The organism is Demequina lignilytica, from assembly GCF_030418305.1.
Classification (GTDB): domain Bacteria; phylum Actinomycetota; class Actinomycetes; order Actinomycetales; family Demequinaceae; genus Demequina; species Demequina lignilytica.
This window is the reverse complement of sequence record NZ_JAUHPX010000009.1, coordinates 1-55889: the sequence shown is the minus strand read 5'-3', so window position 1 is coordinate 55889 and position 55889 is coordinate 1. Positions and strand designations below refer to the sequence as shown.

At 72.4% G+C, this 55889-nt stretch carries 53 protein-coding genes, 1 tRNA gene and 1 pseudogene (1 of these 55 running past the window's edge); 17 read left to right on the top strand and 38 right to left on the bottom strand.

All coding sequences use genetic code 11. The features are described from left to right. A protein-coding gene (locus QQX10_RS12740; RefSeq protein WP_301121564.1) for an aldo/keto reductase crosses the window boundary here: on the top strand, positions 1-381 show its end. The gene continues 582 nt to the left of window position 1, outside the view; 381 of the gene's 963 nt are visible here — the last part of the coding sequence; its start codon lies beyond the left edge, outside the window; its stop codon occupies positions 379-381. A 13-nt stretch (positions 382-394) separates the two neighbouring features. On the opposite strand, the gene QQX10_RS12735 is transcribed toward QQX10_RS12740, so the two are convergent. Beyond that, the gene (locus QQX10_RS12735) at positions 395-685 is read right to left on the bottom strand and encodes a primosomal protein (protein ID WP_301121566.1); all 291 of its coding nucleotides are present in this window, start codon (positions 683-685) and stop codon (positions 395-397) included. Between the two features lie 42 nt (positions 686-727). Between QQX10_RS12735 and QQX10_RS12730 the strand changes: the two genes are divergently transcribed. Next, on the top strand, positions 728-985 hold the full coding sequence (locus tag QQX10_RS12730) for a DUF5703 family protein (protein WP_301121569.1): 258 nt from the start codon (positions 728-730) through the stop codon (positions 983-985). A gap of 44 nt (positions 986-1029) precedes the next feature. Here the strand turns inward: QQX10_RS12730 and QQX10_RS12725 are convergent, their stop codons facing one another. The 3 genes from QQX10_RS12725 to QQX10_RS12715 form a co-directional block, all read right to left on the bottom strand. Then, positions 1030-2328 (bottom strand): M20/M25/M40 family metallo-hydrolase, encoded by a 1299-nt coding sequence (locus tag QQX10_RS12725; RefSeq protein WP_301121571.1) that lies wholly within the window; start codon positions 2326-2328, stop codon positions 1030-1032. A gap of 46 nt (positions 2329-2374) precedes the next feature. Beyond that, positions 2375-3781, bottom strand: coding sequence for a glycosyltransferase family 39 protein (locus QQX10_RS12720; protein ID WP_301121573.1), 1407 nt, complete (start codon positions 3779-3781; stop codon positions 2375-2377). Positions 3782-3941: 160 nt separating this feature from the next. Beyond that, positions 3942-4027, bottom strand: a tRNA-Leu gene (locus QQX10_RS12715). Between the two features lie 193 nt (positions 4028-4220). Between QQX10_RS12715 and QQX10_RS12710 the strand changes: the two genes are divergently transcribed. Both QQX10_RS12710 and QQX10_RS12705 read left to right on the top strand, forming a co-directional pair. Beyond that, complete coding sequence (locus tag QQX10_RS12710) at positions 4221-5006, top strand: hypothetical protein (RefSeq protein ID WP_301121575.1); 786 nt, start codon at positions 4221-4223, stop codon at positions 5004-5006. 24 nt (positions 5007-5030) lie between these two features. Continuing rightward, entirely contained in the window at positions 5031-7250 is a 2220-nt protein-coding gene (locus QQX10_RS12705; protein WP_301121577.1) for a sodium-translocating pyrophosphatase, read from the top strand. A 65-nt stretch (positions 7251-7315) separates the two neighbouring features. Here QQX10_RS12705 and QQX10_RS12700 read toward each other — a convergent pair whose 3' ends face one another. The 4 genes from QQX10_RS12700 to imuA' form a co-directional block, all read right to left on the bottom strand. Then, positions 7316-7462 (bottom strand): GPGG-motif small membrane protein, encoded by a 147-nt coding sequence (locus QQX10_RS12700; protein WP_301121580.1) that lies wholly within the window; start codon positions 7460-7462, stop codon positions 7316-7318. A 484-nt stretch (positions 7463-7946) separates the two neighbouring features. Continuing rightward, positions 7947-11357: an error-prone DNA polymerase gene (locus QQX10_RS12695; protein ID WP_301121581.1), complete on the bottom strand. Its 3411-nt coding sequence runs from the start codon at positions 11355-11357 to the stop codon at positions 7947-7949. Beyond that, complete coding sequence (locus tag QQX10_RS12690) at positions 11350-13050, bottom strand: DNA polymerase Y family protein (protein ID WP_301121583.1); 1701 nt, start codon at positions 13048-13050, stop codon at positions 11350-11352. Before QQX10_RS12690 ends, QQX10_RS12695 begins: the two co-directional genes overlap by 8 nt. Continuing rightward, positions 13047-13730 (bottom strand): DnaE2-dependent mutagenesis accessory factor ImuA', encoded by a 684-nt coding sequence (imuA', locus tag QQX10_RS12685; protein ID WP_301121585.1) that lies wholly within the window; start codon positions 13728-13730, stop codon positions 13047-13049. The genes QQX10_RS12690 and imuA' overlap by 4 nt, the downstream gene beginning before the upstream one ends. Before the next feature lie 288 nt (positions 13731-14018). Here imuA' and QQX10_RS12680 point away from each other — a divergent pair, with 288 nt between their 5' ends. Further along, positions 14019-16733: an alpha-amylase family glycosyl hydrolase gene (locus tag QQX10_RS12680; protein ID WP_301121587.1), complete on the top strand. Its 2715-nt coding sequence runs from the start codon at positions 14019-14021 to the stop codon at positions 16731-16733. 3 nt (positions 16734-16736) lie between these two features. On the opposite strand, the gene QQX10_RS12675 is transcribed toward QQX10_RS12680, so the two are convergent. Next, on the bottom strand, positions 16737-17537 hold the full coding sequence (locus QQX10_RS12675; RefSeq protein ID WP_301121594.1) for a TrmH family RNA methyltransferase: 801 nt from the start codon (positions 17535-17537) through the stop codon (positions 16737-16739). Between the two features lie 105 nt (positions 17538-17642). Here QQX10_RS12675 and QQX10_RS12670 point away from each other — a divergent pair, with 105 nt between their 5' ends. Continuing rightward, entirely contained in the window at positions 17643-18662 is a 1020-nt protein-coding gene (locus QQX10_RS12670; RefSeq protein ID WP_301121596.1) for a DUF2157 domain-containing protein, read from the top strand. Between the two features lie 84 nt (positions 18663-18746). On the opposite strand, the gene QQX10_RS12665 is transcribed toward QQX10_RS12670, so the two are convergent. The 4 genes from QQX10_RS12665 to glgA form a co-directional block, all read right to left on the bottom strand. Next, positions 18747-19832, bottom strand: coding sequence for an SPFH domain-containing protein (locus tag QQX10_RS12665; RefSeq protein WP_301121598.1), 1086 nt, complete (start codon positions 19830-19832; stop codon positions 18747-18749). A gap of 1 nt (position 19833) precedes the next feature. Beyond that, on the bottom strand, positions 19834-20274 hold the full coding sequence (locus QQX10_RS12660; RefSeq protein WP_301121600.1) for an NfeD family protein: 441 nt from the start codon (positions 20272-20274) through the stop codon (positions 19834-19836). 95 nt (positions 20275-20369) lie between these two features. Then, positions 20370-21155: an ABC transporter ATP-binding protein gene (locus tag QQX10_RS12655; protein ID WP_301121602.1), complete on the bottom strand. Its 786-nt coding sequence runs from the start codon at positions 21153-21155 to the stop codon at positions 20370-20372. A gap of 11 nt (positions 21156-21166) precedes the next feature. Then, entirely contained in the window at positions 21167-22369 is a 1203-nt protein-coding gene (gene glgA, locus QQX10_RS12650; RefSeq protein WP_301121604.1) for a glycogen synthase, read from the bottom strand. 71 nt (positions 22370-22440) lie between these two features. Between glgA and glgC the strand changes: the two genes are divergently transcribed. Both glgC and serB read left to right on the top strand, forming a co-directional pair. Continuing rightward, positions 22441-23682 carry a glucose-1-phosphate adenylyltransferase gene (glgC, locus tag QQX10_RS12645; RefSeq protein ID WP_301121606.1) on the top strand — a complete coding sequence of 414 codons (1242 nt, stop codon included), beginning with the start codon at positions 22441-22443 and terminating at the stop codon, positions 23680-23682. Continuing rightward, positions 23679-24326, top strand: coding sequence for a phosphoserine phosphatase SerB (gene serB, locus QQX10_RS12640; RefSeq protein WP_301121613.1), 648 nt, complete (start codon positions 23679-23681; stop codon positions 24324-24326). The genes glgC and serB overlap by 4 nt, the downstream gene beginning before the upstream one ends. Positions 24327-24344: 18 nt before the next feature. On the opposite strand, the gene QQX10_RS12635 is transcribed toward serB, so the two are convergent. The 4 genes from QQX10_RS12635 to fabG are packed head-to-tail and all read right to left on the bottom strand — an operon-like array spanning position 24345 to position 27320. Then, the gene (locus QQX10_RS12635; RefSeq protein WP_301121615.1) at positions 24345-25301 is read right to left on the bottom strand and encodes a glycoside hydrolase family 88 protein; all 957 of its coding nucleotides are present in this window, start codon (positions 25299-25301) and stop codon (positions 24345-24347) included. Beyond that, positions 25298-25810, bottom strand: coding sequence for a SixA phosphatase family protein (locus tag QQX10_RS12630; protein ID WP_301121617.1), 513 nt, complete (start codon positions 25808-25810; stop codon positions 25298-25300). The genes QQX10_RS12635 and QQX10_RS12630 overlap by 4 nt, the downstream gene beginning before the upstream one ends. A gap of 4 nt (positions 25811-25814) precedes the next feature. Next, a complete protein-coding gene (gene fabI / locus QQX10_RS12625; protein ID WP_301121619.1) occupies positions 25815-26582 on the bottom strand; it encodes an enoyl-ACP reductase FabI in 768 nt (255 codons plus the stop codon). A 33-nt stretch (positions 26583-26615) separates the two neighbouring features. Next, positions 26616-27320 carry a 3-oxoacyl-ACP reductase FabG gene (fabG, locus tag QQX10_RS12620; protein WP_301121621.1) on the bottom strand — a complete coding sequence of 235 codons (705 nt, stop codon included), beginning with the start codon at positions 27318-27320 and terminating at the stop codon, positions 26616-26618. A gap of 126 nt (positions 27321-27446) precedes the next feature. Here fabG and QQX10_RS12615 point away from each other — a divergent pair, with 126 nt between their 5' ends. Together QQX10_RS12615 and QQX10_RS12610 are read left to right on the top strand one after the other, a co-directional pair. Beyond that, complete coding sequence (locus QQX10_RS12615; RefSeq protein ID WP_301121623.1) at positions 27447-28301, top strand: SURF1 family protein; 855 nt, start codon at positions 27447-27449, stop codon at positions 28299-28301. Between the two features lie 39 nt (positions 28302-28340). Then, a complete protein-coding gene (locus QQX10_RS12610) occupies positions 28341-29270 on the top strand; it encodes an alpha/beta fold hydrolase (protein WP_301121626.1) in 930 nt (309 codons plus the stop codon). 3 nt (positions 29271-29273) lie between these two features. On the opposite strand, the gene QQX10_RS12605 is transcribed toward QQX10_RS12610, so the two are convergent. Then, positions 29274-30872 (bottom strand): ABC-F family ATP-binding cassette domain-containing protein, encoded by a 1599-nt coding sequence (locus tag QQX10_RS12605; RefSeq protein ID WP_301121628.1) that lies wholly within the window; start codon positions 30870-30872, stop codon positions 29274-29276. Between the two features lie 131 nt (positions 30873-31003). Here QQX10_RS12605 and QQX10_RS12600 point away from each other — a divergent pair, with 131 nt between their 5' ends. After that, positions 31004-31687, top strand: a complete 684-nt coding sequence (locus QQX10_RS12600) for a biotin transporter BioY (RefSeq protein ID WP_301121630.1) — start codon at positions 31004-31006, stop codon at positions 31685-31687. 4 nt (positions 31688-31691) lie between these two features. Here QQX10_RS12600 and QQX10_RS12595 read toward each other — a convergent pair whose 3' ends face one another. Beyond that, the gene (locus tag QQX10_RS12595; protein WP_301121632.1) at positions 31692-32504 is read right to left on the bottom strand and encodes an alpha/beta fold hydrolase; all 813 of its coding nucleotides are present in this window, start codon (positions 32502-32504) and stop codon (positions 31692-31694) included. 99 nt (positions 32505-32603) lie between these two features. On the opposite strand from QQX10_RS12595, the gene QQX10_RS12590 reads away from it, so the two are divergent. From QQX10_RS12590 to QQX10_RS12575, 4 genes are all read left to right on the top strand, one after another. Continuing rightward, a complete protein-coding gene (locus QQX10_RS12590; RefSeq protein ID WP_301121634.1) occupies positions 32604-33311 on the top strand; it encodes an energy-coupling factor ABC transporter ATP-binding protein in 708 nt (235 codons plus the stop codon). Further along, positions 33308-34255: a CbiQ family ECF transporter T component gene (locus tag QQX10_RS12585; RefSeq protein ID WP_301121636.1), complete on the top strand. Its 948-nt coding sequence runs from the start codon at positions 33308-33310 to the stop codon at positions 34253-34255. The genes QQX10_RS12590 and QQX10_RS12585 overlap by 4 nt, the downstream gene beginning before the upstream one ends. 82 nt (positions 34256-34337) lie before the next feature. Then, positions 34338-35234, top strand: coding sequence for a KPN_02809 family neutral zinc metallopeptidase (gene ypfJ, locus QQX10_RS12580; RefSeq protein WP_301121642.1), 897 nt, complete (start codon positions 34338-34340; stop codon positions 35232-35234). A gap of 43 nt (positions 35235-35277) precedes the next feature. Further along, on the top strand, positions 35278-36657 hold the full coding sequence (locus tag QQX10_RS12575) for a basic amino acid/polyamine antiporter (protein WP_301121644.1): 1380 nt from the start codon (positions 35278-35280) through the stop codon (positions 36655-36657). A gap of 6 nt (positions 36658-36663) precedes the next feature. Here the strand turns inward: QQX10_RS12575 and QQX10_RS12570 are convergent, their stop codons facing one another. From QQX10_RS12570 to QQX10_RS12530, 9 genes are read right to left on the bottom strand one after another with little or no spacing between them, the layout of a single operon-like run. Next, positions 36664-37209, bottom strand: coding sequence for a DUF1697 domain-containing protein (locus QQX10_RS12570; RefSeq protein WP_301121646.1), 546 nt, complete (start codon positions 37207-37209; stop codon positions 36664-36666). Positions 37210-37216: 7 nt separating this feature from the next. Then, complete coding sequence (locus QQX10_RS12565) at positions 37217-37546, bottom strand: metal-sulfur cluster assembly factor (RefSeq protein ID WP_301121648.1); 330 nt, start codon at positions 37544-37546, stop codon at positions 37217-37219. Beyond that, the gene (gene sufU / locus QQX10_RS12560) at positions 37543-38028 is read right to left on the bottom strand and encodes a Fe-S cluster assembly sulfur transfer protein SufU (protein WP_301121650.1); all 486 of its coding nucleotides are present in this window, start codon (positions 38026-38028) and stop codon (positions 37543-37545) included. Before sufU ends, QQX10_RS12565 begins: the two co-directional genes overlap by 4 nt. Next, the gene (locus QQX10_RS12555) at positions 38025-39296 is read right to left on the bottom strand and encodes an aminotransferase class V-fold PLP-dependent enzyme (protein WP_301121652.1); all 1272 of its coding nucleotides are present in this window, start codon (positions 39294-39296) and stop codon (positions 38025-38027) included. The genes sufU and QQX10_RS12555 overlap by 4 nt, the downstream gene beginning before the upstream one ends. Before the next feature lie 3 nt (positions 39297-39299). After that, entirely contained in the window at positions 39300-40055 is a 756-nt protein-coding gene (gene sufC / locus QQX10_RS12550; RefSeq protein ID WP_301121654.1) for a Fe-S cluster assembly ATPase SufC, read from the bottom strand. Continuing rightward, complete coding sequence (locus QQX10_RS12545) at positions 40052-40405, bottom strand: non-heme iron oxygenase ferredoxin subunit (protein ID WP_301121656.1); 354 nt, start codon at positions 40403-40405, stop codon at positions 40052-40054. The genes sufC and QQX10_RS12545 overlap by 4 nt, the downstream gene beginning before the upstream one ends. After that, the gene (sufD, locus tag QQX10_RS12540) at positions 40398-41585 is read right to left on the bottom strand and encodes a Fe-S cluster assembly protein SufD (protein WP_301121658.1); all 1188 of its coding nucleotides are present in this window, start codon (positions 41583-41585) and stop codon (positions 40398-40400) included. Before sufD ends, QQX10_RS12545 begins: the two co-directional genes overlap by 8 nt. Continuing rightward, on the bottom strand, positions 41582-42988 hold the full coding sequence (sufB, locus tag QQX10_RS12535) for a Fe-S cluster assembly protein SufB (RefSeq protein WP_439710161.1): 1407 nt from the start codon (positions 42986-42988) through the stop codon (positions 41582-41584). The genes sufD and sufB overlap by 4 nt, the downstream gene beginning before the upstream one ends. A 23-nt stretch (positions 42989-43011) precedes the next feature. After that, positions 43012-43665: a helix-turn-helix transcriptional regulator gene (locus QQX10_RS12530; RefSeq protein ID WP_301121666.1), complete on the bottom strand. Its 654-nt coding sequence runs from the start codon at positions 43663-43665 to the stop codon at positions 43012-43014. Between the two features lie 149 nt (positions 43666-43814). Between QQX10_RS12530 and QQX10_RS12525 the strand changes: the two genes are divergently transcribed. After that, the gene (locus QQX10_RS12525; protein WP_301121673.1) at positions 43815-44735 is read left to right on the top strand and encodes a COX15/CtaA family protein; all 921 of its coding nucleotides are present in this window, start codon (positions 43815-43817) and stop codon (positions 44733-44735) included. Continuing rightward, a complete protein-coding gene (gene ilvA, locus QQX10_RS12520) occupies positions 44732-45961 on the top strand; it encodes a threonine ammonia-lyase (protein WP_301121675.1) in 1230 nt (409 codons plus the stop codon). Before QQX10_RS12525 ends, ilvA begins: the two co-directional genes overlap by 4 nt. Positions 45962-45978: 17 nt before the next feature. Here ilvA and QQX10_RS12515 read toward each other — a convergent pair whose 3' ends face one another. The 10 genes and pseudogenes from QQX10_RS12515 to QQX10_RS12470 all read right to left on the bottom strand — a co-directional run. Continuing rightward, a complete protein-coding gene (locus QQX10_RS12515; RefSeq protein WP_301121677.1) occupies positions 45979-46638 on the bottom strand; it encodes an NUDIX domain-containing protein in 660 nt (219 codons plus the stop codon). Then, positions 46635-48317 (bottom strand): CTP synthase, encoded by a 1683-nt coding sequence (gene pyrG, locus QQX10_RS12510; RefSeq protein ID WP_301121679.1) that lies wholly within the window; start codon positions 48315-48317, stop codon positions 46635-46637. The genes QQX10_RS12515 and pyrG overlap by 4 nt, the downstream gene beginning before the upstream one ends. Before the next feature lie 32 nt (positions 48318-48349). Next, positions 48350-49258 (bottom strand): copper transporter, encoded by a 909-nt coding sequence (locus tag QQX10_RS12505; protein WP_301121681.1) that lies wholly within the window; start codon positions 49256-49258, stop codon positions 48350-48352. Continuing rightward, positions 49255-50376 (bottom strand): putative cytokinetic ring protein SteA, encoded by a 1122-nt coding sequence (gene steA / locus QQX10_RS12500; RefSeq protein WP_301121683.1) that lies wholly within the window; start codon positions 50374-50376, stop codon positions 49255-49257. The genes QQX10_RS12505 and steA overlap by 4 nt, the downstream gene beginning before the upstream one ends. A 5-nt stretch (positions 50377-50381) precedes the next feature. Further along, on the bottom strand, positions 50382-52064 hold the full coding sequence (recN, locus tag QQX10_RS12495) for a DNA repair protein RecN (RefSeq protein WP_301121685.1): 1683 nt from the start codon (positions 52062-52064) through the stop codon (positions 50382-50384). Further along, positions 52064-52930, bottom strand: coding sequence for an NAD kinase (locus tag QQX10_RS12490; protein ID WP_301121687.1), 867 nt, complete (start codon positions 52928-52930; stop codon positions 52064-52066). Before QQX10_RS12490 ends, recN begins: the two co-directional genes overlap by 1 nt. After that, positions 52927-53745, bottom strand: coding sequence for a TlyA family RNA methyltransferase (locus QQX10_RS12485; protein ID WP_301121689.1), 819 nt, complete (start codon positions 53743-53745; stop codon positions 52927-52929). Before QQX10_RS12485 ends, QQX10_RS12490 begins: the two co-directional genes overlap by 4 nt. Position 53746: 1 nt before the next feature. Further along, positions 53747-53920: a hypothetical protein gene (locus QQX10_RS12480; protein WP_301121691.1), complete on the bottom strand. Its 174-nt coding sequence runs from the start codon at positions 53918-53920 to the stop codon at positions 53747-53749. Between the two features lie 9 nt (positions 53921-53929). Next, the gene (locus tag QQX10_RS12475; RefSeq protein ID WP_301121698.1) at positions 53930-54934 is read right to left on the bottom strand and encodes an HAD-IIA family hydrolase; all 1005 of its coding nucleotides are present in this window, start codon (positions 54932-54934) and stop codon (positions 53930-53932) included. Positions 54935-54979: 45 nt separating this feature from the next. After that, positions 54980-55889 (bottom strand): annotated as a pseudogene (locus tag QQX10_RS12470) (hypothetical protein); the annotation flags it as partial.

Sequence of the window (55889 nt, the reverse complement as noted above, 5' to 3'; positions counted from 1 at the left end):
GCGCTCGGGATGGGGGTCCTCGCCTGGTCCCCGCTGGGCCGCGGGGTGCTGACCGGCAAGTACCGTCACGCGATCCCCGCGGACTCGCGGGCGGCGTCCGAGCACCTCTCGGGATTCGTCGCGCCCTACCTGGACGACCGCGCGGGGTCGATCGTGGAGGCCGTGTCGATCGCGTCCGACGGGCTCGGCGTCCAGCCGCAGGAGGTGGCGCTCGCATGGGTGCTGGCCCGTCCCTTCATCGCGAGCGCGGTGGTCGGTGCCCGCACGGCGGAGCAGCTGACACCGTCGCTCGCCGCGCCCGACCTGCGCCTGGCCTCGGCGATCGCGGAGGCGCTGGACGAGGTCTCGGCGATCGACCTGGGATACCCGGAGCGGCGATGAGCGCGCGGCCTGGTCAGCTCAGCTCGAAGTCGTCCAGGTCGTCGTCCAGCTCGTCCTCGTCCTCCTCGGCGTGGCCGTCGAGCTCCTCGTCGTCCAGCTCCTCGTCGTCGTCCGCGATCATCGGCAGCGTCTCGCCGAGCTCGACGTCGAGCACCGCCTCGTACCGGTCGAAGGCGTCCGCGAGCGCGTCGTACGCCTCGTCGACGGTCGCGTCCTCGTCCCCGCGACGCCCGATCACCGCGGCCAGATGCTCCTCGAAGGCCGCCACCAGCACCCTCAGCGCCTCATGCGCGTTGCTGCTCATGGCTATGACGTTACCCGTGGTTGCGATTGAATGGGAGGCACGATGAATCCTGGTCAGCACGTCCCCGCCCACGTGGTGGTCCCGACCCGGGGCACCGCATCCGCCGACAGCCGCTACGAGTGGCGCGTGGTCGACATCGCGCGCGACGTGTCGCGGTCGGAGGCGCGCGCGGTCCTCACCGAGCAGGCGGAGTACGGCCGCTGGGACCTGGTGAGGTCGCAGCTGTTCTACGGTGGCGCGCGCCGGGTGTGGCTGCGCCGCCGGGTGATGAACGTGCGTCGCACCGACGACGCGGCCTGACGCGCGGCCCCGGCGCCGCATCGTCCCCGCCGGGACGATGCGCGTCAGCAGTCGGCGAGGAAGCGCACCATGACATCGGTGCCGAACTCGAGCGAGTCGAGCGGCACGCGCTCGTCGATGCCATGGAAGAGCCCGGGGAAGTCGAGCTCGGGAGGCAGCCGCAGGGGCGCGAAGCCGTAGCCGGCGATCCCAATCGTCGCGAGGTGCTTGTTGTCGGTGCCGCCCATCATCGAGTACGGAAGCACCACGGCGTCCGGGTCGTCCGCCTTGATCGCCGCGATCGCCTTATGGACCAGCGGCGCGTCGAAGGGCAGCTCGATGGACTGCTCGAGGATGTACGGCTCGACCTTGACGTCGGTGCCGGCGAGCTCCTCGAGCTTGCGCAGGACCTGCTCCTGCTGACCGTGGAGGAAGCGCGAGTCCACGAAGCCGCCGGCGGTGTCGGGGATCACGTTGACCTTGTAGCCCGCGTCCAGCATGGTCGGGTTCGAGGTGTTCCTGAGCGACGCCTCGACCATCCGCCCGACGGCCCCCATGCCGGCGACGATCCGGTCGACCGTCTCAGGGTCCTCGGCGTAGTCGATGCCGAGGATGTCGGCGATGCCGCGCAGCAGGGTCTCGACCGGCGGCGTGATCTCCATGGGCCAGACATGCTGACCGATCCGGTGCATGGCGCCGGCGAGGTGCGCGACGGCGTTGTCCCGGTGCACCAGCGAGCCGTGCCCCTGCACGCCGGTCGCGGCGAGGCGCACCCACTGCATGCCCTTCTCGCCGGTCTGGAACAGGTAGACGCGCCGGTCCCCCACCTGGATCGAGAAGCCGCCGACCTCGGAGACCGCCTCGGTGGCCCCGCGGAAGTCGTCGGGGTGATGCTGCACCATCCACTTCGCGCCCCGGTGGCCGCCATGCTCCTCGTCCGCGAAGAACGCGATGACGATGTCGCGGGCCGGCTTCGCGCCGGCGCGGATCATCCGGCCGATCGCGGCCAGGTACATCGCGTCGACGCCCTTCATGTCGACCGCGCCGCGGCCCCAGATCATGCCGTCCTTGACCTCCGCCGCGAAGGGCTCGACGGTCCAGTCCTCCCGGAACGCCGGCACCACGTCGAGGTGTCCGTGCAGGACCAGCGGCGGACGCGTGCGGTCGGAGCCCTCCCACAGCGCGGTGAGGCTCGCGCGGCCCGGCTCGGACTCGCGAATCACGGGCTCGAGCCCGAGGTCGGACAGGTAGGCGGCGACGTACTCGGCCGCGGCCCTCTCCCCCGGGCCGTCGACGTCACCGTAGTTGGAGGTGTCGATGCGGATGAGGTCTCGTGCGAGGCGCACCACGTCGGACTCGGTCATCCGCCCAGGCTAGCGGCGGCGCGCGGCGACGCCGCGCATCGTCGCCTCAGGAGACGGACATGCCGTTCGAGATGACGATCCCGAGCACCACGGCGCCGGCCAGGACCAGCACGTAGATGAGGCGGCGGTACCCGGCCTTCCAGCCGGCGATCACCAGGCAGGCGACCACCCCCGGGACCAGCGCGAGACCGTAGCGACCGGTGACGGACGGGAAGTACTGGGGGACCGCGGTGCTCAGGTACGCCTGCGCCTGGACGATCGTCGGGTACAGGGCCGCCCCGGCGAGCACCATCCAGCCGAGGGACCGTCGCGCAGGCTCCTTGGCGCACGCGACGATCACCGCGAACACGGCGCCGATCACGAGCAGGTTGAGCAGCCGGGTCCACGAGATCATCAGCGCGACGTTGAGGGGTGGCTGCAGGTAGTAGTCGGACGCGAGGTTGAGGCCGCTGAACGCCGTCTCGATCCACTCCGATCCCGGCAGCCCGAGCACGTCGCGGGTGTTGAGCCCGACGAGCGGGTTCTGCCACCCGACGTCCCCACGCGTCCCCTGCCACGCCTGCCAGAGGCCGTATGGGATCAGGATCGCCGCGGCCATGGCGCCCACGAGCACGAGCTCCCTCACCCGGGACGCGCGATCCCGGACGCGGCGGTCGCGCACCGCGCGGAACACCAGGAGAGCGCCGAGCGCGATGAACGGGATCGCGGTGATGGTCTTCGACATGCCCGCGGCGCCCGCCAGCGCGGCCGCGACGCGCCAGTCGGCGTGGTCGTCGACGAGGATCCGCGCGGCGAGCCACACCGCCGCGGCGCCGATCACCACCGCGGTCGCGTCGGGGTTCACCGTGGTGACCGCGTGGAGCACCCGGGGGAACGCAGGGAGCAGGAGCGGAGCGACGATCGCCGCCATCGGATCGAGACGCCAGCGACGCAGCGCGACGAACAGCACGAACATGCCGCCGGCGAGCCATCCCACCCCCAGCAGCCTCGCCGAGGTGATGAAGTCCGAGCCGGGCAGCACGGCGTCGAGCGCGCGCGCGGGCAGGCCGACCACGGCGTAGTACAGCGGTGGATGGCTGAAGTTGTACTGCTGGCCCAGGTAGGGGAACTCCCACGCCTCTGCGGCAGATCCGCAGGCGGGCAGGTCGTAGCGCTCCTGACCGGCGCACGCCCAGAGCTCGCGGATCTCGGGCGCGATCACGGATCCCGCATAGGGGATCTGGCCGTGCGCGACCTGCCAGGCGTAGTCGGCGTGGGTCGGCTCGTCGATCCGGGACAGCGCGGTCCCCGGCCCGAGCACGACCGGGACGACGATCAGCGCCGAGACGACCACGTAGAACGCGAGCACGCCCATCCGTCCGCGCCGGGTGTCGCGGAAGGATGCAGCCCACGCCTCGGCGCGGGACACCCAGGTCGACGGCAGCGGGACCGGCCGTGTCCGGGTCGCGGGCACCGGTCCTCCTCGCATCGACGGTCTCGGGCTCGCGCGCATGTGCGCGCTGCTCGCATCGTATAGCGGAGGCGCGGGCCGTCCTCGGGGACGCGGCCGGAGGACGATGCCGTCGCCGGGCACGACGAAGGCCCCGACCATCAGGTCGGGGCCTTCGATTCCGTGTCCGAGGGGGGACTTGAACCCCCACGCCCGATAAAGGGCACTAGCACCTCAAGCTAGCGCGTCTGCCAATTCCGCCACCCGGACGAGTGGACCGAACCGCTCCGTGGAGCGCTTCAGCGCGAGAAGAACTGTAGCACGCCCGGAACCTCGCGATGTGCACACCCGTCACCCCGCGTCGTTCGTCGCCACCGGGACCAAATGCCCACAACCCTGCTATTCGAGGGGTTCTAGCGTCGAAGGTGAGCCCCCACCCGCTCGGCCCACGAGGAACGCGACGATGACGACGCACCTGTATCTCTCCCTCATCCCCGAGGCGCTCATCGCCTCGGGGCTCACCCCCGAGGAGTTCGGTCTCTACTACGCGATCGGCAACGCCAAGCGCGCGCGGGGCCAGGCCGTGTTCTTCTCGGTCGATCGTGGCGCGCTCCCGCCCGGTGCCTTCGACCTGTCCGACGTGGAGGCGCGCACCTCGCCGCATCCGGACGGACATCCGAAGAACTCGGTGTACCTGTCGATCTACCGGGTGCTCGAGTTCATCCCGCGGGAGGCGCTCACCGCGCTGCACCTCACCACCGACGACGGCCGCACCCTGACGCTGCTTCCTCGACCGTACGAGCCCGACGGCGAGCAGCGCGCGCGCATGTACCAGGAGTTCTGCCCCGTGAATCCGCGCGTCGTGTCGAACCTCGACCCGGCCGCCTTCACCGCCTTCATCACGGACACCTCGCAGCCGGTGCACGTGCCCCGCATCGCCTTCACCGAGCTCACGCTCGGCACCCTGCGCGGCGACCCGGACTCGGCCGACCCGGACGTCGAGGACCTCCCCTACCCGAACATCGGGCACCTGCGCGACTGCCTGCGAGAGCTCGCCACCGGACCTGCGAAGCCCACGAAGACGGTGCTGCGGCAGATGACCCAGGAGGTGCTGTTCCGGACCGTCCGGCGCGCCTTCTACGTCGGCGACTCCACCGGGCTCACCGCGTTCCCCATGCCCGACCGAGACGCGCTGGAGCGTGAGCATCTCGCCTGGTGGCGCTCCGCCCAGTCCGCCTTCGGCCACTAGACCCCCTACCGACGGAAGGTCGTCATGCCTGCCTGGTTCTGGCTCGTCCCCCTCGCATCCGTGCTCGCGCTCGGCGCCGCCTACTTCTTCTTCTCGCAGATGATGAAGGAGTCGGAGGGCACCGAGACGATGGCCCGCATCGCCGCGCACGTGCGTGCCGGCGCGCTCGCCTACCTCAAGCAGCAGTACAAGGTGGTCGGGATCGTCCTGGCGTCGCTCACCGCGATCTTCTGCGTGCTCGCGTACGTGCTGCACATGCAGAACCCGTGGGTGCCGTTCGCGTTCCTCACCGGCGGCCTGTTCTCCGGACTCGCGGGCTTCATCGGGATGCGTACCGCGACCTTCGCGTCGGCTCGCACGGCCAACGCCGCGCGCGAGTCCCTCAACCACGGGCTGCGCGTCGCGTTCCGGTCGGGCGCCGTCATGGGGCTGACGGTGGTCGGGCTCGGGCTGCTCGACATCGCCGTGTGGTTCTTCGTCCTCACCCGCTTCTACTCGATCGACGACGCGCACCACGTGGTGATCGTGACCACCACGATGCTGACGTTCGGCATGGGCGCCGCCGTGCAGTCGCTGTTCGCCCGCGTCGGCGGCGGCATCTTCACCAAGGCCGCCGATGTGGGCGCGGACCTGGTGGGCAAGATCGAGGCGGGCATCCCCGAGGACGACCCTCGCAACCCGGCGACCATCGCGGACAACGTGGGCGACAACGTCGGCGACGTCGCAGGCATGGGCGCCGACCTGTACGAGTCCTACGTGGGTGTGATCCTCGCCTCCGCCGCCCTGGGAGCGGCGGCGTACTTCGGCGCGGGCGCCGAGGTCCAGCTGACGGCCGTGGTGGCGCCCATGGTGATCGGCGCCCTCGGCACGCTGCTGTCGGTCGTCGGCGTGTTCTTCGTCCGCACCCGGGAGGGTGCGAGCGCGCAGCAGCTCCTCGCGTCGCTCGGGCGCGGCGTGAACGGCTCGGCGGTGCTGATCGCGCTGCTGTCCCTCGCGGTCCTGTCGCTGATGGGGGTGCCGAACCTCTGGGGCGTGTGGACCGCGCTGGTGGTCGGCCTGCTGGTCGGCATCACCATCGGACGCGCAGCGGAGCACTTCACGTCCCAGGGCTACGCTCCGACGCAGCGGATCGCGGGCAGCTCGAAGACCGGTCCGGCGACCGTCATCATCTCGGGGCTCGGCGAGGGGATGCTGTCGGTCGCGGTGCCCGTCGCCGCTGTCGGCATCGGCACCTCGCTCGCCTACTTCGCCGGCTCGGGCTGGCAGTTCACCACGGACACCATGAACCTGGGCCTGTACGGCATCGGCATGGCGGCGGTCGGCATGCTCTCGACGCTCGGCATCACGCTCGCGACGGACGCCTACGGCCCCATCGCGGACAACGCCGGCGGCAACGCCGAGATGAGCGGGCTTCCTCCCGAGGTGCGCGAGCGCACCGACGCGCTCGACGCGCTGGGGAACACCACGGCCGCGACCGGCAAGGGCTTCGCGATCGGGTCGGCGGCGCTCACCGGCATCGCGCTGCTGGCCTCCTACATCGAGGAGGTCAAGATCGGCATCTCGCATGTGCTCGACCGCGGCAACGAGTTCTTCTTCCCCGACGGGTCCTCGGTGGTGCCGGGATCCGGCGACGCGCTCCAGGAGCTCGGCCTCATGGAGATGATGGCCCGCTTCGAGGTGGTGCTGGTCAACCCGAAGGTGATCGTCGGCATGTTCACCGGCGCGATGCTCGCCTTCGTGTTCTCCGGCATCACCATGAAGGCCGTGGGACGCGCCGCCGGCCAGATGGTCGACGAGGTGCGCCGCCAGTTCCGCGAGATCCCCGGCATCATGGCGGGCACCTCGGATCCGGACTACGCGCGCTGCGTCGAGATCTCCACCCGCGCGGCGCAGCGGGAGATGATGGTGCCCTCGATCCTGGCGATCGCCGCCCCCGTGCTGATCGGCGTGCTCTTCGGGGTGCCGGGCGTGCTCGGGCTGCTCGCCGGGGCCGCCGTGACGGGGTTCTCGCTGTCGATGTTCATGGCGAACGCCGGCGGCGCGTGGGACAACGCCAAGAAGTACATCGAGGAGGGGCACCACGGAGGCAAGGGCTCGGCGGCCCACCGGGCCGCGGTGATCGGCGACACGGTCGGCGATCCGTTCAAGGACACCGCGGGTCCGGGACTCAACATCCTGGTGAAGCTGATGTCTATGGAGGCGATCGTGGTCGCCGGCGTGACGGTGGCCATCCACCTGGTCTGAGCGGGACGCGCGAGAGCCCCGGCCGGGCGGCCGGGGCTCTCGTCACGCCTGCACGAGCGGCGCCGTCAGGTCAGCAGGCTCACGCCACCGGGACCGACCAGGAGGCCGATGACGATGAGCACGATGCCCCACAGGAGCTGCTTCTGGAAGATGCGGACGATGCCGAACACGACAAGGATCACGGCGGCAATCCAGAGGATGAAGTCCCACATGGTGTGTCTCCTTCGAATGGTTGTTTCGCGGTCCCCGGGGTGGTGCACACGTGTCAACCGCGCGTGACGCCCCAGGTATTCCCGCCTGCCCAACATTCGTCCGCATCGCGGCGCCGCGACGGGCCGCGTGCGGCCTCGTCGTCGGGGTGCGCCGCAGGGCCCGTGGACCCGGCCGCGACCGGGCACGATACCTACCGTGGAAGGTGGCCCCCCGGGCACGACTCGACTCGAAGGGGGAGGCCATGATCGCGTCCGGAGGAGATGCGGTCGCGACGCTCGTCGTCGGCGGGGCTGGTCTATGTGCTCAGGGTGGTCGCGTGCGCCTCGGGGTCGACGGAGGCGTGGCAGCAGGATCGCTCGAGGCGACGGTGGCACCACCCGCTCGGCAGCCTCACCAGCCTGGCGGCGACGGCCGCGCTGGTGTGGGCGTTCGCGACGGTGCGCCATCTGGTGACGCCCGCGCGCTCCCCCACCTGTGGCCGGTTCACCGGAAGTCACGGCTGCGCGACGGCACCTTGAGGGACATCGGCGAGAGGTGCTCGGCGACCAGGTTGGTGGCGCCGTCGGCGCGCTCGATCCGGCCGCGGATGATGAGCGCCGGGGAGCGCCGGGCGACGGCCTGGAACCTCTTCCACACCCCGACCGAGCAGATGACGTTGAGGAAGCCCGTCTCGTCCTCCAGCGAGATGAACGTGACGCCGCGCGCGGTGCCGGGTCGCTGCCGATGCGTGACCACGCCGGCGACCGTGACGCGCCGCTCCGCCTCGTGCGCGAGGACGTCGGCGACCCGCAGCACCCCCGACCTGTCGAGACCGTCGCGCACGAACGCCGTCGGGTAGCCCTCCACGGAGACGCCCGACGCCCACACGTCGGCGACGGCCTCCTCGACCACGCTCATGCCGGGCAGCGTCGGCGCCTGCGCGCCCGGCACCGCGCCGGGCAGGGTGTCGGGACCCTCGAGCGCGAGCACCCCTGACGCCCACAGGCCCTCGCGGCGTGTGACGCCGAAGCACTCGAGCGCGCCCGCGGTGGCGAGCGCCTCCCACTGGGCGGTGGTGAGCCCCTTCTCGGGGGCGAGCCCGGCCTGGCCGGACACGCCCGTCGGACGGATCCGCACGCGTCGCGCCATGTCGTGGAGCGATGCGAAGGGGCCCTCCTCCCGTGCCGCCACGATCGCGCCTGCGGCCTCGTCCCCGAGGCCCCTCACCGCACCGAGGCCCATCCTCACGGCGAGGGTCGGATCCACGTGCACCAGGGACGCCATCTCGGGCCGGGTCTCCCCTGGTGCCGGGAACGGGGACTCGAGCAGCTCGACGCGCGCGAGCACCTCGGAGCGGGCCACGCACGGGCGCAGGATCGCCTGCCCGTGGCGGCGGGCGTCAGCGGCGAGCGACTGCGGCGAGTAGAAGCCCATGGGCTGCGCGGCGAGCAGCCCCGCGTAGAACGCCGCGGGGCGGTGCACCTTGAGCCAGCTGGACGCGTAGACCAGGTAGGCGAAGGAGAACGAGTGCGACTCCGGGAATCCGAAGTCCGCGAAGGCCTTCAGCTTGTCGAAGATCTGATGGGCGACGTCGGCGGTGATGCCCCGCTCGTGGGCACCCACCATGAATCGCGCCCGCAGCGCCTCCATCCGCTCGGGGCTGCGCTTGGAGCCCATCGCGCGCCGGAGCTGGTCGGCGAGCGCGCCGTCGAAGCCCGCGGCGTCCATCGCCATCTGCATCAGCTGCTCCTGGAACAGCGGCACCCCGAGCGTCTTGCCCAGCGACCTCTCCAGCAGCGGGTGGAGGAACGTGACCTCCTCCCGCCCGCGCGCCCGGTTGATGTACGGGTGGACGGAGCCGCCCTGGATGGGGCCGGGCCGGATGAGCGCGACCTCGATGACGATGTCGTAGAACCTCCGCGGCCGCAGACGCGGCAGGGTCGCCATCTGGGCGCGCGACTCGACCTGGAACACCCCCACCGTGTCCGCGGCGCACAGCAGGTCGTAGACCTCCGGGTCCTCCTGCGGCAGGGAGTGCAGCCCCAGATCCTCGCGCCGGATCTCCTGCATGAAGCGGAACGCGTACTTGAGCGCGGACAGCATGCCCAGGCCCAGCAGGTCGAACTTCACGAGGCCGGCGTCCGCACAGTCGTCCTTGTCCCACTGGAGGACGGTGCGGCCGGGCATGCGGCCCCACTCGACGGGGCACACGTCGATCACGGGCCGGTCGCACAGCACCATGCCGCCCGGGTGGATCCCCAGGTGCCGCGGCAGCCGCATGAGCCGGTCCGCGAGGTCGAGGACGTCGTCCGGGATGTGCTCGAGGTCCTGCGTGGGCGGGGGCTCGGGCCACATCGCGTCCCGCTGCTTCGCGGCCCACTCCTCCTGCTTCTCCGGGGGCACCCGCAGCGCGCTCCAGCGGTCGATGGACTTGGACCACGCGTCCTGCTGGCCCACGTCGAAGCCGAGCGCCCGGGCCGCATCCCTCACCGCGGAGCGCGGCCGGTACTGGATGACGTTGGCGACCATGGCGGCGTTGATGCGCCCGAAGCGGGAGAAGACGTGCTGGATCACCTCCTCGCGCCGGTCGGACTCGATGTCGACGTCGATGTCGGGCGGGCCGTCGCGCTCGGGCGCGAGGAAGCGCTCGAACAGGAGGCCGTGGGTGACGGCATCGACCGCGGTGACGCCGAGCGCGAAGCAGACCGCGCTGTTGGCGGCCGACCCGCGTCCCTGGCACAGGATGTCCTGCCGGCGGCAGAACGCGACGATGTCGTGGACGATCAGGAAGTAGCCGGGGAAGTCGAGCGCCTCGATCACGGCGAGCTCGTGCTCGATCTGCGCCCACGCGCCCGCGACCCGCTCCCGGTCGGGCGGCCCGTAGCGCTCCCGCGCGCCGCGATACGTGAGCTCGCGCAGCCACGTGGCCTCGGTGTGGCCGGGCGGCACCGGATACGGCGGCAGGTTCGGGGCCACCAGGTCGAGGTCGAAGGCGGACTCCGCCGCGAGGTGGGCGGCGTTGAGGACGGCCTGGGGATGGCGCCGATGCCGGAACAGCATCTCCCCGGCGCTGCGCAGATGCTGGCCCGGCGAGCCGGGGAGCCAGCCGTCCATCTGGTCCAGGGAGGACCGGGCGCGCACCGCGGCCAGCGCCCCGGCCAGGTCGGCGTCGCGCGGCGTCGCGTAGTGGGCGTTGGTGGTGGCGACGAGCGGCAGCGACAGGTCGAAGGCGAGGTCGGCGAGCGCGTCGTTGACCTCCGAGTCGTGAGGGTGGCCGGCGTCGGTGATCTCGACGGCGACGTTGTCCCGGCCGAACAGCGCGACCAGCCGGTCCAGCTCGGTCCGCGCGGCGGCGTGGCCGGCCGGCGTGACGCCCCCGGACAGCACGTGGGTGCCGACACCGCGGGAGCCTCCCCCGAGCGCCGCCCCGGCCTGCCCGGTGAGCGCCGCCCGTACCGCCCCCTTGCGGCAGCCGGTGAGCACCAGCAGCCTCCCGTCGCCCGCCTCCGCGAGGGACTCGAGCGTGTAGCGAGCCTTGCCCTTCTCCCCCGTCGCGAGGTGGGCCATGCCGATGGCGTGGCTGAGGCGCGCGTAGCCCTCGGCCCCGCGGGCGAGCACCACCAGATGGCTCGCCCGCGGGTCGGGGACCCCGGTGGGCGGGTCGAGCACGGGCCTGCCGCCGACGCCGCCGACCGCGAGGCTGAGCTCCGCCCCGAACACCGTGGGCAGCCCGATCGAGCGGGCCGCGCCGGCGAAGCGGACGGCGCCGTAGAGGCCGTCGTGATCGGTGAGCGCGAGCGCGCTCAGCCCCAGCCGGCCGGCCTCCGCCGCCATCTCCTCGGGCTGGCTGGCACCGTCGAGGAAGCTGAAGGCGCTGTGGGCGTGAAGCTCGGCGTAGTCGGCGATCTCAGTCATAGACGGCCTCGAGCTCCCATCGACCGGAGGTGTAGGCGAGCAGCACCGCGAGCTGCGACTCCTCGGTGTCGCGCAGCGCGACCTGGACGTAGGCACGCCGCGAGGCGTCCTCCGACCACCACCGCTCCGCGACCGGCCATGGGCCGGCCCAGGACTCGACCGGCCGCGGCCGGTCCCATACCGGGCCCTCGATCCTCCCGACGTGCCCGGAGGAGGGATGGCGGTTGGCGGCCCGCGCGCGCTCGTCCGCAGGGTCCGCCTCGAGCCGCACCCAGGTGGGTGGCGCGCTGACCGCCAGCCGCCTGCTGATGGTGACGGCCCCGCCTCCGGCGTCCAGCACCAGCGCGGGTCGGGGCACGGGGGGCACCGTCGCCGGCGGAGGGTCGGGGATCCGTCCCGGCCAGGGATGGGCGATCGCACGGGCGGGGGGCGCCTCCTGGCCCCAGGGCGCGAGATGCGCCCTGTCGCGGGGAGAGCGCCCGCCCTGCTCGGCGACCGCGAGCACGCCCTCGAGCCCCAGGAGCCCCTGGACGCGTTCGAGGGCGCGGTGGGCGCGGGCGTCCGCGCCCGAGGTCCCACCCCACAGATAGGACTGCTCGGAGCCGAGCGGCACCACGTCCTCGGCCACCAGCCCCAGCGCGACCAGCGGCGCGGGTTCGGGCGCCCCTTCCCTGCCGGCCGTCCCCGAGGTGCCCGACAGCCAGCCCTCGAGCTGCCACCGCACCCGATCCGTCATGTGGCGCGCGAAGGCCCCGGCCCGCGCGCCCACATCGGTCCGCCACACCCGGGCCAGGTCGTGCCCCTTCTCGGTGCGCGCGGTGATGCGCACGCGACCGCAGCGCACACCCGCGTCGAGCAGCGCACGGTCCAGGCCGTCGGCGAGCTCGGCGGCGACAGGCACCAGGTGATCGATGCGCTCGACCGGGTCCTCGAACACCCGCTCGACCGCGATGTCCTCCTCGCTGCGACGCAGCACCGGCGGCGCCAGGTCCTGGCCCGAGGCGAGACGATGCGCCCACGCCCCCACCGGGCCGAACCTCGCGAGGATGTCGGCGAACGGCAGCGACGCCAGGTCGCCCAGAGTGACGATGCCGAGCCTCACCAGCACGCTCGCCAGCCGCTCCGCCTCCTCCCGCTGCGCCTTCTCCATGGCCGCCAGCGCGATCGACTCGACCGACGCCGGAGCCAGGAAGCCCGGAGACCCGCCCGGCGGCACCAGCGCCGACCCCCGCGCGGCCAGCACGGCGGCCAGCAGCCCGTCCGCCATCCCGACGGAGCTCTCGATCCCGGCCTGCTCCGCCACCGAGGTCACCAGCGCCTCGGCCAGCGCCTCCTCGGAGCCGTGGAAGCGCGCCGCGCCGTCCGCGGGGATCATCAGCAGGCCGGGACGGGAGATCTCCACCCCGGAGACGGCCTGCTCGGCGGCGGCGGCGACCGCCTCGAACTGACGGGAGTCGCGCCCCTCGTCGTGCGGCAGCAGCACCAGGTCGGGGCAGGCCCGCTGGGCGAGCCGGCGGGTGCTCCCCCGCCTCACCCCGGCCGCGCGCGCGGCCGCGGACACCGCGACCAGTCCGCGGCCGTGCAGCACCGCCGCGGGGACATCCGCCCCCAGCCCCGCCTCGGTCATGGCCGCGACCACCGGCCAGTCCGGCACCCACAGGACCGCGCGCCTCACCACCGGCACCGGGCTCATGCGGCACCGCCGAGGACCTGGACGGCCGGCATCTGGGCGGGGCGCCGCGCCGGCGCATCCGCGTCGAAGGGCAGCGTCACCAGACGGGTGCCGCCCGACTGACGTCCCCGCACCTCGACCATGAGGTCACGGCCGCGCAGCCGCCCGTCACCCGCGCCGAGCCCGTGCCAGCGCGAGCCGGTCACGGCCAGGGAGACATGAGCGCCCGGCCAGGGTCCGGCGGAGAGGATGACCGCGCCCCGCTCCCGCGCCCGGGAGGCGAGCCGGCGCCGGTCCGCGTCCGACAGCGCGAGCCGCGGCCCCAGCACCACGACGTCCATGCCGTCGACGCAGGCGCCCGCGACCGCCGGCGCCTGCGCGCCCGGATGCGGCACCGACGCCAGCCGGTCCAGGTCGAGACCGCGCCGGGCGGCCGCCACCACGCCGAGCGAGGGCATCCCCACCACCGCCGTCCAGGATCCGGCCGCGGAGGCCGCCGCGACCAGCGACAGGAGCAGCGCCGTGGACCCTTCGACCGCCACCACCCGGCCCCGCCTGAGCCCCTCGGGAAGCAGCTGATCGAGCACGGCGGCCAGCGGCAGCGTGGGCGCGCTCCAGCGATCCCGGGTGGTGCCGACCCGCCGCTGCACGCCCTCGAGCGCGGCGCGTGCGCGGGCGAGCCTGTCCTCCGCCGTCTCCATGCCGTCACCTCCCGGCCCCTCCGAACGCCCCCGCGAGCGGAGGTCGATTCGAACACCTGTTCGAACGTATGGTCGATTATGAACCCGACCTCCGACATCGGCAAGGTGCCTCGTTCCGCGCCGGAGCCCCGGCGCGCGGCGCGCGAAAAAGGGCCTAAGATGACTCTTCATGGCAATGGTGCAAGCGCTTGCATGCACGCACCCCGTCCCCGCCGGGCGACGGGCACCGCGCACCGTCGCCACCCCGACGTTCCCGCGGGCCACCGCCCCGACCAGGAGGATGCATCGATGACGATGTCCACCCGCACCCGTTGGATCGGCGGCGCCGCCGCCGCGCTCCTGCTCGCCGGCGCCGCCGTCGCCGTCCACCTCGCCACCCGCGGCGAGAGCCCGCACGCGGTCGCCCCGGCGCGCGCCGCGTCGTCCGACCAGGTGCTCTACTTCCTCATGGCCGACCGCTTCGCGGACGGCGACCCCGGGAACAACACCGGCGGCCTGGGCGACGACCCGCTGGTGAGCGGCTTCGACCCGACCGACGCGGGCTTCTACCAGGGAGGCGACCTCGCGGGGGTCGAGCAGCAGCTCGACTACCTCCAGGGCCTCGGCGTCACCGGCGTGTGGATCTCACCGGTGCTCACCAACAAGGCGGTCCAGCCCGAGGACTCCTCCGCCGGCTACCACGGCTACTGGATCACCGACTTCACCTCGGTCGACCCGCACCTGGGCGGGGACGAGGCCCTCGACAGCCTGGTCGACGCCGCGCACGAGCGCGGCATGAAGGTCTTCCTCGACATCATCACCAACCACACCGCGGACGTGATCGGATACGAGGGCGGCGACCGCCTCCCCTACGTCGCGAAGGACGCGCAGCCGTACGTCGATGCGGACGGCGAGGCGTTCGACGACACCGCGGCGGCGGCGACCGGCGGCTTCCCGGAGGTCACCGCATCGTCCTTCCCCCATGCGCCCGTGCTCGCCGCGGGCGAGGAGGAGGCCAAGTCCCCGGCCTGGCTCAACGACGTCACGATGTATCACAACCGCGGCAACACCACCTTCACCGGCGAGGACTCTCAGTACGGCGACTTCTTCGGGCTCGACGACCTCTGGACCGAGAATCCCCAGGTGGTCGACGGCATGACAGCGATCTACGCCGACTGGATCGACGCGGGCATCGACGGCTACCGCATCGACACCGTCCGCCACGTCGACGACGCCTTCTGGGAGTCCTTCATCCCCGGCGTGCTCGAGGCCGCCCGGGACAAGGGCAAGGACGACTTCTTCGTGTTCGGCGAGGTCTACGACGGCTCCCGCGCCTTCACCTCCCGATACACCACCGAGGTGGGGCTGCAGGCGGTGCTCGACTTCCCGTTCCAGGGCGCGGCCCGCGCGTTCGCGTCCGGAAGCGGCCGGGCGACGGACCTCGCCACGTTCTTCGCCGCCGACGACTGGTACACCGACGCGGACTCGAGCGCGACCCAGCTCCCGACCTTCCTGGGCAACCACGACATGGGCCGCTTCGGATCGATGCTGCTCGAGGACAATCCCGCGGCCGACGCCGCCGAGCTGCTCGCGCGCGACGAGCTCGCGCACGCGCTGCTCCTCCTGTCCCGCGGCAACCCGATCGTCTACTACGGCGACGAGCAGGGCCTCACGGGCGAGGGCGGTGACAAGGCCGCACGCCAGCCCCTGTTCGGCACCTCCATCCCGGAGTACCTGGACGACACGCTGATCGGATCGAGCGCCACGCTCGCCGACCCCGTCCTCGACACCGCGCAGCCCCTCTACCGGTGGATCGCCGAGCTGTCCGCGCTGCGCACGTCCACGCCCGCGCTCACGACCGGCGCGCAGATCACCCGCGTCGCGGAGGACGCCCGCGGCGTCTACGCGTTCTCCCGGATCGACCGCGAGGAGCGCCGCGAGGTCGTGGTGGCCGTCAACAGCGCGGCCGAGCCGCGGGCCGTCGAGATCCCGACGTGGACGCGAGGCGGCTTCACCCGCCTCGTCGGCGAGGGGGACGATGCGGTGGTCGCCGACGACGAGGGCGTGGTCATGGTGACGGTTCCCGCGTTCGGGACGCTGGTCTATCAGGCCGATTCCACGATGGTGGAGGGCTCCGACATCGGCGTCACGCTCGCGGCGGGCGCGGTGGAGACCGCCGGTGAGAGCGACCCCGGACGGCTCGGAGCGAGCGCGAGCGTCGACTGCGACTGCTACGCCGAGGTGTCCTTCTGGGCGCGTGCGGCGGGAGGGTCCTGGGAGCACCTGGGCACGGACGATGCGGCGCCGTACCAGGTGATGGACGTGGTCTCGGACCTCGCGCCGGGCGAGGAGGTCGAGTACGTCGCGGTGGCGTCCGACGGGCTCGGGCACGAGTCGCGCAGCGGCACGGTCGTGCAGACCGTGCCCGACCCGACGGTGACGCTCGACCTCGCGGCCGGAGACTCCGTCGGGGTGGACCCGCTGATCAGCGCCACCGTCGCCCCGGCCCGCGCGGACACCTCCGTGGTGATCGAGCGCAAGGTCGGCTCCGGCGGGTGGACCGAGGTGGGCACCGACACCACGGCTCCCGTGTACGGCGTGGTGGACGACCTGGCGGCGGTGGAGGCCGGAGCCGACGTGCTGTACCGCGCGCGGGCGACGCAGGGCGCCGCGACGGTCGAGTCCTCGACGCTCGCCCTCAAGGCGGCGGGCTCCGCCGGCGCGGGCACACCGTCGCTGCCCGGGAGCTTCAACGAGCTGATGGGCTGCGCCGAGTGGTGGCAGCCCGACTGCGAGGCCGCGGTCATGACGTTCGACGAGGCCGCCTCCACCTGGCGCATCACGGTGGACCTGCCTGCGGGCCGCCACGAGTACAAGGTCGCGATCGACGGCGCGTGGGACGAGAACTACGGCGACGGCGGCGTCGGCGACGGCCCGAACATGGTGCTGGAGCTCGACGCGCCCGCGACCGTGACGTTCACCTACGACCCGATCACGCACCTCACCACGGCGGAGGTCGGGTAGCCGTCAGCGGACGCGCAGCTCCCACATGGCTACCGCCGAGGCGGCGGCGACGTTGAGCGAGTCCACTCCCCCGTGCATGGGGATCACCACGGCGTGGTCCACGTGCGCGAGGGCCTCCCGTGTCAGCCCGTCGCCCTCGGTCCCCATCACGATCGCGACCCGCTCACCGGCGCGCGCCGCGAACTCGTCCAGCGGCACCGCATCGTCCCTGAGCGCCAGGCCCGCGACCTGGAAGCCGAGCTCGCGCAGCACGTCGAGAGACCCGGGCCAGGACTCGGCGCGGGTCCAGGGGACCTGGAAGACGGTACCCATCGACACCTTGACCGACCGGCGGTACAGGGGATCGGCGCACGTGGGCGACACGATCACGGCGTCGGCTCCGACACCCGCGGCGGAGCGGAAGATCGCCCCCACGTTGGTGTGGTCGACGATCCCCTCGAGGACCACGATCCGCCGAGCGTCCCGCGCGAGGTCCGCGAGGGCCGGCAGCGCCGGTCGCTCCATCGAGGCCAACGCCCCCCGGTGCACCTGGTAGCCCGTGACGGCCTCGAGGAGCGTCGCGGGCCCGAGATAGACCGGCACGTCGCCGTCCACGCTCGAGGCGACGGAGTCGAGCCATCGCTCGCTGACCAGGACCGACCGGGGACGATGCCCCGCCGCCACGGCCCGAGAGATCACCTTGGCCCCCTCGGCCATGTACAGCCCGCGCGCGGGCTCGAGCGCGCGGCGCAGCGCCACGTCGGTGAGGTCGCGGTAGTCGGCGAGGCGGGGATCCGCGGGGTCGGTGACGGTGATCACGGGCATGCGGCCATCATCCCAGCCGCGCATCGAGCACCGGGTGCCACGTGCCGCACGGGCGTAGCCTGGAAGTACCGACGGGGTCCGTCGCGTCGCCGAAGGGAGGCGACCATGAACGGCATCGATGTGCGGATCGACGAGTGGGTCGAGGCCGGGCTCGTGAGCCCGGGAACCGCGGCCGAGCTCCACCGCTACGAGCATGATCACCTGGCGCCCCCCGGTCCCGCACCGACGCAGGAGGCCGCCTCGCCGGTGCCGGTCGACGTCCCCGCCGCATCGGAGCAGGCGCGCCCGCTCGCGCTCGTCGGGGAGATCGTCGGCTACCTCGGGGCCGTGCTGATCATCGTCGCCGTCTCGTTCCTGCTGGGCAGGACCTGGGGCGACATCCCCACGGTCGGCCGGATCGGGATCGTCGCGCCGCTCACCGCGCTCGTCGCGGTGGCCGGAGCGCTCGCGGCGCGGTCGGCCGCCGGCCCCGCGCAGCGGCTCGCCTCCGTGCTGCTGCTCGCGACCGTCGGGCTGACCGGCTGGCTGACCTGGGTGATCGCCGACCAGGCGATCGGCCTGGAGGAGCGGCCGGGACTGATCGCGATCACCGGAGCCATGACGGTCGTGGCAGGAGGGATCTACGCCTGGCGGCGCAAGGCGCTCGCGCAGCTCGCCGCGCTGGGCACGCTCGCGGCGCTGCTCGCCGTGGTGCTCGCCCCTAGCGACGGCCGGTCGTCGGTTCCGCTCGCCCTGGCGTGGACCGCGCTGGGCCTCGCATGGGTCGGGCTCGCCATGGTCGGTCGGCTGGCTCCGGCCGGGGTCGCGCTGATCGGCGGCGGCCTGCTCGCGACGCAAGGCCTGCAGAACGCCGCGTTCGACGACGGCACGGGCACCTGGATGCTGGCGCTGCAGGTGGCGCTCGCAGTCGGGATGGTCGCGGTCGCGGCGCTCAGGCGGCCGCTGGTGCTGCTCATCATCCCCGGAGCGATCGGCGTGATGCAGGGCATCCCGATGCTCATCTCGCGCCTCTGGGGCGACACCCTCGCGGTGTGGGGCGGCGTGCTGGTCACCGGCGTCGCGCTGGTCGCGGTGGCCATCCGGATGGTGCGTGGCCGGGGGCGCCCCCTCGCCGGCCACGCATAGGCGCGCCGCGCCGATGCCGTCACATCGGCGCCCGGACGCGCCGCAGGCCCCCCAGGATCGCTCCTGAGGGGCCTGTCGGGTGGGTCAGGGCTGCTGGCCCTTCTCCGCGTCCGGGTTGAACGGACGGCCGGAGCCGGAGCCGGCCTGGTCGGCCTCGGCCGCGAAGCCCTCGGCCTGACGACGCGCCTCCTCGAGCGCCGCGCGGGGGTCGGCGAGGGCCGACGTGATGCGCGACGCGCGCGTCTTGGCCTTCTCGGGGTCCCGCTCCAGCGGCTCCGCCTCGTCCGTGAGGCCGAACCCCGCCGCCACCGCCTTGAGCGCGCCCGTGAACTCCGTGGGGACGAACCACATCTGGTTGTTGTTCGCCTTGGCCACCTCGGGCAGCATCTGCAGGTACTGGTAGGACAGCAGCTTGCTGTCGGCGTCGCCCTCGTGGATCGCGTCGAACACCTGCAGGATCGCGCGCGCCTCACCCTCGGCCTTCAGGATGCGGGACTGGGCCTCGCCCTCGGCCGTCAGGATCGCGGACTGCTTCTCGCCCTCCGCGGTCAGGATGGCGGACTGCTTGACGCCCTCCGCGGTCAGGATCGCGGCGCGGCGATCACGCTCGGCGCGCATCTGCTTCTCCATCGAGTCCTTGATCGACAGCGGTGGCTCGATCGACTTGAGCTCCACGCGGTTGACGCGGATCCCCCACTTGCCGGTCGCCTCGTCGAGGACGCCGCGGAGCTGACCGTTGATCTGGTCGCGGCTCGTGAGGGTCTGCTCGAGGTCCATGGTGCCGACGATGTTGCGCAGCGTGGTCGTGGTGAGCTGCTCGACACCGGTGATGTAGTTCGCGATCTCGTACACCGCCGACTTCGGGTCGGTGACCTGGAAGTAGATGACGGTGTCGATGTCGACCACCAGGTTGTCGGAGGTGATCACCGACTGCGGCGGGAACGAGTACACCAGCTCACGCAGGTCCACCTTCGCGCGCACCTTGTCGATGAACGGGACCAGCAGGTGCAGGCCCGCGTCCATGGTCGCGTGGTACCGGCCGAGCCGCTCGACCAGGTACGCCTGCGTCTGCTGGACCACCACGATCGACCGTGCGATCGCCGTGATGACGAAGATCGCGAAGACGACCAACGCGACGATCAGCACCACCTGAACGATGTCGAACTCCATGTCATGCCTCACTTTCCGGCTCGACGATCGCCGTCGCGCCCTCGATCCTGACCACGCGCACCTCGGCCCCCTCGGGGATGGACGGGGCGTCCTCCTCGGTGCGCGCGGACCACACCTCACCGTTGAGCTTCACGCGTCCACCCGACTCGGAGACGGAGTCGATGGTCCGCGCGGCGCGCCCCACGAGCGCCTTCGCATTGGTCTGCGGCTCGGCCTCGCCCTTGAGGCGCAGGCTGCGCAGGAGGAACGGGCGCAGGCCGAACAGCAGCAGCGCCGAGACCCCGATCGCGACGAACATCGCGAGCCACCACGGGCCGCCCAGGAGGGCGACCACGCCTCCGGCGATCGCACCGCCGGCGAGCATCGCGAACGTCAGGTCGAGGGTGAAGATCTCGACCGCACCGAGCACCATCGCGCCGATGAACCAGTACAGGAACTGCATGGTGTTCCCCCTTTCACCAGCACGCTATCAGCGCGCCCCGACCCCGGCATCGTCCCTCGGGACGATACCCCTCATCCCCCGGGTGGAATCGGGGATTACGAGGCGCGACGCGCCGAGTAGCGGCCGCCGTCGACGGCGAGCGCGATGGGCATGCCGAACGTGTCCGACAGGGCCTGCGCCGTGAGGGTCCGGTCGATCGGTCCGGCGGCGACGACGCCGCCGTCACGCAGCAGCAGCGCGTGCGTGAACCCCACCGGGATCTCCTCGACGTGGTGGGTGACCATGACGATCGCGGGCGACCGCCGATCCCCCGCGAGCTCGGTGAGCGCGAGCAGCAGCTCCTCACGTCCGCCGAGGTCGAGACCCGCGGCGGGCTCGTCGAGCAGCAGCAGCTCCGGGTCCGCCATGAGCGCCCGCGCCACCTGCGTGCGCTTGCGCTCGCCCTCGCTCAGCGTGCCGAACTCCCGGTCCGCGAAGCCGGCCATGCCGAACGCCCACAGGAGGGCGTCGGCGCGGTCCTCGTCGAGCGACTCGTAGTCCTCGTTCCAGCGGCCCATGGTGCCCTGCGACGCCGTCATCACCACGTTCTTGACGGTCTCGCGCGCGGGGATGTGATCCGCCAGGGCGACCGAGGACAGGCCCACGCGCACGTGGAGCTCCCGCAGGTCCGTGCGTCCCAGGCGCTCGCCCAGCACATCGACGGTGCCGCCCGTCGGGTGCAGCCGGCCGGCGGCGATCGACATCAGCGTCGTCTTGCCGGCGCCGTTCGGCCCGAGCACCACCCACCGGTCCTCATCGGCGACGGTCCATGTCACATCGCTCAGGATGTCCTTGTCGCCACGGCGCACCGACACGCCCTCGAACGCGAGCACCTCACTCATGGACGCCGAGCCTAGCGAAGGATCGAGCGGTAGACGTCGAGGGTGCGCTCGCCGATCGCCCCCCACGAGAACTCCTCCGCGGCTCGGATGCGACCGGCCTCCCCCATGACCTTCGCTCGCGCCGCATCGGAGACCATCGCGGTGAGCGCCTCCGCCAGATCGGACGCGAAGCCCTCCGGGTCGGTCGGCGTCCCGGTGCCGTCCTGCACCTGGTCGATCGGCACCAGCGTGCCGGTCTCCCCGGGCACGACCACCTCGGGGATGCCGCCGGTCGCGGTCGCGACCACCGGCAGCCCCACCGCCATGGCCTCGAGGTTGACGATGCCCAGCGGCTCGTAGACCGAGGGGCACACGAACGCCGTGCACGCGTCGAGCACGGCGATCAGCTCGGGGCGCGGAAGCATCTTCTCGATCCAGATCACCCCGTCGCGCTCGGCCTGGAGCCGCTCGACCGCGCCCGCGACCTCCGCCGCGATCTCCTTGGTGTCGGGCGCGCCCGCGCACAGCACCACCTGGATGTCCTTGGGCAGGCGCTCGACGGCCTTGAGGAAGTACGGCAGGCCCTTCTGACGGGTGATGCGGCCCACGAAGACGATCGCCGGGCGCGTCGGATCGATCCCGTGCTCGGCGACCACGGCGTCGGCCGCGGCGCGCGCCTCGTCGGTCGACGGGGCCGCCCAGGACGCCACATCGATGCCGTTGTGGACCACCTGCACCTTGGCGGGGTCGATGTCGGGGTAGCACCGGAGCACGTCCTTGCGCATCCCGTCGGACACCGCGATCACCGCGTCGGCAGCCTCGTATGCCGTCTTCTCGATCCAGCTGGACACGCGGTAGCCACCGCCCAGCTGCTCCGCCTTCCACGGGCGCAGCGGCTCGAGCGAGTGGGCCGAGAGCACGTGCGGGATGCCGTGCAGGCGCGCCGCGAGATGGCCCGCCATGTTCGCGTACCAGGTGTGCGAGTGGACCAGGTCGGCCCCCGCGCAGTCCTTCGCCATGGGCAGGTTGTGGGCGAGGACGTCGAGCGACGCGTCGCCCACGCCGCCGCCCAGGGCGTCGTACCCGGTCACTCCGGGTTCGTCGCGCGGACCGTCGAAGGCGCGCACGCGGACGTCGAGGTGCGCACGGAGCACTGCGGCGAGCTCCGTGACGTGGACTCCGGCGCCACCGTAGATGTGAGGGGGGTACTCGCGGGTGAGGATGTCGACGCGCATGCTCCCACGCTAGCGGCACTTCCTGCGTCGTGACCTCCCCACGCGGCCGCGTCGCCCCCTATGCTGGACATATGTCAGCGCCGAAAGTTCTCGCCATCGTCCTTGCAGGAGGTGAGGGCAAGCGTCTGATGCCCCTCACCGCGGCCCGTGCGAAGCCCGCCGTCCCCTTCGGAGGGACCTACCGGCTCATCGACTTCGCACTGAGCAACCTGGTGAACTCCCGCTACCTGCATGTGGTGGTGCTGACGCAGTACAAGTCGCATTCGCTCGACCGCCACATCGCCCGGACGTGGCGCATGTCGCCGCTGCTGGGCAACTACGTCGCTCCGGTCCCCGCGCAGCAGCGTCGCGGCCCGCACTGGTACCTCGGCTCGGCCGACGCGATCTACCAGACCGTCAACATCATCGAGGACGAGAAGCCGGACATCGTCGTGATCGTAGGCGCCGACCACGTGTACCGCATGGACTTCTCGCAGATGGTCGACGCCCACATCGAGTCGGGCGCCGACTTCACGGTGGCGGGCATCCGCCAGCCGATCTCGCTCGCGGACCAGTTCGGCGTCATCGACATCGACCCCGCGACGCCGGACCGGATCCGCGCGTTCCTCGAGAAGCCCAAGGACCCGGAGGGCCTGCCGGACAGCCCGGACGAGATCCTCGCCTCGATGGGCAACTACGTCGCGAACGCCGACGCGCTGCTCGAGGCGCTCACGGCCGACGCCGAGGACCCGTCGTCGAAGCACGACATGGGCGGCGACATCGTCCCCTACTTCGTCGACAAGGGCACGTGCGGCTTCTACGACTTCATCCGCAACGACGTCCCGGGCTCGACCGACCGCGACCGCGACTACTGGCGCGACGTGGGGACGCTCGACATGTACTACGACGCCCACATGGACCTCATCGCGGTCCAGCCGGTGTTCAACGTGTACAACTACGAGTGGCCGCTCCACCAGGGGCTCATCACCAACCCTCCCGCCAAGTTCATCCACTCGGAGGAGGGCCGCCTGGGCCACGCCGCCGACTCGATCGTCTCCCCCGGGGTGATCGTCTCCGGCGCGACCGTCACCGGCTCGGTGCTGTCGCCTGGCGTGCGCCTGCACTCGTGGTCGACCGTGTCGGACTCGGTGCTGCTCGACGGCGTCCAGATCCACCGGCACGCCCAGGTGCATCGCGCCATCCTCGACAAGAACGTCGAGGTCATGGACGGGGCCCGCGTGGGCATCGACAAGGAGGCCGACCTCGCCCGCGGCTTCACCGTCACGGAGAGCGGCGTCACGGTGGTGTCGAAGGGCACGGTCGTCACCGCATGAGGCTCTGCGTCCTCGACGTCGACTCCACCCTGATCACCGCCGAGGTCATCGAGCTCATCGCCGAACGCGCGGGAACGCGCGAGGAGGTGGCCCGCATCACCGAGCGCGCCATGCGCGGCGAGCTCGACTTCTCCGCGTCCCTCGGCGAGCGTGTCGCCACCCTCGCGGGGGTGCCCGACACCGTGTTCGGGGAGGTGGTCGCGGAGGTCGAGCTGACGCCCGGAGTCGAGACGCTGATCCGCAGCCTCCAGGCCTCCGGATGGGAGGTCGCGCTCGTCTCCGGCGGCTTCACCGAGGTCGTGTCCTCCTTGGCCGCCCGGCTCGGCATCACCCGGTTCCGCGCGAACCGGCTCGAGGTGGCCGACGGGCGGCTCACCGGCCGCACCATCGGCCCGGTGATCGACCGGGAGGCGAAGGCGCAGGCGCTGCGCGACTACGCCGCCGAGGTGGGCTGCCCGCTGGAGGACGCGGTCGCGATCGGCGACGGCGCCAACGATCTGGGCATGATGGACGTCGCGGGTCTCAGCATCGCGTGGCACGCCAAGCCCGTGGTGCAGGCGCAGGCGGACGTGGCGCTCAACGGCGCCGGCCTGGACGAGGCGCTCGAGGTCCTGGGCGTCCCGCGGGTGGTCGCGGCGTCCTGACGCGGACGATGCGGGCGTTCAGGCCGCCCGGGCCCGCGCCCTCGCGCTGAGCGCGAGGACCGCGAACGCCTGCGCCTCCGCGCTGGTGCCTGGCGCGTCGAACGACGGCGCGCCGCAGACGTCTCGGACGAGGCCGGCGTCGTCGGTGCGGGTCAGGGCGGCCGCGGCCCACCGCTCCCCCGCCTCGGCGTACTCCGCCGGGAGCCACCCGTCGGCGACGCCCGTGAACGCGGCGTACGCGAGCATCAGCCCGGCGCAGCCATCCGTGAACGTCGAGGGGTCGTCGAGCACGTCGTGGAAGCGGCCGTCGACGGACGCGACCGCCGCGCACGCATCGATCAGCTCCCGCGTCTCCCGTTCCCAGCGCTCACGCACCGTGTCGGCGTCGACGCCCAGGTGGAGCGCCCGCGCCAGGCCGGCGGCGACCCAGCCGTTGCCGCTCGCCCAGAGGGCGTCCCGCGTGAACGCGCGGGACGCCATGTCGAAGCGGTGCCGGTAGAGCCCGCTGGCCTGGTCCCATAGCTGCTCGCGGTGCATCCGGTACTGCATGTCGGCGGGCGCGAGGTCCCCGGAGGCGACCAGCGCGGGCACCACCATGTACACGGAGTCGGCCCACACCTCGGAGGAGCCGCGCAGATGGTGCAGCACGCCCCAGTCGTCGCGCGGCGAGAACCGCAGCAGCCACCAGCGCTGCCGCTGCGCCGCCGCGGCCGCCGCCGGATCGTCACGCCCGAGCAGCAGCGCCGCCTCGAGAAGGGCGCCGGAGTTGACGGCACCCGCATCGTCCATCCCGCCCAGCTGACCGTCCGCGTCGGCACGCGCTACCGCGTCGCGCGCGAGCAGCCGGGCCAGGTCGAGGTCGCCTGCGTCGATCGCGGCGTGCGACGCGACGCCCTGCTCCCAGGCGAACCGCTGCATCGACAGCAGCGCGCGCCAGAGCGCTCCCGTGTCGATCGAGTCGAGCGGAGCGCTCACTCCTCGACGTCGCGGCCCGACAGCACCGTCACCAGACGGCCGCAGCGAGAGCCGACCGACGCCCAGTCGCACTCGAGGTCGATCACCGCGGCCGTGCCGGTGGGAAGGCCATGCGCGACGCGCTGCAGGGAGGTCTTGTCCGAGCCCGGACCAGCAAGGTGAGCGGCGAGCGCGGAGGACGTCGGCTCATGGCCGACCATCACCACGGTCTCGACCTCGCCGAGCTCCTGCAGGATCTCGACCATGCCGGCGACGTGGGTCTCGTACAGGTCCTCGACCACGCGCTCCTCGACGCCCGAGAACGCGCCCGCCATCAGGTTCCACGTCTGCTGCGTCCGCAGCGCGGGAGAGATGAGCGCGAGGTCCGGGTTGATGCCCGCGCGTGCGGCCACCTGGCCGAGCCGGGTCGAGGCCTTGCGACCGATCAGCTCGAGGGCGCGGTCGGCGTCGGAGAGGCCGGCCGCGGGGGCCTCGGCCTTGGCGTGGCGGGCGATGATCAGCGTAGGCACGGGGTCACTGTCCCATGGCGTGGACGCCGCCGTCCACGTGGATCATCTCGCCCGTGGTGGCGGGGAACCATTCGGAGAGCAGGGCGGTCACGGCGCGGGCGGTCGGCTCGGTGTCCTCCGAGTCCCACCCGAGCGGTGCGCGGGCGGACCAGCCACCCTCCATCTGGTCGAACCCGGGGATGTGGCGCGCGGCGGTGGTCTTGATCGGGCCCGCCGAGACCACGTTGCAGCGGATGCCCTGCGGCCCCAGGTCACGGGCCACGTACCGGTTGACCGCCTCGAAGGCCGCCTTGGCGACGCCCATCCAGTCGTACACGGGCCAGGCGAAGCGCCCGTCGAAGGTGAGGCCGACGATGGACCCGCCGTTCGGCATGAGCGGCGCGGTCGCCGCCGCGAGCGCCTTGAGCGAGTAGGCGGAGATGTGCATCGCGGTCGCGACATCGTCCCATTCGCCGGTCATGAAGTTGCCACCCATGACGGTCTGCGGGGCGAAGCCGATCGAGTGGACCACGCCGTCGAGGTGCGGGACGTGCTCGCGCACGGCGTCGGGCAGCGCGGCGAGGTGCTCCGGGTCGGTGACGTCGAGCTCGACCACCTTCGCCTCGACGGGGAGGCGGCGGCCCATGGCCTGCGTGATCTTCAGCGACCTGCCGACCCCCGTGAGGACCACGGTCGCGCCCTGCTCCTGGCTGAGGCGCGCCACCTCGAACGCGATCGAGCCCTCGGTGAGGACGCCGGTGACCAGGATGTTCTTGCCTTCGAGAATGCCCATGAGTGTGCTCCTAGAGGGGGACGATGCGGGGTGTCAGTGGCCCATGCCGAGGCCGCCGTCGACGGGCAGCACGGCACCCGAGACGTAGCCCGCGGCGTCGGACGCGAGGTAGAGGGCGGCGGCGGCGACCTCATCGGTGCCGCCGAAGCGCTTGGCCGGGATGGTCGCGGCGTACTGCTTGACGGTGTCCTCGCCCAGCTCCGCCGTCATGTCCGTGGTGATGAAGCCCGGGGCGACCACGTTCGCGGTGATGCCGCGCGACCCGACCTCGCGGGTGACGGACCGCGCCATGCCGACCAGCGCCGACTTGGACGCCGAGTAGTTCACCTGGCCGGGGTTGCCCATCAGGCCCACGACGGAGCCGATGAGGACGATCCGGCCGTACTTCTCGCGCATCATCGAGTTGACCGCGCGGCGGACGCAGCGGAACGTGCCGGTGAGGTTGACGTCGAGGACGGTCTCGAAGTCCGCGTCGGACATGCGCATCAGGAGCCCGTCGCGCGTGATGCCCGCGTTGGCGATCAGGACGCGCACGCGACCGTGCTGCGCCTCGAGCTCGTCGAACGCGGCGTTCACCGCGTCGGTGTCGGTCACGTCGGCGATCGCGCCGGTGACGCCCTCGGGCAGGTCTCCGCTGCGGTAGATGGTGGACACGGTGTCGCCGTTGGCGACGAACGCCTCGGCGATGGCTCGACCGATGCCGCGGTTGGCGCCGGTGACAAGGACGTGACGGCTCATGGTCACGACGGTAGCGGACGCCGCACGCTGGAGCCGCGCCGGGCGCGCCAACGATGCCGCCGGGACTTTGGCGGTTCCCACGACGGCGGGACCTGCGCCGCTCGGGGCGCGACTAGCATCGGGAGCGTGCCCGACTCCCCCGCCGTTCCGACGCGTTCGCGCGCGCGCCGGGCTCTGGTGGTGGTCGCGATCGTCCTGGCATCCCTGCTGATCTCGGCCGTCGCGGTCCGGGCGGGGTTCTGGCAGCTGGGCCGCCACGAGGCGAGAGCGACCGCGATCGCGCTGTTCGACGAGAACTCGCAGCTCGCGCCGGTCGCGGCGTCCGAGGCGGCGTCCGACGGCTCCCTCGCCGACGACGAATGGCGCCGGATCACAGCGACGGGCACCTTCGACACCGCCTCCCTCACGCTCCTGCGCAACCGGCCGATCGACCGCGAGCGCGTGTACCAGCTGCTCGTGTGGCTCGACACCGACGACGGACGCTCGCTGCTGGTCAACCTCGGCTACGTGCCGGTGCCCGGCCCCACCGAGGACCTGGCGGCGCCCGCCCTGCCCGACGGGTCCGTCACGGTGACCGCGGTCGCCCGTGCGTTCGAGGCCGACGACGGGCGCCGCGACTCGGGCGCCACCCGCATCGTCCCGACCCAGGTGCCCGCCCCCGCCGGCGACCCGTACGACGCGTACGCCGTGCTCCGCGAGGCGTGCGCGGACGACGGCTGCGTCGATCACTACGGCGCCGGGCAGGTGCCGCTGCCCGAGCTGAGCCTGGGTCCGCATCTCGCGTACACGTGGCAGTGGTTCGCCTTCGCCGTCATCGCACCGGTCGGCGGCGTCCTGCTGGCGCGACGCGAGTGGACGCTGTCCGGCGACGGCGCTCCGGTCGCCACCGCGTCTCGGGTGCGGCGGGCGCCGCGCCGTCGGTCGGGTCCGTCCGACGAGGAGATCGAGGACGCGCTGCAGGGGCCGGACGGCATAGCCTGACGGTGTCCGTCACGTCCCCCGCCAGCTGAGAGGCGACCCATGCGTGCTCCCGACATCGCCGAGATGACCCTGCGGGTGTCCGGACGCGCGCGGACCGCCGAGACGCCGCTCGGCCCGGTCGAGCACGCGGAGGCGGGCGACGGCCCGGTGCTGTTGAGCCTCCACCCCGCGATGGGGGGCTGGGACACCGGACTGGGCATGGCGGCCGCGTTCTGGAGCAACGGATGGAGGGTGATCGCGCCCTCGCGCCCCGGGTACCTCGGCACCCCGGCGGGCACCGGCGGGGACCCGGCTCGCCAGGCGGACCGCATGGCGGCGCTGCTCGACGCGCTGGCGATCGACTCGTGCGCGGTCGTCGGGCACTGCGCGGGAGGGATCGTGGGCTACGAGCTCGCGGCCCGCCACCCCGACCGCGTCACGTCGCTCGTGCTGATCTCCACCCCGACCGCGCCCGACATCGGGGTGAGCCCCGGCGTGCTGCGGGTCGCGATGACACGCCCCATGCTGGCCATGCTCATGAGGCGGGACCGCGCGCTGCTGGGGAGCTCGGTCGAGGACGCGGCGCGCCGGATGATCGGCGACGACAGCACGCTCGGGGAGACGGTGGTCGAGCGGCTCGCCCGCAGGGTCGCCGCCGACCCCTCCCGCGCCGCCTACGTCACGTCGGTCTGGGGCCGGCGCACCGTGCGCAGCCCCGAGCGCTTCCCCGGCGCACGGCTCGATGCCTTCGAGGCATGGGACGTGCTCGAGGATCCGCCGCTCGCGTCGGTCGGCTGCCCGACGCTCGTGATCCACGGAGGCGCGGAACCCCTCGGAGTCGCGCACGCCGAGCGCGCCGCGGCGCGGATCCCCGACGCCGAGCTCCGGGTGATCCCCCAGGGCTCCCATCACGCGCTGTGGGTCAGCGACGACGCCGCGGCCCAGCAGGCGTTCGCCCTCGACTGGGTCCGCTCGCACCCGTCGGGCTGAGCCTCACGCGAGCGAGATCAGCTCCCGATAGGACTCGTTGTACAGGTCCTCGACAGCGTCGGGCAGCAGCAGCACGCGCTCGGGCTCGAGCGCCTCGACCGCGCCCTCGTCGTGCGTGACGAGCACCACCGCGCCCTCGTAGGTCCGCAGCGCGCGCAGGATCTCGGCGCGCGAGGCCGGATCGAGGTTGTTGGTCGGCTCGTCGAGCAGGAGCACGTTCGCCTGGGACACCACCAGCGTCGCGAGCGCCAGGCGGGTCTTCTCACCGCCGGAGAGCACCCGCGCCGGCTTGTACGCGTCGTCGCCGATGAACAGGAAGGAGCCGAGCACGTTGCGGACGGCGGTGTCGTCGAGATCCGGCGCGGCGTGCCGCAGGTTCTCGAGCACCGTGGCGTCCATGTCGAGCGTGTCGTGCTCCTGCGCGTAGTACCCGAGCTTGAGGCCGTGCCCCGGCTCGACCTGGCCGGTGTCGGGGTCCTCGACCCCGCCGAGCAGGCGCAGCAGCGTGGTCTTGCCGGCGCCGTTGAGGCCCAGCACCACGACGCGCGAGCCGCGGTCGATCGCGAGCTCGACGTCGGTGAACACCTCGAGCGAGCCGTAGGACTTCGACAGCTCGGACGCACGCAGCGGCGTCTTGCCGCACGCCGCGGGGGTCGGGAAGCGCAGCGCGGCCACACGATCCTGCACCCGCTCGCTCTCGACGCCGGAGAGCATCCGCTCGGCGCGCTTGGCCATGTTCTGCGCGGCGACGGCCTTGGTGGCGGTGGCCTTCATCTTGGCGGCCTGCGCCATCAGCGCCGCGGCCTTCTTCTCCGCGTTGTCGCGCTCGCGACGACGGCGCTTCTCGTCGGTCTCGCGCTGCTTGAGGTACAGGTCCCAGCCCAGGGCGTACTGGTCGAGCTCGCCTCGGTTCGCGTCCAGGTGGAACACCCGGGTGACGGAGGCGCGCAGCAGCTCGACGTCGTGCGAGATCACCACCAGCCCGCCGGGGAACGCGGCGAGGAATCCGCGGAGCCACACGATCGAGTCGGCGTCGAGGTGGTTGGTCGGCTCGTCGAGCAGCAGCGTCTCCGCGTCGGAGAAGAGGATGCGGGCCAGCTCGACGCGGCGGCGCTGGCCACCCGACAGGGTCCCCAGCGGCTGCGACAGGATGCGCTCGTCGAGACCGAGGTTCGCGGCGATCCGCTGCGCCTCGGACTCCGCGGCGTAGCCGCCGGCGGCGCGGAAGCGCTCCTCGAGGCGCGGGTAGGCGTTCATCGCCTTCTCCATCACCGCCACGTCGGGGCTCGCCATGCCCTCCTCCGCCTCACGGAGCTTGGTGAGGATCGAGGCGAGGTCGCGCACGGAGAGGATCCGGTCGAGCGCGCGCTGGGTGGGCTCGCCCTCGCGCGGATCCTGAGGCAGGTAGCCGATCGATCCCTTGTGGGTGACCTTGCCGCCCGTGGGCTGCCCCTCGCCCGCGAGCAGGCGGGTCATCGTGGTCTTGCCGGCGCCGTTGCGGCCGACCAGGCCCACGCGGTCGCCGGGGCCGATCTGGAACGACGCGGGGTGCAGCAGCACGCGGGCGCCGATGCGGATCTCCAGATCCTTGGCGATGATCACACAGTCTCCTCGGGGTCGATGTCACCGTGTCTGTAGGGAACCGACAACGTTTCTGCATCCGGGCACATGCCGCGGACCAGGGCATTCGTTGCCGGATAGGGTGACCGCGTCCATTATCCCAGGGGGTCCCCATGCCGCAGAACCGCCACATGACCGGCCAGTCGATCGCGCTGATCGCCGTCTTCGCCGCCTTCATCGCCGCCTCGACGCTCGTGCCGGGCGTCGAGCTGCTCGGCGGGGTGCCGATCACGCTGCAGACGTTCGCGATCGTGCTCGCCGGCCTGGTGCTCGGCGCGTGGCGCGCCTTCGCCTCCGTGGTGCTCTACCTCGCGATGGGGCTGATGGGGCTGCCGGTGTTCGCGAACCACACCTCGGGCCTGGCGATCCTCACCGGACCCACCGGCGGCTACCTGGTCGGGTTCGCCGCCGCCGCGCTGGTGGTCGGCGGCGCCGCCCAGCTCCTCGCCCGGACGGGACGCCTCGCCTCCCGCGCGTCGTCCACGCTGTGGCTGATCATCGCCGGCCTGATCTCGATCCCGGTGGTCTACGCCGTCGGCGCCCCGTGGCTCGCCGTCCGCACCGGCATGCCGCTGCTCCCCGGCGAGGGCTGCTCCGGCATCTTCGACAAGGAGTGCGTCTCGGCGCTCACCGCCGGCGTGATCCCGTTCCTGCCGGGCGACCTCCTCAAGGTGGTCTTCGCCGGGATCGTCGCCGCGACCATCCACCGCGCGTACCCGGGGCTGCTGGGTGCCGCCCGCACCGCGGTGAGGGCCGCCGGGACCCCGGAGGCGCAGGAGGAGCGCGCCGCCGCCTGAACGGTCACGCGGCGAGGAGGTCGCTCACCACGTCGACGTACTCGTCGGGGTGGCTGATGTGGGGCACGTGACCCCACTGGTCGACGCGACGGATGGTCCCGGCCGGGAGAACCGGTGCGAGCACCTCGCCGATGGCGCCGAAGACCGGCCTGCTCCGACCCCCGAAGGTGAGGGTTCGAGGCACCTCGAGGGCCGCGATCGATCTGAGCTCGAGGGTGAAGGCCTCGTCGTCCCGGAGATCGGACAGGAACGTCGGACCGTGCGCGGCGAACCGCACCTGCTCCTCCGGCGGCAGGGAGGCCCACACGCCGGGGTCGAACGCCACGCGATCGACGAAGCGCTCGGCGGCGCGTGCGTGCGCGCCGGACTCGAGAAGCCTGCGGACCTCCGCCAGCTCCGCCGCGTCGCGGATGCGGACGGCGTCGTGCTCGCGGCTCGCGGCGAGGACGCCGAGGGCCGCCGGCTCATGCCCGATCACGCCGACCACCATGTCCGGGTGCCGGACGGCGAGGCGCAGGGCGATGAGCGCGCCGTGCGAGAACCCGCAGAGGCCGACGGGCCCGACGCCCAGCGACGCGATCAGGTAGGCGAGATCCACAAGATCCGCGGCCACGCTCCGCGGGGCGTCGTGCGGGCCGCTCGCGCCGTGCGCGCGGCGGTCGTACATCACCACGGTGAAGCGCTCCGCGAGGAGCTCCCTGACCATCAGCCACGTCGACACGTCGCTCCAGCCGCCGTGGACGAGCACCAGCGGCGGACCGTCTCCGAAGATCTCGTAGTGCAGACCCAGGCCGTCGGGCATCAGCATCGTTGCCATGGCGACCCCCCGTCGCGTCCGGTTCCCCAGGTCTACCACGGTCGGGGCATGCTCGCCCCGGTTACGGGTTCGCGAGGCGCACCGCTTACCCTTGACCCCATGATCGAGTTCAAGGAGGCGGCCGTCGTCGCGCCCGATTCCGGGGTGCCGATCCTCGAGCCGACCTCGCTGACGCTCACCGAGGACCGCATCTCCATCATCGGCGCGAACGGGTCCGGCAAGTCGACCCTCGCGCGGCTGATCAACGGGCTGGTGCTGCCGGTGAGCGGTTCCGTCGAGGTCGACGGCCTCGACACCCAGAAGCAGGGCGCCGCCGTCCGCCGCAAGGTGGGCTACCTGTTCACCGACGCGTCCAACCAGCTCATCATGCCCACCGGCATCGAGGACGTCGCGCTCTCCCTGCGTCGGGTGATCAAGAACCGCAAGGAGCGCGACGAGGCGGCGCTCTCGGCTCTCAAGGAGATCGGTCTGGCGTCCAAGGCCGACGTCTCCGTCAACGCTCTCTCGGGCGGGCAGCGCCAGCTGCTGGCGCTCGCGGGCGTGCTCGCCTGCACGCCGTCGATCCTGGTGGCCGACGAGCCGACCACGCTGCTCGACCTGCGCTGGCGCGCGCACGTGGGCGCGCTGCTGCGCTCCCTCCCGCTCCAGGTCATCGAGGTCACCCACGACCTGGACTCGGCGGCACGCGCGGAGCGCACGCTCGTGATCGACCTCGGGCAGGTGGTCTTCGACGGCGACCCCAAGGAGGCCGTCAAGATCTACCGCGACCTCATGTTCGGTCGCGCCTCGCAGGGGGCCACCGCGTGATCTCGCTGCTCGGGCTCTACCGACCCCGACGCACGCCGATGCATCTGACCCCGGCGTGGGCCAAGATGCTCTTCCTGCTGGGGATCACCATCAGCTGCATGGTGATCTCGGACCCGGTCACGAGCATCGGCATCACCGCCGCGTGCCTCCTGCTGCTCGCGTCGACCAAGCCCCCGCTCAAGGCGACCCTCAAGGGCATGCTCGCGATCACGGTGGTCGCGATCCTGACGGCCGGTTTCCAGATCTGGCTGGGCGACTACGTCCGCGCGCTCGACCTCGCGGGCGATCTGATCGCGATCTCGGCGCTGGCGCTCGCGATCACCTCGTCGACCTCGATGGAGGCGATGATGGACCTCGTCGTCACCCTCGCGAAGCCGCTGCGGTGGATCCTGCCGCCCGAGACGCTGGGCCTCATGGTCGCGCTCGCCCTGCGCGCGATCCCGGAGGCCGCGCGCATCCTGGTCGAGGCGCGCGTCGCCGCCCGCGCCCGCGGCATGGACCGCAACCTGCGCGCGATCCTCATCCCCTCGGCGTCCCGCACCGTCGGCTTCGCCCTGCAGCTGGGGCAGGCCCTGCACGCGCGCGGCATCGCCGAGCACGGGCGCACCAAGCGCATCGAGCGCGAGGTCGCCGAGTCGGACATCCGGCACGACGCGCTCGCCGCCCGCGGCCTCGCGGAGCCGCCCGTCCGCGAGGCGTCGGGCGAGATCGAGGTCCGGCAGCAGGACGATGCGGTGGTCGCGGAGGACGCCGACGCCGCGGTCGCGGCGCCCGAGCCCACGGACGAGCCCGAGCCCGTGACGGACGCCGCCCCCGAGCCGGAGGCGTCAGACGACCCCGCCGAGCCCGAGGTCGCGGAGGACCCTGCCGACAGCACCGGCACGTCCTTCGAGGACATCGTGGGGCTGCCCTCGCGCCGCCAGCGCCGTCGCGGGCTGCGCTAGGTCCGACCGGCGCACCCGTTCGACCTCGCTCCTCCGGAAGCCTGAGCACCCCGCTAGCGTTGGGGTCGGTGGAGGTGGGGCGATGACGTTCAACGAGGGCTCTCGGCTCGATCCCGGCCGCGTCGGCTCGCGCGGACGGAGCGCCAAGGGCGGGCTCGCGATCGGAGGCGGCATCGGGGGCCTCGCGATCGTGCTGCTGTACATGTTCCTGGGCGGCAACCCGAGCGACCTGGGCGCGCTCATGGGCGGCACCGGCAGCGCCCCCGTCGACGACACCGCGCAGCAGGACCTCGCCGACCGCTGCCAGACGGGCGCCGACGCCAACGACTACACCGACTGCCGCATGGTCGGCACGGTGAACTCGCTCGACGCGTACTGGGCCGAGGCGCTGCCCGCCGCGGGCGTCGACTTCGCCTACCCCGGCATCGTCCTGTTCGACCAGGCCACGCAGTCAGGCTGCGGCACCGCATCGTCCGCCACGGGGCCGTTCTACTGCCCGCCCGACCAGACCATCTACCTGGACGTGAGCTTCTTCGACGTGCTCGCGACCGACTTCGGCGCGAGCGGCGGCCCGCTCGCGGAGATGTACGTGATGGCGCACGAGTACGGTCACCACATCGAGAACCTCGTGGGCGTGTTCGACGTCGCCGACCGGACGGGCACCGGCGAGGACTCCGACTCCGTCAAGGTCGAGCTGATGGCCGACTGCCTCGCGGGGGTGTGGGCGGGGCACGCGGCCACCGTGCCGGACGCGTCGGGCACCCCGTACCTCGCGCCTCTCACGCAGCAGGACCTCGACGACGCGCTCTCCGCCGCCGCGGCGGTGGGCGACGACCGCATCCAGGAGGCCTCGGGCGGCGAGGCGGACCCGCACACCTTCACGCACGGCAGCGCCGAGCAGCGCGCCGACGCGTTCGCGGCCGGCTATCGCAACGGCACCCTCGCCGCGTGCGACGCGTTCGGCGTCACGGACGGCTGAGCCGGTGTCGGGCCCGACCCAGGAGCGCCGCGCGGGGATGTCAATGCCCGTGCTCGCGGGCATGGTCATCGGGTCGATGGTCGGCGCGGGCGTCTTCTCCCTGCCCTCGTCGTTCGCGGGCTCGGCCGGCGGCCTCGGCGCCCTCCTCGCGTGGGGCGTCGCCGGCGGCGGCATGCTGATGCTCGCGCTCGTCTTCCAGCGGCTCGCGATACGGCGGCCCGATCTCGACTCCGGCATCGTCGCGTACGCGAAGGCGGGGTTCGGCCCGTACGTGGGATTCTTCTCGGCGTTCGGGTACTGGGCCGCGGCGTGCATCGCCAACGTGACCTACTGGGTGCTCATCGCCTCGACGCTCGGGGCGGTGGTGCCGGCGTTCGGCGACGGCTCGACGTGGGCGGCCTTCGCGCTGGGCACGGTCGGGCTGTGGGCGTTCCACCTGGTGGTCGCGCGCGGCGTCACGCAGGCCGCGGCGCTCAACGCGATCACGGCCGTCGCGAAGTTCGTGCCGCTGCTGCTGTTCGTGGTGCTGCTGATCTTCGGCGGCTTCTCCTGGGACACCTTCACCGGCAACCTCGCGGGCGACGATGCGCTGGGCGGGCTGGGCGACCAGGTGCGCGCGACCATGCTGGTGACGGTGTTCGTGTTCCTGGGCGTCGAGGGGGCGAGCGTCTACTCGCGCTACGCGCGCCGGCGCGAGGACGTCGGGCGGGCGACGGTGACGGGCTTCCTCACGGTGCTCGCGCTGTTCGTCGCCGTCACGATGCTCTCGTTCGGCGTCCTGCCCCGGGCCGAGCTCGCGGCGCTGGACCAGCCGTCGGCCGCCGGGGTGCTGGAGGCGGCGGTCGGACCATGGGGCGCCTGGCTCATCGGCATCGGGCTGCTGATCTCCGTGCTGGGCGCGTACCTCGCCTGGACGCTGCTCGCCACCGAGGTGCTGCACGAGGCGGCGCTCCAGGACGACGCCCCGCGCCTCCTCCGCCGCACCAACGGCCGGGGCGTGCCGATCGCGGCGCTCACGGCGACCTCGCTGGTCACCTGGCTCTTCCTGGTGCTCACCCAGCTCTCCGAGAACGCATTCGACTTCTCGCTCGAGCTCACCAGCGCGCTCGCGATCATCCCGTACCTGCTCACGGCTGGATTCGGGGTGCGTGCGGCGCTGTCACGCGACCATCGCGCGCCGGCCGCGATCGTGGTCGCAGCCATCGCGCTGGCCTACACGTTCTTCCTTGTCTACGCGATGGGACCGGCGTACGCCCTGCTGGCGCTCATCATCTACGCGCCCGCGACGTTGCTGTACGCGTGGGCGCGCCGGGAGCAGGGCCTGCGGGTCTTCAGCCGCCGCGAGGCGGTGCTGTGCGCGCTCAGCGTCGCGGGCGCCGTCGCGGCCGTGGTCGCCCTCGCGACCGGCGCCGTCAGCCTCTGAGGACGCTCAGCCGTCCAGCATCCCGACCAGCGTCGTGGTGGTCGCCCAGTTGCGGATGGTCATCTGCTTGTACATCGGCGTGCCCATCACGCTCGACATCCGCGACTTCGTGCGCTGCGCGCTGAGCCGGCGGAAGTACACGACTCCCTCGCCCTCCCACAGCGTGTCGACGCCCTCGCGCAACGAGAACGCGTCCGCGGCCTCGGACGCGGCGATGCCGGGCCGGAGGAAGGCGACATCCGAGTGGTAGACATCCGGCTCCGCACCGAAGCGGGACGGCGCGCCCTCGACGGCGCCGCGCATCGTCGCCGCGTCGACCGTGACGACCACGGTGTCCACGTCGAAGTCGGCCAGCAGCACACGCTCGACCAGGGAGTTCACCTGGTCGGCGCGGCTCTCCCCCGCGTCGACCAGCACGTTGCCCGACTGGATGTAGGTGCGCACCTGGCGGAGCCCCGCGGCCTCGAGAGAGGCGCGCAGCTCCGCCATGGGCACCTTGTTGCGCCCGCCGACGTTGATCGCGCGGATGAGGACCACGTGCGTCGTGGCCATGGTGGTGTCAGACGTTGAAGCCGAGCGCGCGGAGCTGCTCGCGGCCGTCGTCGGTGATCTTGTCCGGCCCCCACGGCGGCATCCACACCCAGTTGATGCGGAAGCCGTCGACCAGGCCGTCGAGCGCCTGCGAGGTCTGGTCCTCGATGACGTCCGTCAGCGGGCAGGCCGCGGACGTCAGCGTCATGTCGATCACGGCGTGGCGGTTCTCATCGAGCATCACGCCGTAGACCAGCCCGAGATCCACGACGTTGATGCCGAGCTCGGGGTCGATGACGTCGCGGAGCGCCTCCTCGACGTCCGCGGCGTTGGCCGGGGCCTTGGTGCCTTCGGTCATGCCTTGTCTCCTTCCGTGGCGGAGGACGATGCGCCCCTCGCCTGGATGAGCGCGTCCTTGAGGGCCACCCAGCCCAGGAGCGCGCACTTGATGCGTGCAGGGTACTTGCCGACACCGACGAACGCGGTCGCGTCGCCCAGCATGTCCTCGCGATCGTCGTCCAGCGGCTCGCCCTTCGCCTGCATCAGGGCACGGAACGCCTCGTAGGTCTCATCGGCCGTCTCGAGCGACTCGCCGTCGAGGAGCTCGGCGAGCACAGAGATCGACGCCTGCGAGATCGAGCAGCCCTGGCCCTCCCAGGAGAGCGACGCGATCGTGTCGCCCTCGAGGCCCACCCGCAGGGTGACCTCGTCTCCGCAGGTCGTGTTGACCTGGTGCGACTCGCCGTGGGCGGGCAGGTCGACCTGAACCAGGCCGCGGCCATGCGCGGCGCGGGCGTGGTCCATGATGACCTGCTGGTACATCTGCTCGAGAGAGCTCATGCGGTGACTCCGAAGAAGCTGCGGACCGAGGCGAGCGCCTCGACGAACGCGTGCGCGTCCGCCTCGGTGGTGTACACGTGGGCCGACGCCCGGGTCGAGCCGGTGAGCCCGAGGCGACGATGCAGGGGCTGGGCGCAGTGGTGTCCCACCCGCGCGGCGATGCCGCGGTCGTCCAGCACCTGGCCGACGTCATGGGCGTGGACGCCCTCGACCGCGACCGCGGCGAGGCCGAGCACGTCCCCGGCGGCGGGGCCGCCGACCGGGCCGAGGAGCCGGACACCGTCGAGACTCGCAGCGCCCTCGCGCATGATCTGCGCGATGCGCGCCTCATGGGCGGCGACGTTCTCCATCCCGAGGCTCATGAGGTACCTCGCGGCCGCACCCATGCCGACGGCCTGAGAGACGGGCTGCGTGCCGGGCTCGAAACGCGTGGGCGCCTCGAGCCACGTGGTCCTCTCCATGGTGACCACCGCGATGGCCCCACCGCCGAAGATCGACGGCGGCAGCGCGTCGAGCAGCTCCTTGCGGCCCCACAGGGCGCCCACCCCGGTCGGGCCGAGCATCTTGTGGCCCGAGAAGGCGGCGAAGTCGACGCCGAGCTCCGGGAAGGACACCGGGATGTGCGGCACCGACTGGCATGCGTCGAGCACGGTGAGCGCGCCCACCTCGCGGGCGCGCGCCACGATCGCCGCGACGTCCGTGATGACGCCGGTGACGTTGCTGGCGTGCGTGAACGCGACCACCTTGGTGGACGGGCTCACGATCTCGGCGAGCGTCGAGAGGTCCAGGACCCCGGCATCGTCCACCGGGATCCAGGCGAGCTCGGCGCCCGTCCGTGCCGCGAGCTGCTGCCACGGGATCAGGTTCGCGTGGTGCTCGAGCTCCGTGACGACGATCCGGTCACCCGGGCCGATGCGGAAGCGATCCGCCTCCGCTCCCCCGGCTCCCAGGGTCGCGTTCTGGATCCCGTTCGCGACCAGGTTGATCGCCGCGGTCGCTCCCGAGGTCCAGACGATCTCCTCGACGGGCGCTCCGACCAGCCGCGCGACATCCGCACGCGCACCCTCGAAGGCCTCGGTCGCCTCCTCCGCGAGCAGGTGCGCGCCGCGCGCGACAGCGCCGTTGCTCCGCGTCAGGAAGTCGGCCTCGGCCTCCAGCACGGCACGCGGCCGCTGGGCCGTCGCGCCGGAGTCGAGGTACACGAGCGGCCTCCCGTTCCTGACCGTGCGGGCCAGGAGCGGGAAGTCGTCGCGGACGTCGGCGAGCATCGTTCAGGCGCTCGCCAGGTAGCGGTCGTAGCCCTCGGCCTCGAGACGCTCGGCGAGCTCGGGGCCGCCCTCCTCGGCGACCCGGCCGTTCACGAACACGTGCACGTAGTCGGGCCGGATGTAGTTGAGGATGCGGGTGTAGTGGGTGATGAGCATGATGCCCAGGCCCGTGTTGTCCTTGGCGCGGTTGACGCCCTCGGAGACGATGCGCAGCGCGTCGACGTCGAGGCCGGAGTCCGTCTCGTCGAGGATCGAGATCTTCGGCTGCAGCAGCTCCATCTGGAGGATCTCGTGGCGCTTCTTCTCACCGCCCGAGAAGCCCTCGTTGACGCCGCGCTCACCGAACGCGGGGTCCATGCGGAGGTTCTCCATCGCGCCCTTGACGTCCTTGACCCACGTGCGGAGCTTGGGGGCCTCGCCGTCGATCGCGGTCTTCGCGGTGCGCAGGAAGTTCGACACGGACACGCCGGGCACCTCGACCGGGTACTGCATGGCGAGGAACAGGCCGGCCTTGGCACGCTCGTCGACCGACATCTCGAGGACGTCCTCGCCGTCGAGCGTGACCGAGCCCTCGGTGATCTCGTACTTCGGGTGGCCGGCGATCGAGTAGGCGAGGGTCGACTTGCCGGAGCCGTTGGGGCCCATGATCGCGTGCGTCTCGCCCGAGTTGATCGTCAGGTCGACGCCCTTGAGGATCTCCTTGGTGCCCTCGGGGGTCTCGACGGTGACGTGGAGGTTGCGGATCTCCAGGGTGCTCATGCGTTCTCCTTGGTAAGAATGGGGTGGTCGATGTCGACGAGCACGCGCTCGCCCTCGACCCGGGTCGGATAGGTCTTCACGGGGGTCATCGCGGGCAGCTCGTCCGGCACGCCCGTGCGGATGTCGAAGCGCGAGCCGTGGGCCCAGCACTCGACGTGGCAGCCCTCCACCTCGCCCTCCGAGAGGGAGACCTCGCCGTGGGTGCAGAGGTCGTCGATCGCGTAGAAGTCGCCGTCCGCGGACCGCACGATGGCGACGGGGATCTCGGCCCCGTCGGCCAGCGTCAGCTCCGCGAGCAGCGCGCGCTCGGGCGCGAGGTCGCTCACCATGCAGGCGAACTGCTCACTCATCCTCGATCTCCTCCTCCACGTGCTCCAGCTCGAGCTCGATCTGCTTCATCAGGCTCGCCTCGACGGCGGGGACGCCGATCTCGTGGATGAGGTCGGCGAAGAAGCCGCGGACCACGAGCTTGCGGGCCTGCTCCTCCGAGATGCCGCGCGAGCGCAGGTAGAACATCTGCTCCTCGTCGAAGCGGCCGGTCGCGGACGCGTGGCCCGCGCCCTCGATCTCACCGGTCTCGATCTCGAGGTTCGGGACCGAGTCGGCGCGCGCGCCGTCCGTGAGGACCAGGTTGCGGTTGAGCTCGTAGGTGTCGGTGCCCTCGGCCGCGGCGCGGATCAGCACGTCGCCGATCCACACGGAGCGCGCGGAGGCCCCCGCCAGCGCGCCCTTGTAGGTGACGCGCGACGTGCACTTGGGCACCGCGTGGTCGACGAAGAGCTGGTGCTCCTGGTGCTGACCCGAGTCCGCGAAGTACAGGCCGAACAGATCGACGCTCGCGCCCTCGCCGGCGAACGCCGCCGAGGTGTTGAGGCGCACGACCTTGCCGCCGAGGGTGACCACGGTGCCCCGCAGGCGCGCGTCGCGCCCGAGGCGTGCGACCACCTCGCCCGCGTGGATCGCGTCCGCGTCCCACTGCTGCTGGAGCACCAGGTTGAGCCCGGCGTTGTCGCACAGGTCCACCGAGACGAGCTCGGAGTAGCGTGCGGTGCCGGTCCGGGTGATGACCACCGTCGCCTCGGCGGAGGTGCCGACCTCGACGAGCAGGTGGCCGCGGACGTCGCCGCCGGCGCCGTTGAGGTCGATGGTGATGGGCTCGTCGACCACGGTGTTCGGCGCGATGGCGAGCACCATGGCGCCGCCGGAGTGCTTGGCCGCCACGGCCGAGGCGCGGTCGCCGGGCGCACGCACGGTGCGGACCACCGCATCGTCGACCGGGATCTCGGTGAGCGTCACGCCCGCCGGAAGGTCGCTGGTGGACCACTCGAGGTGGCCGTCGGCCGGCTCGTCGGCGAACAGCGGCTTGAGGTCACGCACGGCGCTGAAGCGCCAGTTCTCCTCACGACCCGTCGGCACGGGGAACGCGTCGACGTCGAAGGAGACGACGCGATCCGCACGGGACGAGTCGGGGACGATGCCGTGGCTGTGCGCGGCGTCGGCGGTGGCCTGGGTGTGATCGGTGACGGTCAACCGACGGATCCTTCCATCTGAAGCTCGATGAGGCGGTTGAGCTCGAGCGCGTACTCCATGGGCAGCTCGCGCGCGATGGGCTCGACGAACCCGCGCACGATCATGGCCATGGCCTCCGACTCCTCGAGGCCTCGGGACATGAGGTAGAACAGCTGGTCCTCGGACACCTTCGAGACGGATGCCTCGTGGCCCATGTGGACGTCGTCCTCGCGGACGTCGACGTACGGGTAGGTGTCGGACCTGCTGATCTGGTCGACGAGCAGCGCATCGCACAGCACGTTCGACTTCGAGTTCTTGGCGCCCTCGAGGACCTGGACCAGGCCGCGGTACGAGGTGCGGCCGCCGCCACGGGCGACGGACTTGGAGATGATCGACGACGAGGTGTTGGGCGCCGCGTGCACCATCTTGGCGCCGGCGTCCTGGTGCTGCCCCTCGCCCGCGAACGCGATCGACAGGGTCTCGCCCTTCGCGTGCTCGCCGAGCATGAAGATCGCCGGGTACTTCATGGTGACCTTCGAGCCGATGTTGCCGTCGACCCACTCCATGGTGGCGCCCTCGGCCGCGGTCGCGCGCTTGGTGACCAGGTTGTACACGTTGTTCGACCAGTTCTGGATGGTCGTGTAGCGCACGCGGGCGTTCTTCTTGACGATGATCTCGACCACGGCGGAGTGCAGGGAGTCCGAGCTGTAGATCGGCGCGGTGCATCCCTCGACGTAGTGCACGTACGAGCCCTCGTCCGCGATGATCAGGGTGCGCTCGAACTGGCCCATGTTCTCCGTGTTGATGCGGAAGTAGGCCTGGAGCGGGATCTCGACGTGGACGCCCGGGGGGACGTAGACGAACGAGCCGCCCGACCACACGGCCGTGTTCAGCGCGGCGAACTTGTTGTCGCCGACCGGGATCACGGAGCCGAAGTACTCCTCGAAGATCTCGGGGTGCTCGCGCAGGCCCGTGTCGGTGTCGACGAAGATGACGCCCTGCTCCTCCAGGTCCTCGCGGATCTGGTGGTAGACCACCTCGGACTCGTACTGCGCGGCGACTCCGGCGACCAGGCGCTGCTTCTCCGCCTCGGGGATGCCGAGCTTGTCGTACGTGTTGCGGATGTCCTCCGGCAGGTCCTCCCAGCTGGTGGCCTGCTTCTCGGTCGAGCGCACGAAGTACTTGATGTTGTCGAAGTCGATGCCGGTGAGGTCGGAGCCCCAGTTGGGCAGCGGCTTCTTGCCGAAGAGCTTGAGGCCCTTCAGGCGCAGGTCGAGCATCCACTCGGGCTCGTTCTTCAGCGCCGAGATCTCGCGGACGACGTCCTCGTTGAGGCCGCGCTTCGCGAGCGCGCCTGCGGTGTCGGTGTCGTGCCAGCCGAACTGGTAGTTGCCGATCGAGGCGATCGCCTCGTCCTGGCTCATGGGCTCGGTGGGAGCACTCATGCTCATCCTTCCTTGCGGGGTGTCGGGGTGGTGAGCGGGATCGTGGTGGTGCAGACGTGGGCGCCACCCGCGAGGGTGGACAACCGCTGCACGTGCACGTCGAGGATCCTCGAGAAGGCGCGGGCCTCGGCCTCGCACCACTCGGGGGTCTTCTCCGCGATGGACTGGACGGGGCAGTGCCCCTGGCAGAGCTGGACCGTGATGCCACCGGGACCGGGCCGGACCGAGGCGGCATACCCGCGCTCGCCGAGCGCGCTGGCGAGGGCGGTGACGCGCTGCGCCAGCGGCGCGCCGGGGTCCACCGACCGCTCGAGGGCGGACTCGAGCTCGCGGGCCTTCGCCTCGACGAACTCGTCGAGGCCGCCGTGATCGCGCAGGTAGCCCAGCGCATCGACGGCCACGTCCTGGTAGGCGGAGGCGAGCGCCTGCTGTCCCGCCTGCGTCGCCACGAACGAACGCGCGGGGCGCCCGCGCCCGCGAGCGTGCACGCCCGGCGGCTCGTGGTCGACGATGTGCCCCGCGTCCTCGAGGGAGGTCAGGTGACGACGCACGCCCGCAGCGGTGACGCCAAGCTCCTGGGCGAGCGCGGCCGCGGTGATGGGACCCGCGGTCGCGATGAGGCTGAGCACGCGATCGCGCGTGGTGTCAGCGGACATACGACCTCCTCGAGAGCACGGGGACGGGGGTGGCGATTAAGCAAACATTGTCGTTGCTTAAAGCATTCCCTGCAAGCAAGGGAAGCCTTACCGAAGGCCGTCCGCGGCGCGCGCCTGGCACCGCATCGTCCCGCCCTAGACTGGTCGGCGTGACGAGCGAGACCACCTCCCCCGCGCCCACCGTCGAGAGCCGGGGAACCGGCTACCGCGTGACGCGTGCGCTCACGCTGGCGAACATCCTGACGCAAGGCGGGATCATCGTCACCGGCGGCGCGGTCCGGCTCACCGGATCGGGCCTCGGCTGCTCGACCTGGCCGCAGTGCGAGCCGGGCCAGTTCACGCCGGTAGCGCACCCCGAGGCGGGGATCCATCCGTACATCGAGTTCGGCAACCGCACGCTCACCGGGATCCTGCTGGTGGTGGCCGTGGCGCTCGCCGTGGCGGTCTGGCGGACTCGACCCGCGCTGCGGTGGTGGGCGCTCGTGCCCGTCCTCGGCGTCCTCGGACAGGCGGTCCTCGGGGGCATCACCGTGCTCACCGGCCTCAATCCGCTCACGGTCATGCCGCACTTCCTGCTGTCAGCGGTGCTCGTGTGGAACGCGGTCTGGCTCGCGCTGCGCTACCGGAACGCGCCGCGTCGCGCGGGCGCCCCGCTGGTGTGGCCGCGCCGCCTGCTCACCGTCCTGCTCGGCGTGCTGCTGACGCTCGGGACGCTCACCACGGGCGCGGGCCCGCATTCCGGCGACGCGGACGCCACCGAGAGGCTCGGCCTCGATCCGGCGCTGATCGCGCGCGCCCACGCGCTGAGCGTGTGGGCGTTCGTGGCGCTGCTCGCGTTCCTGATCTGGCGCGTCCGACGCGACCGTTCCGTGGGCGATCGCGATTCGGTCCGCAAGGCCTGGGTGGTCCTCGCCGTCGTGACGCTCGCGCAGGGTGTGATCGGCTACGTCCAGTACTTCACCGGCCTGCCGGAGGTCATCGTCGGTGTCCACCTGGCCGGCGCGGCGATCCTCACCGCGGCGCACTCTGCCTTCCACCTCCTCACCCGGGCGGACCGGACCCCGGCATGAGCCACGAGGTCACGCTCGACCACGTGCGCGAGGCCGCGCGCGTCCTCGACGGCGTGGCGCAGCACACGCCGGTCGACCAGGCCTCGTACCTCACGGGCCTCCTCGGCGTGCCCACGTACATGAAGCTCGAGAACCTGCAGCGGACCGGCTCGTTCAAGCTGCGGGGGGCGACCTACCGGCTGTCGCGGCTGACCCCGGAGGAGCGTGCCCGCGGCGTCGTGGCCGCGTCGGCCGGCAACCACGCGCAGGGCGTGGCGTTCGCCGCCCAGCAGCTGGGGGTCGAGGCGACCATCTTCATGCCGCTGGGCGCCCCGGTGCCCAAGCTGCTCGCGACCAAGGGCTACGGGGCCACCGTGGTGACCGAGGGCGCGATCGTGGACGACTGCCTCGCGCTCGCACAGGAGCACGCGGAGCGCACGGGCGCGGTGATGATCCACCCGTTCGACCACCCCGACGTCATCGCCGGCCAGGGCACGATCGGCCTCGAGATCCTCGACGACGTTCCCGACGTGGAGACCATCGTCGTACCGATCGGCGGCGGCGGCCTCATCGCCGGGATCGCCGTCGCCGCCAAGGCACGCGCGGCGCTCGAGGGACGGACCATCCGTGTGATCGGCGTCCAGGCCGCCGCGACGGCCGCGTTCCCTCCGTCGCTCGCCGCCGGGCACCCGGTCACCGTCGAGCGCACGCCGACGATCGCCGACGGGATCGCGGTCGCGCGTCCGGGCGCGCACACCTTCCCGATCGTCCGCGACCTGGTCGACCAGGTGCTCACCGTGGGCGAGGACGACCTCGCCCGCGCCGTGCTGACCCTGCTCGAGCGCACCAAGCTGGTGGTCGAGCCCGCGGGCGCCGCGCCCGTCGCGGCGATCCTCGCCGGGCTGATCGAGGCGTCCGGCCCGACCGTCGCGCTGGTCTCCGGGGGCAACATCGACCCGCTGCTGCTGCAGCGGATCGTCGCCCACGGCCTGGTCGCCTCGGGCCGCTACATGACGCTGCGGATCCCGCTGCCGGACCGGCCCGGTCAGCTCGCGGCGGTGTCCGAGCTGCTCGCCCGGGTGGGCGCGAACGTGACGGAGGTGCTGCACACCCGGCACGACCTGGGCCTCGCGCTGAACTCGGTGGTGCTCCAGGTCTCCGTGGAGACGCGGGGGCCGAACCACCAGCAGGAGGTCCTGGACGCGTTGACGGCGTCCGGCTTCACCCCCGAGGTCGCCGGGGACTGAGCCGCGCGGGCGGCGGGCTAGAGCGAGCCGCCGCGGCGGCGGTCCTCCGGAGCGAGCAGCCAGGGGGAGTCCGCGGGCCGGAGCGTCGACCAGCCCGACCTCCGCGCCTGGTCCGCGGCCATCGCCCCGACGAGCAGCGAGGACGCATGCACGCCACCCGCGGCGATCGCGGCGAGGATGTCGTCGAGCGCCACCCAGTCGCCGACCATGTCGCGCTCCTCCTCGGACCGCTCGTGACGCTCCTCGTCGGGCACCGCCGCGAGGTCGCGCGCGAGGAACACCCGCACGCCCTCCGAGCTGCCTCCCGCGGACGGGTAGTAGTCGGCGAGCACATGCCAGGTCTCCGCGGTGAGGTCGGCCTCCTCGTGCAGCTCCCTCGCGGCGGCCTCGACCGGTGTCTCCCCGACGCCGTCGAGCAGCCCGGCGGGCGGCTCCCAGCATTCGACGCCGACGGGGTGGCGGTACTGACGCACCAGGTACAGCTCGTCGCGGTGGTTGAGCGCCACGATCACCACCGCGCCGGTGTGCTGCACGAAGTCGCGCGTCACCACGGTGTGGTCGAGGTCCACCTGGTCGCTGACGACGTCCCAGACCTTGCCGTCGAACCGGGGTTCCCGGGCCAGGATCGGGCGCGGCGCTGCCGCGTCCGCGAGCGGCACGTGCGCGTCGGAGGTCACGCGCTCGCGGCCTCCGTCGCCGGCTCGGCGTCCTGGGCCGCCGCCTGCTGACGCGCCAGCGCGGCGCCGACGAGCCCTGCGAACAGCGGGTGCGCCTTGGTGGGGCGCGACAGGAACTCGGGGTGCGCCTGGGTGGCGACGTAGTACGGGTGCACGTCGGCGGGGAGCTCGACGAACTCGACTAGCGAACGGTCGGGGCTCTCGCCGCAGACGATGAGGCCGGCCTCCTCGAGCTGCGCGCGGTACGCGTTGTTGACCTCGTAGCGGTGACGGTGGCGCTCGCCGACGGTGGACGTGCCGTACGTCTGCGCCACGACGGAGCCCTCCTTGAGGACCGCCTGGTACTCACCGAGGCGCATGGTGCCGCCCAGGTCGCCCTTGCCCTCGACGATCTCGAGCTGCTCCTCCATGGTCGCGACCACGGGATGCGGGGTCTCCGGGTCGAACTCCGAGCTCGACGCGCCCTCGAGGCCGAGCACGTTGCGCGCGTACTCCATCACCATGGTCTGCATGCCGAGGCAGATGCCGAGCGTGGGCACCTTGTTCTCGCGGGCCCACCGCAGCGCGCCGATCTTGCCGTCGACGCCGCGGATGCCGAAGCCTCCCGGCACCAGCACGCAGTCGACCCCGCCGAGGGCCTCCTGCGCCCCCTCGGGCGTCTGGCAGCGGTCGGACGCGACCCAGCGGATGCGCACCCGGGCGTTGTGGTGGAAGCCGCCGGCGCGGAGCGCCTCGCTCACCGAGAGGTACGCGTCGGGCAGGTCGATGTACTTGCCCACCAGGGCGACCTCGACCTCGTTGGCGGGCTTGTGGACGCGCTTGAGGACGTCGTTCCAGGCACCCCACTCGACGTCGTGGAAGGGCAGGTCGAGGCGACGCACCACGTAGGCGTCGAGGCCCTCGGCGTGGAGCACCTTGGGGATGTCGTAGATGCTGGGCGCGTCGACGGCGTTGACGACGGCCTGCGGCTCGACGTCGCACATGAGCGCGACCTTGTTCTTGACCGACGAGGGCACCTCGCGGTCGGAGCGGAGGACCAGGGCGTCCGGCTGGATGCCGATGCTGCGCAGCGCGGCCACCGAGTGCTGGGTCGGCTTGGTCTTCTGCTCTCCCGACGGGCCGATGAACGGCACGAGCGAGACGTGCAGGAAGAACACGTGGTCGCGTCCGACGTCGTGGCGGACCTGGCGCGCGGCCTCGAGGAACGGCTGGGACTCGATGTCGCCGACGGTGCCGCCGATCTCGGTGATGATGACGTCGACCGACTGGCCCGCCTGCTCGCGCATGCGGCGCTTGATCTCGTCCGTGATGTGCGGGATGACCTGCACGGTGTCGCCCAGGTACTCGCCGCGGCGCTCCTTCGCGATGACCTGCGAGTACACCTGACCGGTGGTGACGTTGGAGCTCGCGGAGAGCTTGACGTCGAGGAACCGCTCGTAGTGGCCGATGTCGAGGTCGGTCTCGGCACCGTCGTCGGTCACGAAGACCTCGCCGTGCTGGAACGGGTTCATGGTGCCGGGGTCCACGTTGAGATACGGGTCCAGCTTCTGCATGGTCACCCGCAGGCCGCGCGAGCGGAGAAGTCGACCGAGGCTGGAAGCCGTCAGGCCCTTCCCCAGGGAGGAGACGACTCCTCCGGTGACGAAGATGTGCTTGGTGACATGGTCCGTGCCGGACATAAATCGCGTTCGCTCCACGGGCTTCAAGCCTATCAGCCCGCGGTCCCGGTCGGAACGGCTGACGCGCTGAGGATTCCGGGAACCTCGCCCGGGCCGTAGTGCGGGACCGCTCCGAACAGGCTCTCCGAGATCACCGCGGCGACCGTGACCGACCCCATGGTCCACTCGTCGCCGGCGACGGTCGCGACGTCGAGCGAGCCCGCGTACGGGGCGGTCTGGCCCGGCGACCCCGCCAGGATCACCGGGGCGTCGTACTGCGCGAACGCGTCCGCGAGGACCCCGAGCGTCCCGGCGTCGCTGCCGCCGATCATCACCACCGCATCGGCGCGTTGCGCCGCCGCGCCGTCTGCCAGGCCCGCCTGCACCAGGAGGGACCAGAGCACCTCGCCGCGGTCGGTGCCGATCGCCGCCACCTCAGCGGGGTCGGCCGCCGACGGTGCGGCTCCCCCCGTGGAACCCTGGACGAACGCGTGCGCGAGCAGCGCCTCGACGTCGCCCTCCGCCTCGCCGATCACCGTCGGGGCGAGCTGCTCGGCGAGCGCCTCGCGGAACGTCGTGGTCTCCGTCGCGGCCCACTCGTCGGTGAGGGCGACCTCGCCCGCGACCTGTCCCCCGGCCTGGACGATCCGGTTCGCGACACCCGCGGCGAGGTCGCCGTCGGCTCCGGGCACGGTCACGATGAGCACGGCCGCCCCCGCCAGCCGGTCCGCGAGCAGCGCGGGCGCGGCGCCGTCGACGTACGCGACGGCGGCCTGCGCCGCGGCCTCGGCATCCGCGCGTGCCGCGGCCTCGACCTCGATCTGCGCCTGCAGGGTGTCGATCTCATCGCCCACGTCGCCGAGCAGCGCCGCGCGCAGCGGGCCCGACCCGAGCACGACTCCGATCGCGAGCAGCGCGACCCCGGCGCCGGCGAGCAGGGCGACGGTCCTGCCGTCCCTCATCGTGCTCCCTCCAGCAGCCCGCTGAGCCATTCCCACGCGCCGGTCATCGCATCGTGGCCCTCCGGGGTGCCCCAGGCTGCGAGCACGAGCGCGACCGTGGCGAGCACGAGCGGGCCCCAGGCGGCGACGGCCGAGTAGCGGTGCCGGTACAGGGGTCCGAGCACGTCCGCGTCCACCACGGTTCCCGAGGCCGCGAGGCGCGCGAGCAGGGCCCCCGCGGCGTCGCCGGTGCGGTCCTCGACGTGGTCGAGGAGCCCCGTCCGGCCGCCGGCGACCACGATCACCGTCGCGCCGGCCGCGTGGGCTGCCAGGATCGCCAGGTCCTCGCTCGCGATGCCCGCGTCGGAGGTGTCATGGGTGAGGCCGATCGCCTGCGCCCTCGCGCGCCCGGCATCGTGGCCCCGGGGGTCGTGGATGATCACCTGGTTGGCCCGTGCCAGGGTGTCCTCGGCTACGGTGTCGATGTCCCCGAGCACGATGCGCGGGGCGAGGCCGGCGGCGCGCGCGGCGTCGGCGCCCTCCCCGATCCCGATCACCAGCGGCCGCCGTTCCCGGGCGAAGCGGCTGAGGACGGGGTCGCCGGCGAAGCCGGGCGCCACCACCACGACGGCGCGGCCGGCGACCGGCAGCCGCAGCTCAGGAAGGCCCGTGCCGTCGAGCAGCAGAGCGGACTCGCGGGCGAGCACCTCGAGCGTGTTCGCCGCGAAGGCGCCGACGTGGACAGGGAGGTCGGCGGCGGCCGCCGCCCGCAGCTCGTGCGCGGCCTCGGAGGTGAGCCGGTTGCCCTCGAGGGCCGTGTCACCCGCCGTCACCCGACCGCCCTCGATGGTCACCCGGTCGCCCTCATGGAACGCGAGGACCTCCTCGCCCACGGCGTCCACGACGGGGATCCCCGCCTCGAGCAGCACGAGCGAACCGGTGTGCGGGAGCCTGCCCGACAGAGACGCCTGGGCGTTCACGACGGCGGCCGGCTGCCGCGCGAGCAGCGCCTGGGCGGCCCGCCGGTCGAGGTCGAGCGCATCGATGATCGCGACGTCGCCCTGGCGGAGCCTGCGCGCGAGGGCGAGCGGGGAGGAGTCCACACGCGCGGTCCCGCTGACGGTCGGGAGGGGGGTCATGGCGGCTATGGTGCCACGCGGGAGGCCTCCCACAGCTCACGCGCGTGGGCGAGTGCGGTCTTCGAGTCCTCGTGTCCCGAGAGGAGCCGCGCGAGCTCCTCGACGCGGGCATCGCCGGCCACCTCGCGCACCTGGGCGCGCGTGATCGCGCCGTCCGTGGCCTTCGCCACCACGACGTGACGGTCGGCGTGCGCGGCCACCTGCGCGAGGTGGGTGACGACCAGCACCTGATGGGTCCGAGCGAGCTCCGCGAGGCGCCGTCCGACGGCCACCGCCGCGCGCCCGCCGACCCCGGCGTCGACCTCGTCGAACACGAACGTGTGGCCGGGCGCGGCGGCGTGCCGGGCGAGGGACACCTCCAACGCGAGCATGATGCGGGACAGCTCGCCTCCCGACGCCGCCAGCGCCACCGGCCGCGCGGGCGCTCCCGGATGGGAGGCGAGGGTCATCCGGACCTCGTCCGCGCCCGAGTGGCGCAGCTCCGCACGATCGACCTCGACGGCGAACGACGCGTCGGGCATCGCGAGCCCCGCGAGCTCGGCGTTCACGTCGGCGGCCAGGCGGTCGGCGCCGGCGCGACGGCTCGCGGACAGCGCGTCGGCGAGCCGCTCGACCTCGGCCGCCGCGGCGCGCTCGTCGCCGCGACGCGCCGCCAGGTGCTCGTCCCACGAGTCGTCCTCGGCGACCGCGGCCGCGGCGCGGTCGCGGTAGGCCAGCACGCCATCGAGATCCGCGCCGATGCGCCGCATGAGCGAGCCGAGCGCCGCACGACGCTGCTGGAGCTCGTCGAGACGCGACGGGTCCGCGTCCATCCGGTCGAGATAGGACGCCAGCTCCTGCGCGACGTCGGCGGCGCCGTAGGCCACGTCGGCCAGCCGGTTCTCGAGGTCCGCGAGGGCACGGTCGTGGCGCGCGGCCTCGCCGAGCGCGCGCCGCGCCGCCTCCGCGGCGATGACGAGGGTGGTCTCGCCGTCGCCGTCGATGGCCTCGCGCGCGGCGGCGACGCCCGTGCGGACGGACTCCGCGTTCTCGAGCACCTCGATCTGGTCCTTGAGCGCCTGGTCCTCGCCTGCCTCGGGCGCGACCTCGTCGATCGCCGCGAGATCGTCGCGCATCCGCGCCGCCTCGAGGCGGGCCTGCTCGGCGCCGGACTCCATCCGCTCGAGAGCGTCGCGCGCATCCCGCCAGCGGCGCCATGCGGCCGCGTAGGAGTCGAGCAGGTCCGCATGGTCCGCGTACTCGTCGAGGATCGCGCGCTGCTCCGCGGAGGAGCGCAGCCGCGCCTGGTCGCTCTGGCCGTGCACGGTGACCCAGTGCGCGGCGACCTCCGCGAGCACCGCCTGCGGCACCGTCCTCCCGCCCACGACGGTGCGCGACCGCGTCGAGGCGCCCACGCTCCTGCTGACGATCACGGTGCCGTCGTCGTCGAGCGCCGCGCCCGCCTCCTCGAGGCGCTCCGCGGGCCAGCTCCCGGGCGCCACGTCGACGATCGCCTCGGCGAGCGCCGCGGCGGCGCCCGTGCGGACCGTCGCGGGGACGGACCTGGACCCGAGGATCAGCCCGAGCCCGGTCAGCACCATGGTCTTGCCCGCGCCGGTCTCCCCCGTCACGCAGGTGAGGCCGGGTCCGAGGTCGATGCGGGCCGACTCGATGACACCCAGGTTCTCGATCGCGAGCTCGCGCAGCATCAGATCCCCGCGGCCCATCCCTCGACGTCGCGGGTCCCGCGGAAGCCGTCGACGGGCAGGGAGAACTTCTTCACCAGGCGCTCGCTGAACGGGGCGTCGAGCATGCGGGCGAGGCGGACCGGCTCCGCGCCTCGACGCACCTCGACCCGACCGCCGCGGGCGACGTCGATCGCCCGGGCGCCGTCGAGCACCACCTGCGCCGTGCTCGCCGACCGTTCCAGGATCTCCACCGTCACGCTCGAGGACGGGCCGATCACGAGCGGGCGCGCGAACAGCGCGTGTGCCGCCAGGGGGACGACCAGCAGGGCGTCCACCTCGGGCCAGAGCACCGGACCACCCGCGCTGAAGGCATGCGCGGTCGAGCCGGTGGAGGTGGCGATCACCACGCCGTCGCAGCCGAAGGTGGACAAGGGCCGTCCATCGATGTCGAGCCCGACCTCGACCGTGGTGCGCAGGTTGGCGCGCTCGATCGTCGCCTCGTTGAGCGCCCACCCGGTGCTGACCCCGCCGTCGCGCTCGGTGACCACCACGTCGATCGTGCCGCGCTCCTCGACCGAGTAGTCGCCCTCGGCGAGACGCACCGCCGCCGTCGCGACATCGTCACGCTCGAGCTCGGCGAGGAATCCCACCCTCCCCAGGTTCACCCCGAGCAGCGGGATGCCGGTACCACGCGTCATGTCCGCCGCGTGCAGCATCGTCCCGTCGCCGCCGAGCACGAGCGCGGCGTCGATCGGCTCGTCGGTGTCGGCGTGGAAGTCGGCGCAGACGCCGACCCCGGTCTCCCGCAGGGCGGCCTTGGCGACGGTCGCCGCCTCGAGCGTCTCGGGACGATGCGGGTTGGGCACGATCAGGATCCGGCGACTCACGCTGTGCCTCCCGTCTCCGTCTCGATCGCTGCCCGCACCTCGGCATCGTCCAAGGCAGGCGGCCGGTCGCGGCCGCCGTCCCTAGCCTGCCACGTCCGCGACCCCCAGACGAAGAACTCCACGTTGCCGCTCGGCCCCGGCAGCGTCGACGCCGCGATCCGGTGGATCCCAAGGCCGGCCCCGCGCATGGCGGCGGCCACCCGGGCGACCGCCAGGGCACGGTCGTCCGCCCGGGACACCACTCCCCCGCGTCCGAGGCGCTCGCGCCCCACCTCGAACTGCGGCTTCACCATCAGCAGCAGGTCCGCGCCGTCGGCGACCACATCCAGGATCGGCGCGATGAGCAGCGTCAGCGAGATGAACGAGACGTCCGCGACGACCAGGTCGGGACGTTCTCCCAGATCAACGAGAGCGAGCTCCCGGGCGTTCAGGCCCTCGCGCGCGATCACGCGCGGATCGTCGGCGATGGACCGTGCGAGCTGCCCGTGGCCGACGTCGACGGCGTGGACCCGCGCCGCGCCACGCTCGAGCAGGACCTGGGTGAAGCCCCCCGTCGACGCCCCGACGTCCAGCGCGACCCGACCCTCGAGCACCAGCTCGGGACACGCCTCGAGCGCGCCGATCAGCTTGTACGCCGCACGGGAGACGTAGGCGTCGACCCCGCTCACCTCGATCACCGCATCGTCGCGCGCCACCGTCGAGGCCTTCGAGACGACCACGCCGTCGACCCGGACCGCGCCGTCGGCGATCAGCTCCTGCGCACGCGTGCGCGACTGAACCAGGCCGCGCGCCACAAGCGCGCGGTCCAGACGCACGTCAGCTCTGCTCGTCCCGCAGGCGCGTCGACAGCGCCTCCTGGACCTTGTCGAAGAACTCGGCCTGCTGCTCGAGGTCGTCCGGCAGCTCCGTCACTGCCTTCAGGGCCTCGCGCACCTCCGCCGGGTACTCGACCTGGCCAAGCGACTCACGCGACTCGTTGATGTCAGCCATGGAGCGAGGCTACCCGAGGTGCGGAAGCGTCTCAAAACTCACGCGCGCACCCGCGTCGATCGCCTCCCAGGTCGCCGCGCAGGCCGCGCGGACGCGATCCAGCGGGCTGCCGCCGTCGACGACGAGCTGACCCTCCGTCGCCCGCGCCCGGGCATCGCCGACGTGCCACCAGTGGTCCGCCAGCTCGGGGGCCGGGTGCACCTCGGCCAGGCAGCCGAGGTCCCGTCCGATGAAGGCCGGACGCTCCTCCCGCGGTGCCGCGAGGGCGTCGTTGACCTGCGAGACCCCGGTGAGGACCAGCAGGCCGGGCATGCCGGCGGCGCGGGCCCCGCGCAGGTCGGTGTCGAGACGGTCGCCGATCATCATCGGGCGCTCCGCCCCCGCCTTGCGCGCCGCCAGGTGGAACATGGCGGGCTCGGGCTTGCCCGCCGAGAGCGGGTCGACTCCCGTCGCGGTCCGTACCGCCGCGACCAGGGAACCGTTGCCGGGCGCGAACCCGCGCTCGGTCGGAAGCGTCAGGTCGAGGTTGGTGGCGAAGAAGCGCGCGCCCGCGCGGATCGCGTACGTGGCCTCGGCCAGCTGCGCCCAGCCGAGCTCGGGAGCGAATCCCTGGATCACGGCCGCGGGCTGGTCGTCGGCGTGCTCGACGAGCCGGTAGCCCTTCGCCGCGACGGCCGTGCGCAGCCCCGCGCCGCCGACGACCAGCACCGCCGCGCCCGCGGGGACGTGGTCGGTGAGGAGCTCGGCACCCGCCTGCGCGGCGGTCATGACCTCCTGCGGCGCGCACGGGATGCCCAGGTCCGTCAGGTGGTCGGCGACCGTCTCGGGCTCGCGTGACGCGTTGTTGGTGACGAACAGCACGCCCATGCCCGCCGTCCTGGCCGCGGCCAGGCCCTCGGCCGCTCCCGGGATCGCGTGCGCGCCCTTGTAGGCGACCCCGTCGAGGTCGACCAGCGCGACGTCGAAGGCCTCCTGCAGCGGGACGTCGGTGCCCAGCAGGTCCGATGCGGTCATGGGTGCTCTCCTCAGCTCAGGTGCGGCGGTCCGGTGGGACCGGGATCAACGCTCGTCGTCGGCGTCCTCGTCGGCGTCCTCGTCGGCGTCCGGGTCGGGAAGCTCGGCCGTGTCGTACAGCACCACATCCTCCTCCTCGACCTCCTCGACGGGCTCGGGGATCGCAGCCTCGAGGGCGTCCGCCTCCTCGTCGCGACCGAGCGCACGCAGCACGTCGACCATCGCGTGGTCGATGCGCGCGCGGAGCTCCGCATCGGCGGTCTCGAGCCGGGACAGGATCAGGCGCGCGGCGTCGGCGTCCCCCATGTCGAGGCGCGCACCCGCGATGACGATCTCGAGCTCGATGCGGCCCATCTTGTCGAGGGTCCGCGCCTCGGGCTCCTGCGCGATCGCCAGAGCTCGCTCGGGGCGCCCGAGCCCGCGCTCGCAGTCGGCCATGAGGGGCAGGTGCTCGTTGGAGCCGCCCAGCCTGCGCACGGTCCGGAACTCGCGCAACGCCTCCGCGTAGCGTCCCGTCGCGTACGCCGTCAGCGCGGCGGCCTCGCGGACCACGTCGACGCGGCCGCCGCGCGCGGCCGCGACCTGAGCATGCCGGTACGCGAGCTCGGGGTCGATGTCCAGCAGGTTGCCCGCCATGATGAGGTGGCGTCCCACGTCCTCCGCGTTGTCCTTGCTGAGGGTACGCAGGCGCGCACGGACCGTGCGGTCGAGCTGGTTGTAGGTGACCTCCTCCGGGATCTCCGGCGCCTCGAGGTACTCCGCCTGTGTGAGGGGGATGGCGCCGACGCGCGGCGGCCTCTCCTCCTCGCGGTCACGACCGGCGCGCTCCGGACGGCCCGCGCGACCGGGGTACGCGCGCTGCCCACGGTCACCGCGTTCGCCGCGGTCGTAGCGGTCGCCGTCGCGGCGGGGGCCGCGGTCGTTGTCGTACCGACGCTCACCATCACGCTGGGGG

Excerpts from the sequence above, each read along its gene's own strand:
- QQX10_RS12735 (WP_301121566.1), bottom strand. The coding sequence starts at position 685 with ATGAGCAGCAACGCGCATGAGGCGCTGAGGGTGCTGGTGGCGGCCTTC.
- QQX10_RS12730 (WP_301121569.1), top strand. The coding sequence starts at position 728 with ATGAATCCTGGTCAGCACGTCCCCGCCCACGTGGTGGTCCCGACCCGG.
- QQX10_RS12725 (WP_301121571.1), bottom strand. The coding sequence starts at position 2,328 with ATGACCGAGTCCGACGTGGTGCGCCTCGCACGAGACCTCATCCGCATC.
- QQX10_RS12710 (WP_301121575.1), top strand. The coding sequence starts at position 4,221 with ATGACGACGCACCTGTATCTCTCCCTCATCCCCGAGGCGCTCATCGCC.
- QQX10_RS12705 (WP_301121577.1), top strand. The coding sequence starts at position 5,031 with ATGCCTGCCTGGTTCTGGCTCGTCCCCCTCGCATCCGTGCTCGCGCTC.
- QQX10_RS12700 (WP_301121580.1), bottom strand. The coding sequence starts at position 7,462 with ATGTGGGACTTCATCCTCTGGATTGCCGCCGTGATCCTTGTCGTGTTC.
- QQX10_RS12695 (WP_301121581.1), bottom strand. The coding sequence starts at position 11,357 with ATGACTGAGATCGCCGACTACGCCGAGCTTCACGCCCACAGCGCCTTC.
- QQX10_RS12690 (WP_301121583.1), bottom strand. The coding sequence starts at position 13,050 with ATGAGCCCGGTGCCGGTGGTGAGGCGCGCGGTCCTGTGGGTGCCGGAC.
- imuA' (WP_301121585.1), bottom strand. The coding sequence starts at position 13,730 with ATGGAGACGGCGGAGGACAGGCTCGCCCGCGCACGCGCCGCGCTCGAG.
- QQX10_RS12680 (WP_301121587.1), top strand. The coding sequence starts at position 14,019 with ATGACGATGTCCACCCGCACCCGTTGGATCGGCGGCGCCGCCGCCGCG.
- QQX10_RS12675 (WP_301121594.1), bottom strand. The coding sequence starts at position 17,537 with ATGCCCGTGATCACCGTCACCGACCCCGCGGATCCCCGCCTCGCCGAC.
- QQX10_RS12670 (WP_301121596.1), top strand. The coding sequence starts at position 17,643 with ATGAACGGCATCGATGTGCGGATCGACGAGTGGGTCGAGGCCGGGCTC.
- QQX10_RS12665 (WP_301121598.1), bottom strand. The coding sequence starts at position 19,832 with ATGGAGTTCGACATCGTTCAGGTGGTGCTGATCGTCGCGTTGGTCGTC.
- QQX10_RS12660 (WP_301121600.1), bottom strand. The coding sequence starts at position 20,274 with ATGCAGTTCCTGTACTGGTTCATCGGCGCGATGGTGCTCGGTGCGGTC.
- QQX10_RS12655 (WP_301121602.1), bottom strand. The coding sequence starts at position 21,155 with ATGAGTGAGGTGCTCGCGTTCGAGGGCGTGTCGGTGCGCCGTGGCGAC.
- glgA (WP_301121604.1), bottom strand. The coding sequence starts at position 22,369 with ATGCGCGTCGACATCCTCACCCGCGAGTACCCCCCTCACATCTACGGT.
- glgC (WP_301121606.1), top strand. The coding sequence starts at position 22,441 with ATGTCAGCGCCGAAAGTTCTCGCCATCGTCCTTGCAGGAGGTGAGGGC.
- serB (WP_301121613.1), top strand. The coding sequence starts at position 23,679 with ATGAGGCTCTGCGTCCTCGACGTCGACTCCACCCTGATCACCGCCGAG.
- fabI (WP_301121619.1), bottom strand. The coding sequence starts at position 26,582 with ATGGGCATTCTCGAAGGCAAGAACATCCTGGTCACCGGCGTCCTCACC.
- fabG (WP_301121621.1), bottom strand. The coding sequence starts at position 27,320 with ATGAGCCGTCACGTCCTTGTCACCGGCGCCAACCGCGGCATCGGTCGA.
- QQX10_RS12610 (WP_301121626.1), top strand. The coding sequence starts at position 28,341 with ATGCGTGCTCCCGACATCGCCGAGATGACCCTGCGGGTGTCCGGACGC.
- QQX10_RS12600 (WP_301121630.1), top strand. The coding sequence starts at position 31,004 with ATGCCGCAGAACCGCCACATGACCGGCCAGTCGATCGCGCTGATCGCC.
- QQX10_RS12595 (WP_301121632.1), bottom strand. The coding sequence starts at position 32,504 with ATGGCAACGATGCTGATGCCCGACGGCCTGGGTCTGCACTACGAGATC.
- QQX10_RS12590 (WP_301121634.1), top strand. The coding sequence starts at position 32,604 with ATGATCGAGTTCAAGGAGGCGGCCGTCGTCGCGCCCGATTCCGGGGTG.
- ypfJ (WP_301121642.1), top strand. The coding sequence starts at position 34,338 with ATGACGTTCAACGAGGGCTCTCGGCTCGATCCCGGCCGCGTCGGCTCG.
- QQX10_RS12575 (WP_301121644.1), top strand. The coding sequence starts at position 35,278 with ATGCCCGTGCTCGCGGGCATGGTCATCGGGTCGATGGTCGGCGCGGGC.
- QQX10_RS12570 (WP_301121646.1), bottom strand. The coding sequence starts at position 37,209 with ATGGCCACGACGCACGTGGTCCTCATCCGCGCGATCAACGTCGGCGGG.
- QQX10_RS12565 (WP_301121648.1), bottom strand. The coding sequence starts at position 37,546 with ATGACCGAAGGCACCAAGGCCCCGGCCAACGCCGCGGACGTCGAGGAG.
- sufU (WP_301121650.1), bottom strand. The coding sequence starts at position 38,028 with ATGAGCTCTCTCGAGCAGATGTACCAGCAGGTCATCATGGACCACGCC.
- QQX10_RS12555 (WP_301121652.1), bottom strand. The coding sequence starts at position 39,296 with ATGCTCGCCGACGTCCGCGACGACTTCCCGCTCCTGGCCCGCACGGTC.
- sufC (WP_301121654.1), bottom strand. The coding sequence starts at position 40,055 with ATGAGCACCCTGGAGATCCGCAACCTCCACGTCACCGTCGAGACCCCC.
- QQX10_RS12545 (WP_301121656.1), bottom strand. The coding sequence starts at position 40,405 with ATGAGTGAGCAGTTCGCCTGCATGGTGAGCGACCTCGCGCCCGAGCGC.
- sufB (WP_439710161.1), bottom strand. The coding sequence starts at position 42,988 with ATGAGCCAGGACGAGGCGATCGCCTCGATCGGCAACTACCAGTTCGGC.
- QQX10_RS12530 (WP_301121666.1), bottom strand. The coding sequence starts at position 43,665 with ATGTCCGCTGACACCACGCGCGATCGCGTGCTCAGCCTCATCGCGACC.
- ilvA (WP_301121675.1), top strand. The coding sequence starts at position 44,732 with ATGAGCCACGAGGTCACGCTCGACCACGTGCGCGAGGCCGCGCGCGTC.
- pyrG (WP_301121679.1), bottom strand. The coding sequence starts at position 48,317 with ATGTCCGGCACGGACCATGTCACCAAGCACATCTTCGTCACCGGAGGA.
- QQX10_RS12505 (WP_301121681.1), bottom strand. The coding sequence starts at position 49,258 with ATGAGGGACGGCAGGACCGTCGCCCTGCTCGCCGGCGCCGGGGTCGCG.
- steA (WP_301121683.1), bottom strand. The coding sequence starts at position 50,376 with ATGACCCCCCTCCCGACCGTCAGCGGGACCGCGCGTGTGGACTCCTCC.
- recN (WP_301121685.1), bottom strand. The coding sequence starts at position 52,064 with ATGCTGCGCGAGCTCGCGATCGAGAACCTGGGTGTCATCGAGTCGGCC.
- QQX10_RS12480 (WP_301121691.1), bottom strand. The coding sequence starts at position 53,920 with ATGGCTGACATCAACGAGTCGCGTGAGTCGCTTGGCCAGGTCGAGTAC.
- QQX10_RS12475 (WP_301121698.1), bottom strand. The coding sequence starts at position 54,934 with ATGACCGCATCGGACCTGCTGGGCACCGACGTCCCGCTGCAGGAGGCC.